Annotated in this window: 50 protein-coding genes, 1 tRNA gene, 1 other RNA gene and 1 pseudogene (1 of these 53 cut by a window edge); 29 read left to right on the plus strand and 24 right to left on the minus strand. The window is 71.1% G+C overall.

The window, feature by feature from the left end:
* Window positions 1-1037: 2-oxoglutarate dehydrogenase, E2 component, dihydrolipoamide succinyltransferase (gene sucB / locus EDM22_RS05530; RefSeq protein WP_122936187.1), on the plus strand; the 1037-nt coding region annotated here is incomplete at its 5' end.
* Here sucB and EDM22_RS05535 read toward each other — a convergent pair.
* Window positions 1034-2494: a serine/threonine-protein kinase gene (locus tag EDM22_RS05535; protein WP_122936075.1), complete on the minus strand. Its 1461-nt coding sequence runs from the start codon at window positions 2492-2494 to the stop codon at window positions 1034-1036. The two genes, sucB and EDM22_RS05535, sit on opposite strands and share 4 nt — an antisense overlap.
* A gap of 215 nt (window positions 2495-2709) precedes the next feature.
* Between EDM22_RS05535 and lipB the strand changes: the two genes are divergently transcribed.
* The 3 genes from lipB (at window position 2710) to EDM22_RS05550 (ending at window position 5126) form a co-directional block, all read left to right on the plus strand.
* Window positions 2710-3345, plus strand: coding sequence for a lipoyl(octanoyl) transferase LipB (lipB, locus tag EDM22_RS05540; protein ID WP_122936076.1), 636 nt, complete (start codon window positions 2710-2712; stop codon window positions 3343-3345).
* A complete protein-coding gene (gene lipA, locus EDM22_RS05545; RefSeq protein WP_122936077.1) occupies window positions 3342-4331 on the plus strand; it encodes a lipoyl synthase in 990 nt (329 codons plus the stop codon). Before lipB ends, lipA begins: the two co-directional genes overlap by 4 nt.
* A gap of 72 nt (window positions 4332-4403) precedes the next feature.
* A complete protein-coding gene (locus EDM22_RS05550) occupies window positions 4404-5126 on the plus strand; it encodes a DUF4191 domain-containing protein (RefSeq protein WP_122936078.1) in 723 nt (240 codons plus the stop codon).
* A 61-nt stretch (window positions 5127-5187) separates the two neighbouring features.
* On the opposite strand, the gene EDM22_RS05555 is transcribed toward EDM22_RS05550, so the two are convergent.
* Window positions 5188-5622, minus strand: a complete 435-nt coding sequence (locus tag EDM22_RS05555; protein ID WP_122936079.1) for an RDD family protein — start codon at window positions 5620-5622, stop codon at window positions 5188-5190.
* Window positions 5623-5760: 138 nt separating this feature from the next.
* Between EDM22_RS05555 and glnA the strand changes: the two genes are divergently transcribed.
* A complete protein-coding gene (gene glnA / locus EDM22_RS05560; protein ID WP_122936080.1) occupies window positions 5761-7185 on the plus strand; it encodes a type I glutamate--ammonia ligase in 1425 nt (474 codons plus the stop codon).
* Window positions 7186-7304: 119 nt separating this feature from the next.
* Here the strand turns inward: glnA and EDM22_RS05565 are convergent, their stop codons facing one another.
* Together EDM22_RS05565 and EDM22_RS05570 are read right to left on the minus strand one after the other, a co-directional pair.
* Window positions 7305-10322: a bifunctional [glutamine synthetase] adenylyltransferase/[glutamine synthetase]-adenylyl-L-tyrosine phosphorylase gene (locus EDM22_RS05565; RefSeq protein WP_122936081.1), complete on the minus strand. Its 3018-nt coding sequence runs from the start codon at window positions 10320-10322 to the stop codon at window positions 7305-7307.
* 8 nt (window positions 10323-10330) lie between these two features.
* Complete coding sequence (locus tag EDM22_RS05570; RefSeq protein ID WP_122936082.1) at window positions 10331-11668, minus strand: glutamine synthetase family protein; 1338 nt, start codon at window positions 11666-11668, stop codon at window positions 10331-10333.
* Window positions 11669-11753: 85 nt separating this feature from the next.
* On the opposite strand from EDM22_RS05570, the gene panB reads away from it, so the two are divergent.
* Complete coding sequence (gene panB / locus EDM22_RS05575) at window positions 11754-12641, plus strand: 3-methyl-2-oxobutanoate hydroxymethyltransferase (protein ID WP_122936083.1); 888 nt, start codon at window positions 11754-11756, stop codon at window positions 12639-12641.
* A 76-nt stretch (window positions 12642-12717) separates the two neighbouring features.
* Here the strand turns inward: panB and EDM22_RS05580 are convergent, their stop codons facing one another.
* Entirely contained in the window at window positions 12718-12903 is a 186-nt protein-coding gene (locus tag EDM22_RS05580; protein ID WP_122936084.1) for an SPOR domain-containing protein, read from the minus strand.
* Between the two features lie 11 nt (window positions 12904-12914).
* Between EDM22_RS05580 and map the strand changes: the two genes are divergently transcribed.
* Together map and ppgK are read left to right on the plus strand one after the other, a co-directional pair.
* A complete protein-coding gene (map, locus tag EDM22_RS05585) occupies window positions 12915-13778 on the plus strand; it encodes a type I methionyl aminopeptidase (protein ID WP_122936085.1) in 864 nt (287 codons plus the stop codon).
* 65 nt (window positions 13779-13843) lie between these two features.
* Window positions 13844-14596, plus strand: coding sequence for a polyphosphate--glucose phosphotransferase (ppgK, locus tag EDM22_RS05590; RefSeq protein WP_122936086.1), 753 nt, complete (start codon window positions 13844-13846; stop codon window positions 14594-14596).
* 31 nt (window positions 14597-14627) lie between these two features.
* Here ppgK and rnpB read toward each other — a convergent pair.
* The 5 genes from rnpB to EDM22_RS05615 all read right to left on the minus strand — a co-directional run bounded on the left by rnpB (window position 14628) and on the right by EDM22_RS05615 (window position 17173).
* Window positions 14628-15022: RNase P RNA component class A (gene rnpB, locus EDM22_RS05595), an RNA gene on the minus strand.
* 14 nt (window positions 15023-15036) lie between these two features.
* Window positions 15037-15459: a reverse transcriptase-like protein gene (locus EDM22_RS05600; RefSeq protein WP_122936087.1), complete on the minus strand. Its 423-nt coding sequence runs from the start codon at window positions 15457-15459 to the stop codon at window positions 15037-15039.
* 4 nt (window positions 15460-15463) lie between these two features.
* Window positions 15464-16201 (minus strand): zinc ribbon domain-containing protein, encoded by a 738-nt coding sequence (locus tag EDM22_RS05605; protein WP_122936088.1) that lies wholly within the window; start codon window positions 16199-16201, stop codon window positions 15464-15466.
* Window positions 16202-16235: 34 nt separating this feature from the next.
* The gene (locus tag EDM22_RS05610) at window positions 16236-17057 is read right to left on the minus strand and encodes a Nif3-like dinuclear metal center hexameric protein (RefSeq protein WP_122936089.1); all 822 of its coding nucleotides are present in this window, start codon (window positions 17055-17057) and stop codon (window positions 16236-16238) included.
* Window positions 17058-17097: 40 nt separating this feature from the next.
* Window positions 17098-17173, minus strand: a tRNA-Val gene (locus EDM22_RS05615).
* 98 nt (window positions 17174-17271) lie between these two features.
* On the opposite strand from EDM22_RS05615, the gene EDM22_RS05620 reads away from it, so the two are divergent.
* Window positions 17272-17973 carry a hypothetical protein gene (locus tag EDM22_RS05620; RefSeq protein ID WP_122936090.1) on the plus strand — a complete coding sequence of 234 codons (702 nt, stop codon included), beginning with the start codon at window positions 17272-17274 and terminating at the stop codon, window positions 17971-17973.
* Between the two features lie 61 nt (window positions 17974-18034).
* On the opposite strand, the gene EDM22_RS05625 is transcribed toward EDM22_RS05620, so the two are convergent.
* Entirely contained in the window at window positions 18035-18508 is a 474-nt protein-coding gene (locus tag EDM22_RS05625; protein WP_122936091.1) for a peroxiredoxin, read from the minus strand.
* Between the two features lie 149 nt (window positions 18509-18657).
* On the opposite strand from EDM22_RS05625, the gene aceE reads away from it, so the two are divergent.
* The 6 genes from aceE to EDM22_RS05655 all read left to right on the plus strand — a co-directional run bounded on the left by aceE (window position 18658) and on the right by EDM22_RS05655 (window position 26296).
* Window positions 18658-21384: a pyruvate dehydrogenase (acetyl-transferring), homodimeric type gene (gene aceE, locus EDM22_RS05630; RefSeq protein WP_122936092.1), complete on the plus strand. Its 2727-nt coding sequence runs from the start codon at window positions 18658-18660 to the stop codon at window positions 21382-21384.
* A 12-nt stretch (window positions 21385-21396) separates the two neighbouring features.
* Window positions 21397-22611, plus strand: a complete 1215-nt coding sequence (locus tag EDM22_RS05635) for a PucR family transcriptional regulator (protein WP_122936093.1) — start codon at window positions 21397-21399, stop codon at window positions 22609-22611.
* 91 nt (window positions 22612-22702) lie between these two features.
* Complete coding sequence (locus tag EDM22_RS05640) at window positions 22703-23623, plus strand: ACP S-malonyltransferase (RefSeq protein WP_122936094.1); 921 nt, start codon at window positions 22703-22705, stop codon at window positions 23621-23623.
* A gap of 36 nt (window positions 23624-23659) precedes the next feature.
* Entirely contained in the window at window positions 23660-24664 is a 1005-nt protein-coding gene (locus EDM22_RS05645; RefSeq protein WP_122936095.1) for a beta-ketoacyl-ACP synthase III, read from the plus strand.
* Window positions 24665-24730: 66 nt separating this feature from the next.
* Window positions 24731-24979, plus strand: a complete 249-nt coding sequence (locus EDM22_RS05650; RefSeq protein WP_056731598.1) for an acyl carrier protein — start codon at window positions 24731-24733, stop codon at window positions 24977-24979.
* An 81-nt stretch (window positions 24980-25060) separates the two neighbouring features.
* Complete coding sequence (locus tag EDM22_RS05655; RefSeq protein ID WP_122936096.1) at window positions 25061-26296, plus strand: beta-ketoacyl-[acyl-carrier-protein] synthase family protein; 1236 nt, start codon at window positions 25061-25063, stop codon at window positions 26294-26296.
* Window positions 26297-26459: 163 nt separating this feature from the next.
* On the opposite strand, the gene EDM22_RS05660 is transcribed toward EDM22_RS05655, so the two are convergent.
* Window positions 26460-26981: a DUF3145 domain-containing protein gene (locus tag EDM22_RS05660; protein ID WP_122936188.1), complete on the minus strand. Its 522-nt coding sequence runs from the start codon at window positions 26979-26981 to the stop codon at window positions 26460-26462.
* 182 nt (window positions 26982-27163) lie between these two features.
* On the opposite strand from EDM22_RS05660, the gene EDM22_RS05665 reads away from it, so the two are divergent.
* Window positions 27164-27754: a PadR family transcriptional regulator gene (locus EDM22_RS05665; protein WP_122936189.1), complete on the plus strand. Its 591-nt coding sequence runs from the start codon at window positions 27164-27166 to the stop codon at window positions 27752-27754.
* A gap of 10 nt (window positions 27755-27764) precedes the next feature.
* Here the strand turns inward: EDM22_RS05665 and EDM22_RS05670 are convergent, their stop codons facing one another.
* Complete coding sequence (locus EDM22_RS05670) at window positions 27765-29549, minus strand: bifunctional 3'-5' exonuclease/DNA polymerase (protein ID WP_342768503.1); 1785 nt, start codon at window positions 29547-29549, stop codon at window positions 27765-27767.
* A 129-nt stretch (window positions 29550-29678) separates the two neighbouring features.
* Between EDM22_RS05670 and EDM22_RS05675 the strand changes: the two genes are divergently transcribed.
* The 3 genes from EDM22_RS05675 (at window position 29679) to EDM22_RS05685 (ending at window position 32542) form a co-directional block, all read left to right on the plus strand.
* Window positions 29679-30431, plus strand: a complete 753-nt coding sequence (locus EDM22_RS05675; RefSeq protein ID WP_138708039.1) for a hypothetical protein — start codon at window positions 29679-29681, stop codon at window positions 30429-30431.
* Between the two features lie 112 nt (window positions 30432-30543).
* The gene (locus EDM22_RS05680) at window positions 30544-31014 is read left to right on the plus strand and encodes an NfeD family protein (protein ID WP_122936098.1); all 471 of its coding nucleotides are present in this window, start codon (window positions 30544-30546) and stop codon (window positions 31012-31014) included.
* Window positions 31015-31084: 70 nt separating this feature from the next.
* Window positions 31085-32542, plus strand: a complete 1458-nt coding sequence (locus EDM22_RS05685) for a flotillin family protein (RefSeq protein WP_122936099.1) — start codon at window positions 31085-31087, stop codon at window positions 32540-32542.
* 193 nt (window positions 32543-32735) lie between these two features.
* On the opposite strand, the gene EDM22_RS05690 is transcribed toward EDM22_RS05685, so the two are convergent.
* Window positions 32736-33392: a response regulator gene (locus EDM22_RS05690; RefSeq protein ID WP_122936100.1), complete on the minus strand. Its 657-nt coding sequence runs from the start codon at window positions 33390-33392 to the stop codon at window positions 32736-32738.
* Window positions 33393-33481: 89 nt separating this feature from the next.
* Here EDM22_RS05690 and EDM22_RS05695 point away from each other — a divergent pair, with 89 nt between their 5' ends.
* The 6 genes from EDM22_RS05695 to EDM22_RS05720 all read left to right on the plus strand — a co-directional run bounded on the left by EDM22_RS05695 (window position 33482) and on the right by EDM22_RS05720 (window position 39336).
* Window positions 33482-35632, plus strand: coding sequence for a GAF domain-containing sensor histidine kinase (locus tag EDM22_RS05695; protein ID WP_122936101.1), 2151 nt, complete (start codon window positions 33482-33484; stop codon window positions 35630-35632).
* Window positions 35633-35781: 149 nt separating this feature from the next.
* The gene (locus EDM22_RS05700) at window positions 35782-36525 is read left to right on the plus strand and encodes an alpha/beta fold hydrolase (protein WP_212591896.1); all 744 of its coding nucleotides are present in this window, start codon (window positions 35782-35784) and stop codon (window positions 36523-36525) included.
* 47 nt (window positions 36526-36572) lie between these two features.
* Window positions 36573-37304 carry an alpha/beta fold hydrolase gene (locus tag EDM22_RS05705; protein ID WP_122936103.1) on the plus strand — a complete coding sequence of 244 codons (732 nt, stop codon included), beginning with the start codon at window positions 36573-36575 and terminating at the stop codon, window positions 37302-37304.
* 5 nt (window positions 37305-37309) lie between these two features.
* Window positions 37310-37669, plus strand: coding sequence for a cupin domain-containing protein (locus EDM22_RS05710; RefSeq protein WP_122936104.1), 360 nt, complete (start codon window positions 37310-37312; stop codon window positions 37667-37669).
* A gap of 55 nt (window positions 37670-37724) precedes the next feature.
* Window positions 37725-38672 carry an alpha/beta fold hydrolase gene (locus EDM22_RS05715; RefSeq protein ID WP_122936105.1) on the plus strand — a complete coding sequence of 316 codons (948 nt, stop codon included), beginning with the start codon at window positions 37725-37727 and terminating at the stop codon, window positions 38670-38672.
* Window positions 38673-38676: 4 nt separating this feature from the next.
* Entirely contained in the window at window positions 38677-39336 is a 660-nt protein-coding gene (locus tag EDM22_RS05720) for a DNA-3-methyladenine glycosylase I (RefSeq protein ID WP_122936106.1), read from the plus strand.
* A gap of 7 nt (window positions 39337-39343) precedes the next feature.
* Here the strand turns inward: EDM22_RS05720 and EDM22_RS05725 are convergent, their stop codons facing one another.
* Window positions 39344-39805, minus strand: coding sequence for a hypothetical protein (locus EDM22_RS05725; protein ID WP_122936107.1), 462 nt, complete (start codon window positions 39803-39805; stop codon window positions 39344-39346).
* Entirely contained in the window at window positions 39802-42171 is a 2370-nt protein-coding gene (locus EDM22_RS05730; RefSeq protein WP_122936108.1) for a molybdopterin oxidoreductase family protein, read from the minus strand. The genes EDM22_RS05725 and EDM22_RS05730 overlap by 4 nt, the downstream gene beginning before the upstream one ends.
* Before the next feature lie 227 nt (window positions 42172-42398).
* Here EDM22_RS05730 and EDM22_RS05735 point away from each other — a divergent pair, with 227 nt between their 5' ends.
* Both EDM22_RS05735 and EDM22_RS05740 read left to right on the plus strand, forming a co-directional pair.
* Window positions 42399-43595: an epoxide hydrolase family protein gene (locus EDM22_RS05735; RefSeq protein WP_122936109.1), complete on the plus strand. Its 1197-nt coding sequence runs from the start codon at window positions 42399-42401 to the stop codon at window positions 43593-43595.
* Window positions 43595-44539, plus strand: a complete 945-nt coding sequence (locus EDM22_RS05740) for an NADP-dependent oxidoreductase (RefSeq protein WP_122936110.1) — start codon at window positions 43595-43597, stop codon at window positions 44537-44539. Before EDM22_RS05735 ends, EDM22_RS05740 begins: the two co-directional genes overlap by 1 nt.
* Window positions 44540-44593: 54 nt before the next feature.
* Here the strand turns inward: EDM22_RS05740 and EDM22_RS05745 are convergent, their stop codons facing one another.
* The 5 genes and pseudogenes from EDM22_RS05745 to EDM22_RS05760 form a co-directional block, all read right to left on the minus strand.
* Complete coding sequence (locus tag EDM22_RS05745; RefSeq protein WP_122936111.1) at window positions 44594-47356, minus strand: ATP-binding protein; 2763 nt, start codon at window positions 47354-47356, stop codon at window positions 44594-44596.
* An 87-nt stretch (window positions 47357-47443) separates the two neighbouring features.
* On the minus strand, window positions 47444-48142 hold the full coding sequence (locus tag EDM22_RS19800; protein ID WP_212591897.1) for a DUF1214 domain-containing protein: 699 nt from the start codon (window positions 48140-48142) through the stop codon (window positions 47444-47446).
* A pseudogene (locus tag EDM22_RS20245) lies at window positions 48103-48776 on the minus strand (DUF1254 domain-containing protein). The gene EDM22_RS19800 and the pseudogene EDM22_RS20245 overlap by 40 nt, the downstream one beginning before the upstream one ends.
* Window positions 48777-48809: 33 nt before the next feature.
* The gene (locus tag EDM22_RS05755) at window positions 48810-49808 is read right to left on the minus strand and encodes an ATP-grasp domain-containing protein (protein WP_122936112.1); all 999 of its coding nucleotides are present in this window, start codon (window positions 49806-49808) and stop codon (window positions 48810-48812) included.
* Complete coding sequence (locus EDM22_RS05760; protein ID WP_245989234.1) at window positions 49805-51355, minus strand: peptidase MATCAP family protein; 1551 nt, start codon at window positions 51353-51355, stop codon at window positions 49805-49807. Before EDM22_RS05760 ends, EDM22_RS05755 begins: the two co-directional genes overlap by 4 nt.
* Window positions 51356-51739: 384 nt before the next feature.
* On the opposite strand from EDM22_RS05760, the gene EDM22_RS05770 reads away from it, so the two are divergent.
* Window positions 51740-52222 carry a YciE/YciF ferroxidase family protein gene (locus EDM22_RS05770; RefSeq protein ID WP_122936115.1) on the plus strand — a complete coding sequence of 161 codons (483 nt, stop codon included), beginning with the start codon at window positions 51740-51742 and terminating at the stop codon, window positions 52220-52222.
* A 32-nt stretch (window positions 52223-52254) separates the two neighbouring features.
* Here the strand turns inward: EDM22_RS05770 and EDM22_RS05775 are convergent, their stop codons facing one another.
* Window positions 52255-52995, minus strand: coding sequence for an alpha/beta fold hydrolase (locus tag EDM22_RS05775; RefSeq protein WP_122936116.1), 741 nt, complete (start codon window positions 52993-52995; stop codon window positions 52255-52257).
* 183 nt (window positions 52996-53178) lie between these two features.
* On the opposite strand from EDM22_RS05775, the gene EDM22_RS05780 reads away from it, so the two are divergent.
* Window positions 53179-53529 carry a DUF7882 family protein gene (locus EDM22_RS05780; RefSeq protein WP_122936117.1) on the plus strand — a complete coding sequence of 117 codons (351 nt, stop codon included), beginning with the start codon at window positions 53179-53181 and terminating at the stop codon, window positions 53527-53529.
* Between the two features lie 71 nt (window positions 53530-53600).
* Here EDM22_RS05780 and EDM22_RS05785 read toward each other — a convergent pair whose 3' ends face one another.
* Together EDM22_RS05785 and EDM22_RS05790 are read right to left on the minus strand one after the other, a co-directional pair.
* Window positions 53601-55844, minus strand: a complete 2244-nt coding sequence (locus EDM22_RS05785) for a glycoside hydrolase family 3 C-terminal domain-containing protein (protein ID WP_170964030.1) — start codon at window positions 55842-55844, stop codon at window positions 53601-53603.
* Window positions 55844-56560: the end of a family 78 glycoside hydrolase catalytic domain gene (locus tag EDM22_RS05790; RefSeq protein WP_122936118.1), read on the minus strand. Its footprint extends 2793 nt past the window's final position; the window shows 717 of its 3510 coding nt (coding positions 2794-3510); the start codon falls outside the window, past its right edge; it ends in the stop codon at window positions 55844-55846. Before EDM22_RS05790 ends, EDM22_RS05785 begins: the two co-directional genes overlap by 1 nt.

A 56560-nucleotide genomic window follows, 5' to 3' on the forward strand; every position in this document is an offset into this window, starting at 1 on the left:
CACCGGCCGCTGCACCTGCGCCGGCCGCCGCACCTGCTCCGGCCGCTGCCGCTGCTCCCGCGCCTGCCGCCGCTCCCGCGCCTGCCGCCGCTCCGGCCCCTGCGGCCGCACCCGCGCCGACGGCTGCCAGCACTGGCGCGCATGCGGCATCGTCGGGCTACGTCACCCCGATCGTGCGCAAGCTCGCGAACGAGCAGGGCGTCGACCTCGCGTCGGTCACCGGCACGGGCGTGGGCGGCCGCATCCGCAAGCAGGACATCCTGTCGGCCCAGGCTCCGGCCGCAGCCGAGGCGCCCGCGCGCCAGCAGCTCGAGACGTCGCCGCTCCGCGGCACGACCGTGCCGATGACGCGCCTGCGCAAGGTCGTCGCCGAGCGCGCCGTCGTCTCGATGACGTCCACCGCGCAGCTCACGAGCGTGGTCGAGGTCGACGTCACCCGCATCGCGCGCCTGCGCGACAAGGTGAAGGGCGCGTTCCTCGAGAAGACCGGCAACAAGCTGTCGTTCCTCCCGTTCTTCGCCCTCGCCGCCGCCGAGGCGCTGCGCGCCTACCCGATCATCAACTCGACGGTCGACGGCGACAGCATCGTCTACCCGGCCACCGAGAACATGAGCATCGCGGTCGACACCGAGCGCGGCCTGCTCACCCCGGTGATCCGCGACGCCGGTGAGCTCGACATCGCGGGCCTCGCCGCCCAGATCGCCGACCTCGCCGAGCGCACCCGCAACAACCAGCTCAAGCCCGACGAGCTCTCGGGCGGCACCTTCACCCTCACCAACACGGGGTCGCGCGGCGCGCTCTTCGACACTCCCGTCGTGTTCCTGCCGCAGTCGGCGATCCTCGGCACGGGTGTCGTCGTGAAGCGCCCGGTCGTCGTGAGCCAGGACGGCTCGGAGGCGATCGCGATCCGCTCGATGGTCTACCTTGCCCTGTCGTACGATCACCGCATCATCGACGGCGCCGACGCGGCCCGCTTCCTGACGGCCGTCAAGGCCCGCCTCGAGGAGGGCGCATTCGAGGGCGACCTCGGCCTCTAGTCGAACAGCTCACGCAGACGCCAACCGGCCTCGCTCCGCATCATGAGGAGCGAGGCCGGTTCGCGTTCGGCGTCGGCGTAGGGCACCTCGAGCAGCACGGCCGAACCCATGTCCGCGACCAGCATGATCGCACCGAGGTCGAACGGGTCGAGCGCACGATCACCGTCGGCCGCGAGCATCGCCGCACGGTCCGAGGCCGCGATCGGGGAGCCCGCCTGCGCCACCGCCCCGACGCAGTCGACGTCTCGGGCGGCCAGGCAGCTCCCCCGCACCTCCAGCAACTCCGCGGCAGCCCGGACGGGGTCGACGTCACCCACGACTGCGCTCGCATCGATGACCTCGGCGGGCCGATCGGCCGGGGCGGACGGCGCGACGGCCGCCGCATCGGCAACCGGCTCGGATTCCGCGACGGACGCGGTGCCGCCGCTCGGTGGAACGAGCGTCAGCAGCACCGCGAGCATCGCGGCCCCGACGCCTCCGGCGACGACGAGCTGCCGACGGCGTGACGACACGATCGCGGCCATGCGCCCGCGCAGCGCCCGGGTCGACAGTCCGTCGGCCGCGGCAGCAGCTTCGTCGACGAGATGGGCGGGCAGCTGAGCGAGCGATGCCATCTGCCGAAATCGAGTGGTGCTCGGCGCGCCAGTGACCATGCCGGCGGCGGGGTCGAGCAGCTCCGCGCGCCGGACGACGGCCGCCGCGGGCGACACGCGAGCCGGCACGGCCGGTGCGCGCCCGGGCGCTGCGACGCCGGAGATCGGTGCCGCCGGTGCGACCTCGAAGATCGCTCGCTCGAGCTGCTCGCCGCACGTCTCGAACGGACGACGGTCGAGTGAGGCGCGGATCACCCGCTCGCAGCCGGCCAACGCTCCGGCGGGGATCGTCGCGGCGGCGACGTCCTCGACGAGTCGGAGCAGTGCAGTCTCACCCTCCCGCAGGAGCGCGACACGACCCGGGCCGGCGGGAGCCTCGGTGAGCCGTCGGACCGAGCCGAGACCGATGACACGCGGACGGCCCCGCTCGTCGAGCAGGACGTCGGCCGCCGAGAGCCGGGCGTGCACGAATCCGCGGCGCTCGAGCTCGCGCAGGGCCTGCACGATCGGCGCGAGCAGGGTGACCGCCTCGCCGGCCAGGAACGTGCGCTCCCCCAGCAGCTGCGCGAGCGCCGGCCCGGGGATCCGCTCGACGGCGAGGCAGGTGCGGCCGTCGTCGAGGGCGGCGACGTCGACGAGCGAGGGCGTCGAGCCCGAGGCATCCGACGCCATCACCTCGATCTCGGTCGCGATGACCTCGTCGGACGCCGACGCGTCGTACACGCGGAGCGCGACGAGCGGCCGGGCGGCCGGCGGCGTGTCGGGCTCGGACCGCCCGAACGCGCCGCCCGGATCCACCGTCGCGAGGTACACGTCGGCCCGATCGCCGGACGCGATGCGTCGCAGCACGCGGTATCCGGCCACCGCTCCCTCGATCGGAGGGGACTCGTTCCGGGTCCAGCGGGACTGCGCGGACGACGGCGCCGCATGGTCGACGGGCGGGCGCGCGCTTCTCCGGCTCGAACGGCTCATGGTGCGATCCTCACGCCGACGCCGCGCCCGTCGCATCCGTCGCACTCGCCGGTGGAAGCGGCCCGAAGGCGGCCGGATGTCGAGGAGGAGTCGCCTAGACTTGGCCCATGCTCGACTTCGTCGTCGCGGGGCTAAGCGCCAACTCCGTGCCGTACAGCGAGGGACTCTCCCTGCAGCGCGCCGTCCATCAGGCGGTGGTCTCCGGTCAGCGGCCGGACACCGTCATCCTCCTCGAACACGATCCCGTGTACACCGCAGGCAAGCGCACGTCGCCCGACGAGAGGCCGACCGACGGCACTCCCGTCGTCGACGTCGATCGCGGCGGCAAGATCACGTGGCACGGTCCGGGCCAGCTCGTCGGCTACCCGATCCTGCGCCTGTCGGAGCCCATCGACGTCGTCGGCTACGTGCGGCGCCTCGAGGGGATCCTCATCGACGTGCTCGCCGAGTTCGGCATCGAGGGCAGCCGCGTCGACGGCCGCTCCGGAGTGTGGATCGTCGGCGACGGCCGCGACGAGAAGATCGCCGCGATCGGCATCCGCGTCGAAGGGGGCGTGACCATGCACGGCTTCGCCCTCAACTGCAGCAACTCCCTGGAGCCGTACGGGCGCATCGTCGCGTGCGGCATCCGGGACGCGGGCGTCACCACCATGTCGCGCGTGCTCGGCCGCACGGTCGAGCCGTCGGAGCTCGTCGAGCCCGTGCAGCGCCGCCTCACCGCCGAGCTGGCGGTGACGGCATGAGCGCCGCACCCGACGGGCGGCGGATGCTGCGCCTCGAGGTCCGCAACGCGCAGACCCCGATCGAGCGCAAGCCCGAGTGGATCAAGACCCGCGCGAAGATGGGCCCCGAGTACCGCCAGCTGCAGCAGCTCGTGAAGAGCGAGGAGCTCCACACCGTCTGCCAGGAGGCGGGCTGTCCGAACATCTACGAGTGCTGGGAGGACCGCGAGGCCACCTTCCTCATCGGCGGCTCGCAGTGCACGCGGCGCTGCGACTTCTGCCAGATCGACACGGGCAAGCCCGCCGACTACGACGTCGACGAGCCGAGGCGGGTCGCCGAGTCGGTCGTACGGATGCAGCTGCGATACTCCACCGTGACGGGCGTCGCGCGCGACGACCTCCCCGATGAGGGCGCCTGGCTGTACGCCGAGACGATCCGGGAGATCCACCGCCAGTCGCCCGGCACCGGCGTCGAGATCCTCGTGCCCGACTTCTCCGGGAACCCCGAGCTGCTCGCCGAGGTCTTCTCCGCGCGGCCCGAGGTGTTCGCGCACAACGTCGAGACGGTGCCGCGCATCTTCAAGCGGATCCGGCCTGCGTTCCGCTACGAGCGCTCGCTCGACGTCATCACGCAGGGCCGCGACGCGGGCCTCATCACGAAGTCGAACCTCATCCTCGGCATGGGCGAGGAGCGCGCCGAGGTCTCGCAGGCCCTGCAGGACCTGCACGACGCGGGGACCGACATCATCACGATCACGCAGTACCTCCGGCCCAGCCCCCGACACCTCCCGGTGGACCGCTGGGTGCGGCCCGAGGAGTTCGTGGAGCTCAAGGAGGAGGCGGAGCAGATCGGATTCCTCGGTGTGCTCGCGGGCCCGCTCGTGCGCTCCTCCTATCGTGCGGGGCGTCTCTGGGCGCAGTCGATGCACGCGAAGGGTCGCGCGCTCCCCGAGGAACTGTCCCACCTCGCCGACGCGTCCCTCGGGTTCGCGCAGGCGGTCGGCTGACGCCGGCGGGGACCCCGTCGCCGTCGGCGAACACGTCGGGACGGGGCCCCCACCGCCGCTATCCTTGACACCATGGCACGCACCAAGGACGCATCGTCCGCTCCGAAGGCTCCGAAGGAGCCCGGCCGCATGAAGCAGATGTGGCAGGTCTTCCAGATGACCCGCCGCTACGACTCGAGCGCGCAGTGGCTCATGCTGCTCGGCTTCCTCGGCCCGATCGTCCTCAGCCTCGTGCTGGCGCTCTGGCTCGGCGAGGGCAACGGCCTCATCATCGCCCTCTGGATCATCTCCGGCGTGCTCGCCGGCCTGCTCCTCGCCCTCGTCATCCTCGGCCGTCGCGCCGAGCGCGCCGCGTACTCGCAGATCGACGGCCAGCCCGGCGCGGTCGGCGCGGTGCTCCGCAGCGGCCTCCGCGGCGGATGGGTCGGCAACGAGATGCCCGTCGCCGTGAACGGCAAGACACAGGACGCCGTGTACCGCGCCGTCGGGCGCGGCGGCGTCGTGCTCATCAGCGAGGGCCCGCAGTCGCGCACGAAGCGCATGCTCGACGACGAGCAGCGCAAGGTCGCCCGCGTGCTCCCCAACGTGCCGATCACGCAGGTCTCGGTGGGTCACGAAGAGGGATCGGTGCAGCTCTACAAGCTCGCCGCCACGCTCCGCAAGACCAAGCGCTCGCTCACGAAGCCCGAGGTGCTCGCGGTCTCGAACCGCCTCAACTCCCTGCAGTCGTCGCTGCCGATCCCCAAGGGCATCGACCCGATGAAGGTGCGAGCGCAGCGCGGCAAGATGCGCTGACCACTCTCCTTCGGCGTCACGCACGCGGCATCCGTTCACCGAGCGGATGCCGCGCGGTCGTTCACCCGCGGATGAGCACCGTTCCCGCCACCTTGTCGTGGAACCCGCGCTGGTCGGAGTCCCACACGAGCGCCGGCAGCACGATCACGAGCAGGAGGGTGCGTACGATGGGGCGCCACGGACCGACCCAGCCGCCGCCGACCGGCACGACGCGCATGCCCAGCACCCGGTGTCCGATGCTGCCGCCGATCGTCGGGATGAAGAGGATCTGCATCACGGCGAACACGCCGAGGGTCGCCCATGACTGCGCCGTGCTGGCGTAGGGGCCGGCGAGCAGCGCGATGACGTTGGCGATCGCCCAGTCGACGGCGATGGCCGCGAGCCGTCTGCCGACGCGGCCTACGGAGCCCACGCCCTGCTCGGGAAGTCCGAGCCGCTCCCCCGGCCAGCGACTCGGTTCGATGGCTCCGGACGCGGGGGCAGCGGGGTCGGGCATTGATCGATTCTACCGATCGACGACGGCGTAACATGGCCGAAACATTCCGGTCACGGTCGGGAAACCGCCTCGGGCTAGCGTCAGTCACGGTCGAACGACTGCGATTCGCCCCCTACCCGCCTCTTGGAGCTGCTTCACATGTTCAGTGATTCATCCGAAGTCCTCAAGTTCATCAAGGAGACGGACGTCAAGTTCCTTGACATCCGCTTCACCGACCTCCCGGGCGTGCAGCAGCACTTCAACATCCCGGCGTCGACCGTCGACGAGGAGTTCTTCACCGTCGGCCAGCTCTTCGACGGCTCGTCGATTCGCGGCTTCGCGAACATCCACGAGTCCGACATGCAGCTCATCCCCGACGTGTCGACCGCGTACATCGACCCCTTCCGGGCCGAGCGCACGCTGATCATGGTGTTCGACATCTACAACCCGCGCAACGGCGAGATCTACGCCAAGGACCCGCGCCAGGTCGCCAAGAAGGCGGAGAAGTACCTTGCGTCGACGGGCATCGCCGACACGGCGTTCTTCGCTCCCGAGGCGGAGTTCTACATCTTCGACGACGTGCGCTACGAGGTGAAGCAGAACGCGAGCTTCTACTCGGTCGACTCGGAGGAGGGCGCGTGGAACTCGGGCCGCACCGAAGAGGGCGGCAACCTCGGCAACAAGACCCCGTACAAGGGCGGGTACTTCCCGGTCTCCCCCGTCGACAAGCAGGCCGACCTGCGCGACGACATCTCGCTCAAGCTCATCGAGGCGGGACTCATCCTCGAGCGCGCGCACCACGAGGTGGGCACGGGCGGACAGGCCGAGATCAACTACCGCTTCGACACCATGGTGCACGCGGCCGACGACATCCTGAAGTTCAAGTACATCGTCAAGAACACCGCCGACCAGTGGGGCAAGACCGCCACGTTCATGCCGAAGCCGCTCTTCGGCGACAACGGTTCGGGCATGCACACCCACCAGTCGCTCTGGAACGAGGGCAAGCCCCTGTTCTACGACGAGGCCGGCTACGGCGGCCTGTCCGACGTGGCTCGCTGGTACATCGGCGGCCTGCTCAAGCACGCGCCGGCGGTCCTCGCGTTCACCAACCCCACGGTGAACTCGTACCACCGCCTGGTGCCCGGCTTCGAGGCACCCGTCAACCTCGTGTACTCGGCCGGCAACCGCTCCGCGGCGATCCGCATCCCGATCACGGGCACCAACCCCAAGGCCAAGCGCATCGAGTTCCGCGCACCGGATGCCTCGGGCAACCCGTACCTCGCCTTCGCGGCGCAGCTCATGGCGGGCCTCGACGGCATCAAGAACCGCATCGAGCCGCACGAGCCCGTCGACAAGGACCTCTACGAGCTCCCGCCCGAGGAGGCCAAGTCGATCCCGCAGGTTCCCGGCACGCTCGACGCCGTGCTCGACGCGCTCGAGGCCGACCACGACTTCCTCCTCGAGGGCGGCGTGTTCACCCGCGAGCTGATCGAGACGTGGATCGACTACAAGCGCGAGAAGGAGATCAAGCCGCTCGCGCAGCGTCCGCACCCCTTCGAGTTCGAGCTGTACTACGGCGTCTGATCCCCGACAGACCCCCCAGGACGAGGGCCCGCATCGCGATCGCGATGCGGGCCCTCGTTCGTCGTGCGGCCGCCGCAGCTCGGTCGAGCATCGTCACCCGGGGCCGCGACCCGCGGCAGTCAACCGGTGGTGGGCTCGCGACGCGCCTCGAGGCCGTAGAACCCGCGGTCGAAAACGGCCCTCGCCCGGCGGGTCACCTGCAGGTAGTCGGTCTCGAGCCGAGTGGCGGAGCCGGGCGGGTACCCCATGATCCGGGCGACGCCTTCGAGCTGCGTGCGCTCCACCGGGAGCACGTCGGTCGTACGATCGAGCCAGAGCGTGAGCGCCGAGCGAGCCCGTGACGCGAACACCCAGGCCGTGCGGAGCGTGTCCGCGTCGGAGTCCTCGACGAGCCCGGCGACGACCGACTCGTGCAGCGCGTCGAGCGTCGACGTGGTGCGGAGCGCCGGGATGGTGGCCGCGTGCTCGAGCTGGATCAGCTGCACGAACCACTCCACATCGCTCAGTGATCCGCGGCCCAGCTTGAGGTGCCGCGTGGGATCGGCGCCCTGCGGCAGCCGCTCGTTCTCGACGCGCGCCTTGATGCGCTTCACCTCGCGGATGTCGGTCTCGGAGATCTGCGCGGGATAGCGCACGCTGTCGGCGAGCTCGGTGAAGTCGCGGATCAGCGGCTCGTCGCCCGCCACGCCGCGCGCTCGGAGCAGCGCCTGCGCCTCCCAGGTGAGCGACCAGCGGGCGTAGTACGCGCGGTATGCGTCGAGGGAGCGCGCCACGACGCCGTTGCGTCCCTCGGGGCGCAGGTCGGCGTCGAGCTCGAACGGCAGCCGCGCGTCCTCGCTGAGCCGCACGAGCTCGGCGACGATGCGCAGCGCCCGCGAGTGCGCGGCGTCGGGCGCGGCATCCGCCGGGCGGTAGACGTAGATGATGTCGGCGTCGGAGCTGATGCCGAGCTCCCGGCCGCCGAAGCGGCCCATGCCGATGACGGCGAACTCGATGCCATCGGGATCGTCGCCTCGGATCGCGTGCACGAGCGACGCGATGTGGTTCTCGGTGACGTCGCTCAGCCCATGGCCGAGCTCTTCGACCGTGCACACGTCGAGGATCGCGGAGAGCGCGAGCCGGAGCACTTCGCGCCGGCGCACGGCGCGCAGCACCTTCGCGGCGGCGTCGACCTCGGTGTGGCGGGCGAGGACGGCGCGCGTCTCGTCACGGAGCGACGCGAGCGACCGCGGCCGGAGCTCCTCGAGGTCCTCGAGCCAGGCGACCGCCTCGGGGATGCGCTCGAGCAGCTCGCCGACGAACCGGGAGCCCGACAGGACGCGCGTGAGCCGCCGCGCGGCATCCGACGAGTCGCGGAGGAGCCGGAGGTACCAGTGCGTCGTGCCGAGCGCGTCGCTGAGCCGGCGGAACGCGAGGAGGCCGTAGTCGGGGTCGGCGCCCTCGGCGAACCAGGAGATGAGCACCGGCATGAGGTGCCGTTGGATCGTGGCCCGACGGGAGACGCCCGCCGTGAGGGCGCCGATGTGCGCGAGCGCGCCCTTCGGGTCGCGGAAGCCGATCGCGGCGAGCCGGGCCTCGGCCTGGCTGCTCGTGAGCCCGAGCCCGCTCGCCGGCAGCGCCGCCACCGCCGACAGGAGCGGGCGGTAGAAGAGCCGTTCGTGCAGGCCGCGGACCCGCTGCCGCGTGGTCATCCACAGTGCCGACAGGTCGCCGGCGGTGCGGGCGAGTCCCGACGCGCGCGCGAGCACTCGCAAGCCGTCCTCGTCGCGCGGCATGAGGTGCGTGCGCCGCAGCCGGGCGAGCTGCAGGCGGTGCTCGAGCACCCGGAGGATGCGGTAGTCGCGCGAGAACTCGGCGGCCTCCTCGCGGCCCACGTACCCGTGCTCGGCCAGCGCCGCGAGGGCCGGCAGGGTGCCCGGCTGTCGGATCGCCTCGTCGCCCGCGCCGTGCACGAGCTGGAGCAGCTGCACGGTGAACTCGATGTCGCGCAGGCCGCCCGGTCCGAGCTTCAACTGCACGTCGATCTCGTCGGCGGGGATGTGCTCGGTGACGCGCTCGCGCATGCGCTGCACGGATTCCACGAAGCCGTCGCGGCTCGAGCTCGACCACACCTTGGGCGCGACCCCCGCCGCGTATCGTTCGCCGAGCTCGAGGTCGCCCGCGAGCGGGCGCGCCTTCAGCAGCGCCTGGAACTCCCAGCTCTTGGCCCACCGCTCGTAGTACTGCAGGTGGGAGTCGAGGGTGCGCACGAGTGCGCCGTCCTTGCCCTCGGGGCGGAGGTTCGGATCGACCTCCCAGAGCGGCGGCTCGATGCCCGGTTCGCTGATGACGCGCATCGTGACCATGGCGAGTCGCGTGGCGATGTCGAGGGCGCGCGGCGTCGACACCGCCTCCTCGTCGGCGGATGCCGCGACGAAGATCACGTCGACATCGCTGACGTAGTTGAGCTCCCGGGCGCCCGCCTTGCCCATGCCGATGACGGCCAGCCGGGTGGCGGCGACCTCGGCTGCCGGATACCGGCCCGGGCCCGCAGGTTCGCCCTCGCCGCGGGCGACGACGCGTCGCGCGACCGCGATCGCCGCGTCGAGCACGGCTCCGGCGAGATCGGCGAGTCCCGTCGCGACGGCGTCGACCACCTCGACCGCGTCGGCGGCGCCCAGGTCGTAGGCCGCGAGTTCGGCGAGCAGGCGCCGGTACCGCACGCGCACGGCCTGCGCCGCCGGCTCGACGAGCGCCGTGCCCGACCCGGGTACGGCCTCGGCCGCCGCCAGGAGTTCGGCGCGAGCCGCCTCCACCGCGCGCGGCGGCGCCGGATGCCGCTCGAGCACGTCGAGCTCGGCGGGATGCCGCGTGAAGAAGTCGGAGAGGCCACGGGACGCACCGACGACACGAGCGAGCCTCGTGGCGGCGTCGGGCACGGCGAGCAGCGCCGCGACGCGGTCGGGAGCGCGGTCGCGCAGGCGTTCGACGTCGGCGAGTGCCGCATCGGGATCGGCGGCGCGACCGAACGCCTCGAGCAGGGACTCCTGCTCGACGCCGGTCGCGTCACCCAGTCGCTCGAGTGCGGCAGCCGCCCGATCGAGGTCGAAGAACCCCGCGCGAGCGAGTCCGCCGAGGGTGGGCGCCTGCCGCGACATCCGCCTGGTCAGAGGATCTCGAGATTGCGCTGCAGCTCGAAGGGCGTGACCTGCGAGCGGTAGTCGCGCCACTCGGCACGCTTGTTGGCGAGCACGTAGTTGTAGACCTGCTCGCCGAGCGTCTCGGCGACGAGCTCGGACTCCTCCATGTACTCGATCGCGTGGTCGAGGCTCGCCGGCAGCGGGCTGTAGCCGAGCGCCCGTCGCTCGCTGTCGGTGAGGGCCCACACGTCGTCCTCCGCCTCGGGCGGTAGTTCGTAGCCCTCTTCGATGCCCTTCATACCCGCTGCGAGCAGCAACGAGAAGGCGAGGTACGGGTTGGCGGCGGAGTCGATCGCGCGGTACTCGACCCGCGCGCTCTGGCCCTTGTTGGGCTTGTAGAGCGGCACGCGCACGAGCGCGGAGCGGTTGTTGTGGCCCCAGCAGACGAAGCTCGGCGCCTCGTCGCCGCCCCACAGGCGCTTGTAGGAGTTCACGAACTGGTTCGTGACGGCGGAGATCTCGTTCGAGTGGCGCAGCAGGCCCGCGATGAACTGGCGGCCGATCTTGGAGAGCTGGTACTGGGCGCCGGGCTCGTAGAAGGCGTTCGCGTCGCCCTCGAAGAGCGAGAGATGGGTGTGCATGCCGGAACCCGGCTTGTCGGAGAAGGGCTTCGGCATGAACGTGGCGTACACGCCCTGCTCGATCGCCACCTCCTTGATGACCGTGCGGAAGGTCATGATGTTGTCGGCCGTCGTGAGCGCGTCGGCGTACCGCAGGTCGATCTCGTTCTGGCCGGGGCCCGCCTCGTGGTGGCTGAACTCCACCGAGATGCCGAGGTCTTCCAGCATGCGCACCGAGCGGCGGCGGAAGTCGTGCGCCGTGCCGCCCGGGACGTTGTCGAAGTAGCCGGCGGAGTCGACCGGGACCGGCCCCTCCTCGCCGTACTTCGACGACTTGAGCAGGTAGAACTCGATCTCGGGGTGCGTGTAGAACGTGAACCCGCGGTCGGCGGCGCGCGCGAGCGTGCGCTTCAGCACGTTGCGCGGGTCGGCCACGGCGGGCTCCCCGTCGGGCGTCGTGATGTCGCAGAACATGCGGCCGGTGGGGTCGATGTCTCCGCGCCAGGGCAGCGTCTGGAACGTGCTGGGGTCGGGATAGGCGAGCAGGTCGGACTCGTACGTGCGGCTGAGCCCCTCGATCGCCGAGCCGTCGAATCCGATGCCCTCGGTGAAGGCGCCTTCGACCTCGGCCGGGGCGATCGCCACGGACTTCAGGGTGCCGACGACGTCGGTGAACCAGAGCCTGACGAACTTGACCCCTCGCTCCTCGATCGTGCGAAGAACGAAGTCGCGCTGCTTATCCATCCACACCCTCTCTCGCTTCCCTCAGCGTACCGTTCCGCAGGGCCGTGGCGGGCCGACCCCCGCGCCCGTGTGCGAGACTGGCGGCATGTCCGAGCAGCCCGTCAACGCCGCCGCATCCGACGCCGAGGCCGGTGTCGTCGTGAACCCCTACGGCGGCGGATCCACGTCCGCCGGCGGCCCCAAGCGGGTCCGCACCCGACACTTCCAGAACGCGAAGCGCGAGGGCATCAAGATCACGGGCCTCACGAGCTACGACCAGCTCACCGCCCGCATCTTCGACGAGGCCGGCATCGACTTCCTGCTCGTCGGCGACTCGGCCGGCAACAACGTGCTCGGCTACGAGACCACCCTGCCGGTCACGGTCGACGACCTCATCCCCCTCACGCGCGCCGTCGCGGGCGCCGTGAAGCGCGCGTTCGTCGTGGCCGACATGCCGTTCGGCTCCTACGAGAACGGCCCCGAGCAGGCCCTCGAGACGGCCGTGCGCTTCATGAAGGAGACGGGCGCTCACGCCGTGAAGCTCGAGGGCGGCGAACGCAGCCAGAAGCAGATCCGGCGCATCGTCGCCGCCGGCATCCCCGTGATGGCGCACATCGGCTACACCCCGCAGAGCGAGCACGGCCTCGGCGGCCACATCATCCAGGGTCGTGGCGAGGGCATCAAGCAACTGCTCGCCGACGCCGAGGCGGTGCAGGAGGCGGGCGCGTTCGCGGTCGTCCTCGAGATGGTGCCCGCCGACGCGGCGCGCCAGGTCACCGAGCGGCTCGAGATCCCCACGATCAGCGTCGGCGCCGGCCCGCACACCGACGGCCAGCTCCTCGTCTGGACCGACTGGGCCGGGCTCACGATCGGCCGCATCCCCAAGTTCGTGAAGCAGTACGCGAACCTCGCCGGCATCCTGAGCGATGCGGCGGCGGCATGGCGGCAGGATGTCACGAACGGCGCCTACCCCACCGAGGAGCACTCGTACTGAGCGAGATTCCTGCGACCGAGCGAGTGCGCTGAGACCGCCGATCCGTCTGGTGCGGTCGCGGCCGGAGCGCTGCGGTTCAGTCCTCCGCGGCCTCCTCCTCGGCCCACTTCGCGCTGTTCGCGCGGAGGATCTCGAGCGCCTGCTCGGCCTCGGCGCGGGTCTCGAACGGACCCACGCGGTCGACGGCGGGCGACAGGAATCCCTGCTCGACCTCGCCGGTCTTCATGTTGTACCAGAACTGGTGCTCGACGTCCTCCGACATAGGGTGATCCTATGCCCAAGGATGCCGCCGGTCACCTGATTCCCGGCCGACTGTCGCCTGCCCGAGAGGTGCCCCCGTCGATCCCGCGCCCCGAGTACGTGGGCCGTCGCGAGCCCGCCCGCAACACGGGCGGCGACGTCTACTCGCCCGACGAGGTCGAGCGGATCCGGGCCGCCGGACGGATCGCGGCGGGCGCCATCGAGGCGGCCGCGGCCGCGATCCGACCCGGCGTCACGACCGACGAGCTCGACCGCATCGCGCACGAGTTCGTCGTCGCGCACGGCGCCTATCCCTCGACGCTCGGCTACCGGGGCTACCCGAAGTCCTCCTGCACCTCGGTGAACGAGGTCATCTGCCACGGGATCCCCGACGACACGGTGCTCGCCGACGGCGACCTCGTGAACATCGACGTCACCGCGTACCTCGACGGCGTCCACGGCGACCTCAACCACACGTTCCTCGTCGGCGAGGCGAGCGAGGAGGCGGCACTGCTCGTGGAGCGCACGCGCGAGGCGCTCGCCCGCGGCATCCGGGCCGTCGCACCCGGCCGCGAGGTCAACGTGATCGGCCGCGCGATCGAGGCGTACGCGAAGCGGTTCGGCTACGGCGTCGTGCGCGACTACACGGGCCACGGCGTCGGGCGGGCGTTCCACACCGGGCTCGTCATCCCGCACTACGACGCACCCCGGTTCGACACCGTGATGGAGCCCGGCATGGTCTTCACGATCGAGCCGATGCTGACGCTCGGCACCACCGAGTGGGACCTCTGGCCCGACGACTGGACCGTCGTGACCCGCGACCGCTCGCTCACGGCGCAGTTCGAGCACACCCTGGTCGTGACCGAGCGCGGCGCCGAGATCCTCACGCTGCCCTGACCAGGAGGCCGGCGAGCACCCGCGGCGTGCGGCGCCCGACCGGCCGCTCGCGATAGTGTGGCGCAATGGCGACTGACCACGCGATCGGCATCGACATCGGCGGCACGGGCATCAAGGGGGCGGTCGTCGACCTCGGCACCGGCGAGCTCGTCACCGAGCGATTCAAGGTGCGCACGCCGGCGGGCGGGCGCCCCGCCGACATCCTCGAGGCCACCCGCGAACTGCTCGACGACGTCGCCGAGCACGCGGGCGCCTCGCTCCCGCTCGGGGTCTGCTTCCCCGCGATCGTGCGGCACGGTCGCACGCTCTCCGCGGCCAACATCTCCGACGAGTGGATCGGCCTCGAGGCCGAGCGACTGTTCGAGCAGGAGCTCGGCCGCGAGATCCACTTCATCAACGACGCGGATGCCGCCGGCTACGCCGAGTCGCGATTCGGCGCGGCGCGCGGCGCGGACGGCCTCGTCATCCTGACCACCCTCGGCACGGGCATCGGATCGGCCATGATCTACGACGGCGTGCTGGTGCCGAACTCCGAGCTCGGACACCTCGAGATCGACGGCCACGACGCGGAGCGGCGCGCCGCCTACTCGGCGATGGAACGCGAGTCGTTGAGCTGGACGGAGTGGGGCGCGCGACTGCAGCGCTACTACTCCCACGTCGAGTTCCTCTTCTCCCCCGACCTGTTCGTCGTGGGCGGCGGCGTCTCGAAGTACCACGAGGAGTTCCTGCCGCTCCTCGACCTGGCGACGCCGATCGTCCCGGCATTCTTCCGCAACAACGCCGGCCTGCTCGGCGCGGCGGCGCTCGCGGCGCGGTAGCGGAACGGGAATCGCGCCTGCGGGCGGGGTGCGAACGGGCCGGCTGATACGCCGGGTTCTGTTGACCGGGCGCTTGCGCGACACCGGCTGGACGGCCATCTCTCTCGGGACTGCGTTGCCGCAGCCCTCCAGCGGCCTACCCGGGAACGGGACGGGCAGCCCCATCGTTCCCTGTCTGGCCTTGCTCCGGACGAGGTTTACCGAGCCGACCAGGTCGCCCTGGCCGCTGGTGGGCTCTTACCCCACCGTTTCACCCTTACCGCGGGCCGAGGCCCGTGGCGGTCTGCTTTCTGTGGCACTGTCTCGCGGGTTGCCCCGGGTGGGTGTTACCCACCGTCCTGCCCTGCGGAGCCCGGACGTTCCTCGGCATCCGTCACTGCGCCCGAAGACGCAGCCACCGGATGACGCGGCCGTCTTGCCGACCCGCTCGCTCAGCCAGATTACAGCCCGAAGCTGGATCGCAGGTCCATCGCCCGGTTCGCGAGGGCATCGGCTCGGGCGTTGTCGGCCCGCGGGACCCACTCGAACGTGACGTGGCGGTGGCCGATGAGCTCACGCACCTGGCGGGCGAGGTGCTGCAGGTCGGGGTGCTTGATCTTCCAACGCCCCGACATCTGCTCGACGAGGAGCTGCGAGTCGAGGCGCACGTGCACGGCCGCCCCGGGGTCGAGGTGGTACGCGCGGCGCAGCCCCTCGAGCATGCCGTGGTACTCGGCGACGTTGTTCGTGGCGACGCCGACGTAGACGCCCAGCTCGGCGAGCACCTCGCCGGTCTCGCCGTCGATCACGAGCGCGCCGCCTGCGGCGATGCCCGGATTGCCGCGGGATCCCCCGTCGGCTTCGACGATGAGGGAGCGTGTCATGGGGTCAAAGGCCGGACTCGTCGGTGCGCACGAGGATGCGGTCGCACTCGGGGCACTGGAGCACGGCGTCGGGCGCCGCGGAGCGCACGGCGGCGAGGTCGGCGCCTGTGAGGGTGATGGTGCAGCCGCTGCACGTGCGCTGGCGCAGCAGGGCCGCTCCGACCCCGCCGCCGCGCACGCGGCGCTGGTCGTAGAAGGCGACGAGCTCGGGCGGGAGCCCGCCTGCGACGACCGCGCGGTCGCGCTCGGCGTGGTCGCGCTCGGTGGCCAGGCCGGCCGCGGCCTCGTCACGATCGGCCTCGAGCCGGGTCACGTCGACGGCGATGGCCGCGCGCTCCACATCGATGGCGGCGACGACGCCTTCGGCCGACTCGACCTTCTCCATGACGGCGAGCTCCTGGTCCTCGAGGTCGGAGAGCCGGCGACGCAGCGACACGAGCTCCGACTCGAGGGCGGCGACGTCCTTCGTGGAGGACGTGTGCTGCAGCCGGTCGCCGTCGCGGGCGATGCGCGCCTCCACGACGGCGACGTCGGACTCGATGCGGCCGAGCTCGGCGCGGGCGTCCTCGAGCGCACCCACCGCCTCCGCACGGGTGCGCCGCACGGCCTCGTCGCGACCCGCGAGCTCGGCGAGCGGCGCCGCCTGCGGCATGCTGCCGAGTCGGTGCGCCAGCTGCTGCAGGCGGGTGTCGATCGACTGGAGGCGAAGCAGCTCCTGCTGCTCGGCGGGGCTGGCCTTCACGTGGTGCTCCTCGGGTGGTTCGGTTCGGGACGGGTCATTGCACGACCTGGAAGTCCCAGGGGTCGGTGCGGAGGTCGCTCACGACGACCTCGAGTTCGGGGTGCGCCGCCCGCAGCTCCGCCGCGGCGGCGTCGAGCCACAGCCACTCGCTCGCCCAGTGCGACACGTCGATGAGCGCGGGCCCGCCGCCGTGCGCGGCCTGCTCGCGCGCCTCGGATGCCGGGTGGTGGCGCAGGTCGGCGGTGATGAAGACGTCGGCGGCGCGCACGGCGGGATCGGCCAGGAGCGAATCGCCGGCGCCCCCGCACAGCGCGACGGTGCGCACCGGGTCGTCGTAGCCGCCGGCGACGCGGACGCCCGTGGCGGTCGGCGGCAGCAGGTCGGCGAGCTGCCGGGCGAGCCGGCCGAGGGTGGTGGGCTCGGCGAGGGCGCCGACGCGACCGAGGCCGCGCGCGGCATCCGTCGCACTCGGCACGATGGGTCGCGCGTCGACGAGCCCCAGCCGATCGGCGAGCACCGCGGAGGTGCCCGTCTCGACGACGTCGGCGTTCGTGTGCGCGGCGACGAGCGCGCAGTCGGCGCGGATGAGCCGGGCCAGCAGCGCGCCCTTGTAGCGGTCCTCGGCGATGCTCGTGACCCCGCGCAGCAGCAGCGGATGGTGCGCGACGAGCAGGTCGGCGCCCGAGTCGACGGCTTCGTCGACCGTGGCCGCGACCGCGTCGACGGCGAGCAGCACGCGGGCGACGGATGCGACGGGGTCGCCGGTGACGAGCCCCGGCGCGTCCCACGGCTCGGCTCCCCCGAGCGGCCACAGTCGATCGACCGTCGTCAGGATGTCGCGGAGTTCGGCGGGCACCCGCCCAGCCTAGCGTCGGGCGCACGCCACGGCGCCGGTGTGGTGGGCCCTGCCGGGCTCGAACCGACGACATCCACGGTGTAAGCGTGGCGCTCTACCAACTGAGCTAAAGGCCCCCGCGCCGACGGCGCAGGTCCATGGTATCCGAGCCGCTCGCGCCGCAGCCGCGCGCGCCGCGGAGTCGCCGCCCGCCCGGATGCCTAGACTCTCGCGCATGGAGCCGATGCAGCAGCATCCGAGCCGCAGCGCCCCCTCGGAGCACCGCTGGCCCGTCGTCATCGCCTTGCTCGTCACGCTCGGTCTGTACGCCGCGCTGCCCAGCGCGTTCCTCGGCGTGGAGCGCTTCGCCGTCGTCGTCATCGGCCTGGCGCTGCTCGTCCCCCTCGTGATCGTCAACCCGCACCGCCTCACCCGCCAGTCGCCCTGGTCGCGTGCCCTCGCGGTGACGCTGGCGGTCGGTCTCGTCGCCGCCAACCAGCTCACGCTCGTACTGCTGATCGTGCAGCTGCTGAACGCCCACTCCCAGGACGCCCCCGGGCTGCTGCGCGCCGCCCTGCAGGTGTGGGTGGCCAACGTCATCGGGTTCGCCGCCCTCTACTGGGAGCTCGACCGCGGTGGTCCGGTGCTGCGCACCATGGCGGCCCGCGATGAGCTGCCGCCCGCCGACTTCCGCTTCCCGCAGGACGAGGACGACGACGCCGTCGCGGAGGTGGCGGCCCGCTCGTCGGTCGTGCGCGACTGGACGCCGCGGTTCGTCGACTACCTGTACTCGTCGCTGTCGAACTCGATGGCGTTCAGCGCCACCGACGCGATGCCGCTCTCGCCGCGGTTCAAGCTGCTCATGGGCCTGCAGGCGTTCGGCTGCTTCCTGATCCTCGCGCTCGTGATCGCGCGGTCGGTGAACATACTCGGCTGATTCGCCCCGCTGACGCCGGCACCGCCGCGTGCTGCGGCGCGCGGATGCCGCGGAGCCGGGCTCAGAGCGTCGCGAGCGCGTCGCGGTACGCCGACAGGGGCCGGGCCTCCCCCGGGCCGGTGGCGAAGTGCGAGCGGATGACGCCGGCGCGGTCGATCGCGAACGTCGACCGGGTGGCGAAGCCCGAGTCCGCCGAGAACGCGCCGTAGGCGTCGGCCACGGCGCCGTGCGGCCAGAAGTCGGAGAGCAGGCGGAACCCGTAGCCCTCCGCCTCGGCCCACGCGCGGAGGGCGTACTTCGAGTCGACGGAAGCGATCAGCAGCGCGGCATCCGCTCGATCGAAGAGCGCGGCGTGATCGCGCAGCTCCCCGAGCTCGCCCGTGCACGTGCGCGAGAAGGCGAACGGCACGAAGACGAGCACCACCGGACGCACGCCCCGGAACCCCGAGAGCCGCACCGGCGCGCCCCACTGGTCGGGCAGTTCGAAGTCGGGGGCGGCTGTGCCGAGTGCCGGGATCACGCGTTCCTCCTCCATGCCCGCGGGCGTTCGCGCGGGCCAGCCTAGTGCCGTCACACCGGGCATAGAATCACTAGGATGGCGTGGTGCCCGCGACCGCAACCCGGTCGTTTCGTCGTGCGCACGCACAGAACGCAGGCACGATCTGCTGAAGAGAGAGGTCGAGTGTGACTGTCAACGACCAGGACCCCTATTCGGTCGAGGCGATGGACGCCGATCCCGAGGAGACGAGCGAGTGGGCCGAGTCCCTCGACGCCCTCGTGGCCGAGAAGGGGCACCAGCGCGGGCGTGAGATCATGCTCAGCCTGCTCAAGCGCTCCAAGGAGCTGCACCTCGGCGTGCCGATGGTGCCCACCACGGACTACCTGAACACGATCGCCCCCGAGAACGAACCCGACTTCCCCGGCGACGAGGACATCGAGCGTCGCTACCGCGCCTGGATCCGGTGGAACGCGGCCATGCTCGTGCACCGCGCGCAGCGCCCCGGGATCGCCGTGGGCGGCCACATCTCGACGTACGCGTCATCCGCCGCCCTCTACGAGGTCGGCTTCAACCACTTCTTCCGCGGCCAGGACCACCCCGGCGGCGGCGACCAGATCTTCATCCAGGGCCACGCCTCCCCCGGCACGTACGCCCGCGCATTCCTCGAGGGCCGGCTCACCACCGACCAGCTCGACGGATTCCGCCAGGAGAAGTCGCACGCGCCGAACGGCCTCCCGTCGTACCCGCACCCGCGGCTCATGCCCAACTTCTGGCAGTTCCCGACGGTGTCGATGGGCCTCGGTCCGATCAACGCGATCTACCAGGCGCAGCTCAACAAGTACCTCACCAACCGCGGCATCAAGGACGCCTCCGACCAGCACGTCTGGGCCTACCTCGGCGACGGCGAGATGGACGAGGTCGAGAGCCGCGGCCAGCTCCAGGTGGCGGCGAACGAGGGCCTCGACAACCTCACGTTCGTGATCAACTGCAACCTGCAGCGCCTCGACGGACCGGTGCGCGGCAACGGCAAGATCATCCAGGAGCTCGAGAGCTTCTTCCGCGGCGCCGGCTGGAACGTCATCAAGGTCGTCTGGGGCCGGGAGTGGGACGACCTGCTCGCGCGCGACCATGACGGCGCACTCCGCAACCTCATGAACGTCACGCCCGACGGCGACTACCAGACCTACAAGGCGGAGTCCGGCGCCTACGTGCGCGAGAACTTCTTCGGCCGCGACCCGCGCGCCCTCGAGCTCGTGAAGGACCTCACCGACGACCAGGTGTGGGGCCTCAAGCGCGGCGGCCACGACTACCGCAAGGTGTACGCGGCGTTCAAGGCGGCCACCGAGCACAAGGGCCAGCCGACCGTCATCCTCGCGAAGACCATCAAGGGCTACGGCCTCGGTCCCTCCTTCGAGGGTCGCAACGCGACCCACCAGATGAAGAAGATGACCCTCGAGAACCTCAAGACGTTCCGAGACACGATGCGGGTCCCCATCACCGACGCGCAGCTCGAGGAGAACCCCTACCTCCCGCCGTACTACCACCCCGGCAACGACGACGAGGCCATCCAGTACCTGCACGAGCGCCGTCGCGAGCTCGGCGGCTACCTGCCCGAGCGTCGCACGAAGCACACGGCGATCTCGCTGCCCGACGACTCGGCGTACGCGATCTCGAAGAAGGGCTCCGGCACGCAGGAGGTCGCGACGACCATGGCGTTCGTGCGCCTGCTGAAGGACCTCATGCGGGCGAAGGACTTCGGCAACCGCATCGTGCCGATCATCCCCGACGAGGCGCGCACGTTCGGCATGGACGCGTTCTTCCCGAACGCGAAGATCTACAACCCGCGCGGCCAGCACTACACCTCGGTCGACCGCGAGCTGCTCCTCGCCTACAAGGAGAGCCCGCAGGGGCAGATCATCCACGTCGGCATCAACGAGGCCGGCGCGCTCGCCGCGTTCACCAACGTGGGCACCTCGTACGCGACGCAGGGCGAGCCGCTCATCCCGATCTACGTCTTCTACTCGATGTTCGGCTTCCAGCGCACCGGTGACGCGATCTGGGCGGCCGGCGACCAGATGACGCGCGGCTTCATGATCGGCGCGACCGCCGGTCGCACGACGCTCACCGGCGAGGGCCTCCAGCACGCCGACGGGCACTCGCCGCTGCTCGCGGCCACCAACACCGCGGTGGTCTCGTACGACCCGGCGTACGGGTACGAGATCGGCCACATCGTGCGCTCGGGCCTCGACCGCATGTACGGCGGCAACCACCCCGACCCGAACGTCATGTACTACATCACCGTCTACAACGAGCCGATGGTGCAGCCGGCCGAACCCGAGGGCGTCGACGTCGAGGGCATCAACCGCGGCATCCACCGCATCTCGGAGTCGCAGGTCGCGGGGCCGAAGGCCCAGCTGCTCGCGTCGGGTGTGGCCGTGCCGTGGGCGCTCGAGGCGCAGCAGCTCCTCGCCGACGACTGGGGCGTGTCCGCCGACGTCTGGTCGGTGACGAGCTGGACCGAGCTCAACCGCGACGGCCTCGCGGTCGACGAGTACAACTACCTCAACCCCAACGCCGAGCGCCGCGTGCCGTACCTCACGCAGAAGCTCTCGGCAGCGCGAGGGCCGTTCGTCGCGGTGTCCGACTACATGCGGGCCGTGCCCGAGCAGATCCGGCCGTACGTTCCGGGCCAGTACGCGACGCTGGGCGGCGACGGGTTCGGGTTCTCCGACACCCGCGCGGCCGCGCGGCGCTACTTCAAGATCGACGGCCCGTCGATGGTCGTGCGCGCGCTGCAGCTGCTCGCCGACCGCGGCGAGGTCGACCGCTCGCTCCCCGCGAGCGCGATCGAGAAGTACCGGCTCCACGACGTGAACGCCGGCACCACCGGATCGGCCGGCGGCGAGAGCTAGCAGGCATCCCAGGTGGCGACGAGGCCCAAGACCAAGGCGGAGACGCTCGCGTGGTTGCGAACCATCGCGGGTGAGTTGTCGACCCAGACGCTGAAGCGACTGGAGGACACGCTGCCCTGGTACGGCGACATGCCGCCGAGCCGACGCTCGGCGGTGGGCCTCGTCGCCCAGGCGGGCATCTCGTCGTTCATCTCGTGGTTCGACGATCCCCGATCCACGCCGTGGATCGCGGCCGACGTCTTCGGCGCGGCTCCTCGCGAGCTGCTGCGCTCGGTGAGCCTGCAGCAGACGCTGCAGCTCATCCGGGTGACGGTCGAGGTCGTCGAGGAGCGCGTGAAGGACGGCAGCGAGGCGCTCCGCGAGGCGATCCTCCTCTACTCGCGCGAGATCGCGTTCGCCGCGGCCGACGTCTACGCCCGGGCCGCCGAGGCGCGCGGCCTCTGGGACGCCCGCCTCGAGGCGCTCGTCGTCGACTCGATCCTCTCGGGCGAGTACGACGACGAGCTCCCGAGCCGTATCGCCGCGCTGGGCTGGCACGGTCACGGCGAGGTCGCGGTGCTCGTCGGCACGGCGCCGAAGCTCTTCGACGTCGACCAGGTGCGGCGCGCCGCACGGCACATGCACGCCGACGTGCTCATCGGCGTGCAGGGCAACCGCCTCGTCGTGGTGATCGGTCGCGCCGATCCCCGAGGAGTCGAGGGCGAGGAGTCGGTCGGCACCGCCGCCGCCCTGAGCTTCATGGAGATCGCCACGCAACTCGAGCCGCATTTCGGCACGGGGCACCTCGTGCTCGGCCACGAGGTCGCGAACCTCGTCGATGCGAGCAAGAGCGCGAAGGCGGCCCTCGCGGGATTCGCGGTCGCGCGATCGTGGCGGCACGCCCCGCGCCCCGTGCACGCCGACGACCTGCTGCCCGAGCGCGCCCTCGCGGGCGACCCGCTCGCGCGTGCCACCCTCGTGCACCGCATCTACCGGCCCTTGCAGGCGCACTCGACCGAACTCCTCACCACGCTGTGGAGCTACCTCGACAACGGCCGGTCGCTCGAGGCGACGGCCCGCGAGCTGTTCGTGCACCCGAACACCGTGCGCTACCGCCTCAAGCGCGTCTCCGACGTGATCGGGTGGGATGCCACGGGCGCGCGCGAGGCGCTCATCCTGCAGTCGGCGCTCATCATCGGATCGATGAGCGACCACGAGCTGCCGCCGCGCCGACGCAGCGGATCCTGACCCCGGAGCTGTACCGCCGGCACAACGACTCCGCGAAGAGCTTGTAGTGTGTGCACACTCGCGCGCGCCCGCAGATTGGCAGACTGGGACTGTGATCGTCGTCGTCTGCCCTGGACAGGGCTCTCAGACCCCCGGATTCCTCGCCCCCTGGCTCGCCGAATCCGCCTTCGCCGACCGGCTCGCCGGGCTCTCGGAAGCCGCCGGGCTCGACCTGGCCGCGCACGGCACCGAGAGCGACGCCGACACGATCCGCGACACCCGGGTGGCCCAGCCGCTCATCGTCGCCGCGGGGATCCTCACCCTCGGCGCACTGCTCGCCGACGGCCGTGACGCGCGCATCGGCGGGATCGCCGGCCACTCGGTCGGCGAGATCACCGCTGCCGCGGGCTCCGGCGTGCTCACCGACGCCGAGGCGATGCGCTTCGTCGCCGAGCGCGGGCGTGCGATGGCGGCCGCCGCGGCCGAGGTCGCCACGGGCATGAGCGCCGTCATCGGCGCCGACGAGGCGGAGCTCCTCGCGCGCCTCGCCGAGCTTGGCCTCGAGCCCGCCAACTTCAACGGCGGCGGCCAGCTCGTCGTCGCCGGCGCGCTCGACGCGCTCGAGCAGCTCAAGGCCGAGCCGCCCGCCGGCTCCCGGGTCATCCCGCTGCAGGTCGCGGGTGCATTCCACACGCGCTACATGCAGCCGGCCGCCGCGCGCCTCGGCGAGGTCGCGGCGACGCTCGCGCCCGCCGACCCCGCGATCCCGCTCTGGACGAACCACGACGGCTCCCGCGTGGCATCCGGCGCCGACTTCGTCGCCCTGCTCGTCGGCCAGGTCTCCTCCCCCGTACGCTGGGACCGCTGCATGGAGTCCTTCGGCGAGGCCGGTGTCACCGGCATCATCGAGGTCGCGCCCGCCGGCGCGCTCGTCGGACTCGCGAAGCGCGCGCTCAAGGGCGTGCCCACCGTCGCAGTCAAGACCCCCGACGACCTGCCCGCGGCCATCGAGCTCATCGAGCAGGCCGCGTAGCCCGCGGCATCCGCGAATCACACGAGAGAGCGCACCATGACGAGACCCACCCTGCAGCAGTCGCACGGCCCCGCCTACACCCGCATCTACGCGGTCGGGGCGGCCCGCGGCGCGAACGTCGTGCCGAACGACGACCTCGTCGGGCCGATCGACTCCTCCGACGAGTGGATCCAGCAGCGCACGGGAATCATCACGCGCACGCGCGCCGGCGCCGACGTCTCGGCGCTCGACCTGGCCACGGAGGCCGCGCGCGAGGCCATCGAGCGATCGGGCGTCGCGCCCGAGCTCATCGACCTCGTCATCGTGGCCACGATCTCGAACGTGCAGCAGACCCCGTCGATGGCGGCCGTCGTGGCCGACAACATCGGAGCGAATCCCGCGGCCGCATACGACACCAACGCAGCCTGCGCGGGCTACGCCTACGCCGTCGCCCAGGCGGACGCCCTCATCCGTTCGGGGGCCGCCCACTACGCGCTCGTGATCGGTGCCGAGAAGCTCTCCGACGTCGTCGACCCCACCGACCGCTCGATCTCGTTCCTCCTCGGCGACGGCGCCGGCGCCGTCGTGATCGGCCCCAGCGACTTCCCGGGCATCGCGCGCACCATCTGGGGCTCCGACGGGTCGAAGGCGGGCGCGGTCGGCATGGACCACACCCTCACCGAGTTCCGCGACGGCACGGCCGCGTGGCCCACGCTCCGCCAGGAGGGTCAGACGGTCTTCCGCTGGGCGGTCTGGGACATGGCGAAGGTGGCGAAGCAGGCGCTGGATGCCGCGGGCGTGACGAGCGCGGACCTCGCGGCGTTCATCCCGCACCAGGCGAACATGCGCATCATCGACGAGTTCGCCAAGCAGCTGAAGCTTCCCGAATCGGTCGTGATCGCCCGGGACATCGCGACGACGGGCAACACGTCGGCCGCGTCGATCCCGCTCGCGACGCACCGCCTGCTCGAGGAGCATCCCGAGCTCTCGGGGGGCCTCGCCCTCCAGATCGGCTTCGGCGCCGGCCTCGTGTTCGGCGCCCAAGTGGTGGTTCTGCCCTGAGCCGCCGTCCCCCGTCCCTCTAGACTGTTCCTCGGTCACACGAGACACCCCTCAAGGAGAAGAACCATGGCATTGTCCACCGAAGAAGTGCTTGCCGGCCTGGCCGAGCTCATCAACGACGAGACCGGCATCGCGACCGACACGGTTGAGCTGGACAAGTCGTTCACCGATGACCTCGACATCGATTCCATCTCGATGATGACGATCGTCGTCAACGCCGAGGAGAAGTTCGACGTCAAGATCCCCGACGAAGAGGTCAAGAACCTCAAGACCGTCGGCGACGCCGTCGACTTCATCGTCAAGGCCCAGGCCTAGTCGCTGATCAGGATGGGCCGGCCGTGTGCCGGCCCATCCCCTCGACGCGACCACCGTTCACCTCCCCTGGAGTGTTTTCGTATGACCAAGAAGATCGTGATCACGGGCATCGGTGCGACCTCGCCCATCGGCGGCACCGCGCGTGACAGCTGGAAGGCGCTGCTCGCCGGCGAATCGGGCGCACGCACGCTCGAACACGACTGGGTGGCCGAGCTCGCGCTCCCCGTCACCTTCGCCGCGACGGCGAAGCAGAGCGCGGCCGACGTGCTCGAACGCCACGAGGTGAAGCGACTCGACCCGTCGAGCCAGTTCGCACTCATCGCCGGCCGCGAGGCCTGGGCGGATGCCGGGTCGCCCGAGGTGGCTCCCGAGCGGCTCGCCGTCGACTGGTCGACGGGCATCGGCGGCGTCTGGACGCTCCTCGACGCGTGGGACACCCTGCGCGAACGCGGACCCCGCCGCGTGCTGCCCATGACCGTGCCGATGCTCATGCCGAACGGTCCGGGCGCCGCGATCGGCATGGACCTGCACGCCCGCGCCGGCATCCGCACCGTCGTCTCGGCGTGCGCCTCGAGCACCGAGGCACTCGTCAACGCCTACGACCACCTGCAGGCGGGTCTCGCCGACGTCGTGATCGCCGGCGGCTCCGAGGCGGCGATCCACCCGCTGCCCATCGCGGCGTTCGCGTCGATGCAGGCGCTCTCGCGTCGCAACGACGAGCCCGCGATCGCGTCGCGTCCCTACGACCTCGGGCGTGACGGCTTCGTGCTCGGCGAGGGCGCGGCCGCGCTCGTCGTCGAGACCGAGGAGCACGCCAAGGCCCGCGGCGCCCGCATCTACGCCGAGCTGCTCGGCGGCGCGGTCACGAGCGACGCGTACCACATCACGGCGCCCGACCCCGAGGGTTCGGCAGCCGCGCGCGCCATGAAGACCGCGATCGAGGGTGCGGGCGCGAGCCTCACGGATGTCGCGCACGTCAACGCGCACGCGACGAGCACGCCGGTCGGCGACATCGCCGAGTACAACGCGCTCCGCCGCGTGTTCGGCGACCACCTCGACCGCATCGCGGTCACCGCCACCAAGGCGTCGACGGGTCATCTGCTCGGCGGCGCGGGCGCGATCGAGGCGCTGTTCACCGTGATGGCGCTCCACGAGCGCACCGCTCCGCCGACGATCAACCTCACCGAGCAGGACCCCGAGATCCCGCTCGACGTGGTCACCTCGCCGCGCGCCCTCGGCGACGGCGACCTCATCGCGATCAGCAACTCGTTCGGCTTCGGCGGGCACAACGCGGTCGCCGCGTTCCGCTCGGCCTGACGCGCGCAACACCCGCACCGCCGGATCACCGGCGGCACGCGTGCGAAGACCCCGGCCGCCCTGAGGGCGCCGGGGTCTTCGCATCGCATCGGGGTTTCGATCGTGCACCGCCGGGACCAGGTCGACCGGCTGACGCGTCACGCCACCGCCATGATGCGATCCCTCACCCCACCTGGTGCAGCCAGACGACCGGCGCGAAGTCGCTCGCGTGGCGGAACGGCTCGAGCTCGTCGTCCCACGCCTGCCCGAGTGCGAGGCGCAGCTCGCGGTGCAGCTCGCGGGCGTCGAGGCCGGCCACCTCCATGGCATAGCGCACGCGATCCTCGGGGATGACCATGTTGCCGGCGGAGTCGGTCTGCGCGTAGAAGACGCCGAGCTCGGGCGTGTGCATCCAGCGCGAGCCGTCGGAGCCCGGCCCCGGATCCTCGCTCACCTCGAATCGGAGGTGCTCCCAGCCGCGCAACGCCGACGCGAGTCGGGCGCCGCTGCCGGCGTCGCCCTCCCAGTAGAACTCGGCGCGCATGGCGCCACGCAGCACGGGCTGCTCGACCCAGTCGAAGTTCACCGGCGTGCCGAGCGCGCGCCCGGCCGCCCATTCGACGTGCGGGCACACGGCACGTGGTGCCGAGTGCACGAACAGCACTCCTCGCGCGGCGCGCAGTGCCCGCGTGTTCTGCTCCGCCATCTCCATCTCCGTTCGCTGAGGTTCGTCTTCCCCTACGACCTCGGAACGAGCGAGTGCGGCCTGTTCGATTGGCGACGGCATGCCGTCAGGGCGATTATGCCCGGTATTCCGGGCGCTGACAAGGGTGCCACGCCAACTGTATGCTCGGTGAGGAGTTCATTCGTTCGATCGAGGAGGACCGGATGGCGGTGCGCGACGCCCTGCTCGCCCTGCTGACCACGGGGCCCGCGTACGGCTTCCAGTTGCACGGCGGGCTCGCCGAGCGCACCGGGGGCCGGCGGACGGTCAACGTCGGCCAGACCTACGCCACCCTCGAGCGGCTCGCGAAGCAGCGCCTCGTCGAGCCCGCCGGCGCGACCGACGACGGGCTGCCGCTGCATCGCCTCACCGCCGCCGGCGAGGCCGCAGCACAGGCCTGGCTGGCGGGCGCGGATGCTGCGGGCGCCGACCCGTGGGACGAGACCGTCGACCGGGTGCTCGTCGCGCTGTCCCTGCCGGGCATCGACGCCGCGTCGATCATCGACGCCGAGGGCGCGAAGTGGCGAGAGCGTCAGTCGGCGGTCGGCGCGTCGGCCGCGGCATCCGAGGGGCCCGCGGATTCCGCGCACCGCGGACTCGTCGACCTCGCCTCGGCCGCGGAGGCCGCCCGCGCCCGCGCGGCCCTCGACTGGCTCGCTGCGGTCGCCGCGGTCGACGAGTCGGCGCTCTCGTTCGCCCCGAGCGGCACGCGCCCCAAGCGGGGCCGACGCCCCTCGGCCGCTCCGGCCGCGTGACCGGGCGCGGTCAGGCGTCGGCCGCCGCGTAGCTGTCGACGATCGCGAGGTCGAGCGGGAAGTCGACGGGGAAGTCGCCGAAGAGCAGCTCGCCCGCGGCCTTCGCGGTGTCGAGCACCGCGGCCGCCACGGCGTCGGCGTGCTCCGCGGGCGTGTGCACGATCAGCTCGTCATGCAGGAAGTACACGAGGTGCGGCACGCGGTCGAAGGCCGGTCCGGATGCCGCAGCAGCATGCCTCGCCGGGGCGGTGTCGCCGATCGCGGTCAGCCGGGCTCGCAGCGCCGCCATCCAGCAGAGCGCCCACTCGGCCGCACTCCCCTGCACCACGAAGTTGCGCGTGAACCGGCCCCAGTCGCGTGCCGTCGAGCGCGCACGCCGCTCGTCGGCGGCCGTGGCATCCGGCTGGCTCGCCCGCGATTGCACCTCGTGCCAGGCCGGGCCGGGGCGAGGAGACGACCGGCCGAGCAGGGTCGTGACCGACCTGCCGCGCTCCCCCTCGCGGGCGGCGGCGTCGACGAGCGCCATCGCCTTCGGATAGGCGCGGGCGAGTCGCGGCACGAGCCGGCCGCTCTCCCCCGTGGTCGCGCCGTACATCGCGCCGAGCATCGCGATCTTCGCCTGCGAGCGCGTCTCGACGACGCGCGCATCGACGATGCCGCCGTACAGGTCGCGTCCGCGCGCCGCCTCGGCCATGGCCGTGTCGTGCGACATGCCGGCGAGCACGCGCGGCTCGAGCTGCGCGGCATCCGCCACGACGAGCCGCCAGCCGGGATCGGCGGTCACCGCGGCCCGCACGTTCTTCGGCAGCTGGAGTGCGCCACCGCCCGAGGTCGCCCATCGCCCCGTCGCGGTGCCGCCGGGCACGTAGTCGGGGCGGAAGCGCCCGTCGGCCACCCACTCCTCGATCCACGCCCAGCCGTTCGCGCCGAGCAGCCGGGCCAGCTTCTTGTAGGCGACGACCGGTTCGATGGCCGGATGCTCGTGCTCCCGCAACTCCCATCGGCTCGTGGAGGTCACCGGGAGCCCCACGCGCTGCAGGGCGCGCAGCAGGTCGACCTGCGAGTCGAGGTTGAGTGCCGGGGCAGCGAGTTCTGCGCGAACGGTGGCAGCGAGCTCCTCCATGCGGGCCGGCTTGCGGCCCACGGGCGGCCTCGGCCCGAGCTCGGCCTCGAGCACGCCCTCGTGCACCGCCCGATTCCACGGAAGGCCGGCGGCCTGCAGCTCCGCGCCGATGAGCGCCCCGGCGGACTCGGCGGCGAGCAGGAGCCGCAGTGCGGCGGGAGTCTCGCTGTCGCGCACGACCGCGAGCTGCCGGTCGTGCTCGGCGACGATCGCCGCGAGCGTCGGCGGCGCGGCATCCGCCGGCCCGTTCCAGGACGGGTCGCGGTTCGGACGGGGGGCGGGCGTGTCGTCGAGGTCGAACAGGGCCGGGCCGTCGACGGCTGCCGGCACGGGTGCCGCCGCCTCGACGGCGACGCCCTCGTTGGGACCGTGCGGCAACCAGTCCGGACGATCGCCGAGGCGCTCGGTCGCGACGGCGGCCCGGGTCGAGTTCGCGAGGATCGCGCCGCAGAGTCGCAGGTCATGGCAGCGCTCGACTCGCACCCCGGCCGCGAGCAGTTGCGGAAGGAACTCGCGGGTGTCGATCCACACCCAGCGCGGGCGCTGCGGCTCGTACCTGTGCACGAGCGCTGCGAGGTCGAGGCGATCGGATGTCGCGAGCACCTCGCCGCCGCGGTCGGGATCGACGAGGGACACCAGGCCGGCCCCGTCTGTTCCGACCACGATGCGCACCCCCTGATTCTCGCCCGAGCAGCCGACATCGGCGATCCCGCAGTCGGATGTCGGCGGTCGGCCGAAGAATGCGGTCATGCAACGGATGACGGCGAAGCCGAGGTTCAGGGGAACGCACGAATGGTCGCGGTGAGCTTCGCCTGCGGCCACGGCGAGCAGGCGGGCGTGCCCGGGGTCGTCTCGCTACGGCGACCCTGCCCCGTGTGCATGCTCCTGCACGAGACGCAACGGTCGCGGTCCGAGCTCCTCGGGCGGGTGGCGCCGCCCGAACGCCGGGCGCTCGCCGGCGAGACCCGCGTCGGTGCACGATACACGTGGCGCTGCGCCCGTGGGCACGACCGGTACACGGCGACCGTGCTCGACGTGCTCACGGGTCCGAGCTGCGCGAAGTGCATGGCGAACGCCGCGGCGCCCGGTGCGGCTCGCGAGGCGGGGATGGCGTTCATGAAGCCGGGGCTCCGCGTGGGCACCTCGATGACCGAGCAGCGGCTGCGGATGCTGCTCGGCGAGCGGATCCGGCTGCATCACCGCGTGAATGCGGTGCGCATCCGCCGTATGTTCTACGGCAAGCAGGAGGTGTGGCCCGACATCCTCGTGCCGCAGCTGCGGGTCGCAGTCGAGTACGACGATCCCGGCCGCTCGCGCCGCGCGCATCTCGGGCTCAAGGAGGCGTCCGATCTCGAGAAGGACGACGCGCTGCGCGAGGTGGGTTGGGAGGTCATCCGCATTCGGGCGGGCGGGCTCGAGTCGTTCGGTCCGTACAGCGTCGTCTGCCGCACGCTCACCGTCGAGGCGGTCGACGAGGTGGTGCGATTGATGGCCGAGATCCGCGGCCAGGCGGCGGTGGACGCACTCCGCGTGGATGCGGCATCCGCCTCCTGACGGCGCGCCGCGACCGTCTGTGGAGGATCGCCGCACGGGTCGTCGTGGCTCGATAGGGTGAGAGCCGCCCTCGCCGTGCCGGCGAGGGTCTCGCGTGCAGAGAGGTCCTCGAGTGCTCCTTCCCTTCCTCATCGTGGGAGGCCTCGGCCTCGTGATCCTCGTCGTGTCGCTCGTGCTGGGCGACGTGTTCGATCACCTCGAGATCGGCGACGGCGCGATCTCCGGAACGGCCCTGGCGGTCGGACTCGTCGTCTTCGGGGCCGCGGGTGCCATCACCGCGAGCCTCGGCTGGGAGCTCGTCTGGGCGTACGTGCTGGCGGGTGTGCTCGCCGCCCTCGCGTACGCCTTCAGCGCCCTCGCGGTGCGTTCCCTCACCCGCAGCTCCGACGGCGTCCCGCAATCGGCGCTCGGCCTCACCGGCGTGACGAAGTCGTCGGTCTCCGCTGCGGGCGGCGAGGTCAGCCTCGACGGTCCCGGCGAGCTCGAACGCCGGCTCGCGTACTCCGACCTGCCGATCCCCGAGGGCGTCCGCGTGCGAGTCGTCGAGCACGCGGGAACCCGGGTCAAGGTCGAGGCCGCGTGACGGCCCGTCCCGTCCGCCGCCCAACCTGCACCGCCCCCACACGGCATCACCCGAACCCCCGGAAGGAACCATGCTGACCCCCGAGCTCATCCAGGTCATCTCGATCGTCGCGATCGCGATCGCACTGCTCAGCCTGCTCGTCTTCATCGCACGACGCATCCGACGCGTGCCGCCCAACGAAGCACTCGTCATCGTCGGGCGCGGCGCCGGCCGCGCCGCATCCGGCGAGCCCGTCACGGGCCAGCGCGTCGTCATCGGCGGCCGTACGTTCGTGTGGCCGATCCTGCAGCAGGGCTTCGCGATCTCGCTCGAACAGCGCCAGATCGGCATCACGGTCGAGGGCGTCGACAAGAACCGCATCAAGATCGCCATCAAGGCGTCGATCAACTTCAAGGTGAGCGGCACCGAAGACGGCGTGCGCCGCGCCGCCCAGCGGTTCCTCTCGCAGCAGGAACTGCTGACCGAGATCATCAAGGAGTCGCTCGAGGGCTCGCTGCGCTCGATCGTGGGCGACATGACGATCGAGCAGATCATCTCCGACCGCAAGAGCCTCTCGGACCGGGTCGTCGCCGAGACGAAGACCGACCTCGTCGAGCAGGGCCTGCAGGTCGACCTCCTCAACATCTCCGACATCTCGACCCCGGGCAGCGACTACCTCGCGAACCTCGGCCGCGCCGAGGCCGCCCGAGCCCGCCAGGTCGCCGAGGTGAGCGAGGCGGAGGCCGCCCGTGCCAGCGAGTTCGCGCGCATCGAGGCGGCAGAGCAGATCGCCGAGCGGCAGAAGGCGCTGAGCCTCAAGCAGGCGATCATCAAGGCTGAGACCGACCGGGCGAACGCCGAAGCGGCCGCGGCCGGCCAGCTCGCGAAGGCCGAACAGGACAAGCTCGTGGCCGTGCAGGAGCGGGACGCTCTCTCGGAGCAGGCGCTCGTGACCCAGGAGCGCCTCGACATCGAGATCCGCAAGCCGGCCGAGGCCGAAGCATACGCCGAGGTGCAGCGCGCGACCGCGCAGCGCGACGCCGCGAACGCCAGCACCGAGGCCGAGGCGTACAAGCGCACCAAGATCGCCGAGGCGAACAAGGTCGCAGCGGTGCAGGACGCCGAGGCGGCCGCGACCTCCGTCCGCGTGTCCGGCGAGGCGGAGCGCGACCGACAGGTGGCGCTCGCCGCGGGCATCCGCGCCGAGGGTGAGGCGAAGGCCGCCGCGGTGCAGGCCGAGGGGCTCGCCGACGCGGCTGCGACCGACGCCAAGGCCGAGGCGCTGAAGAAGTACGGCGAGGCCGCACTGGCGCAGGAGATCATCTCGCGGCTGCCCGAGATCGTGCGGGCCGCGGCCGAGCCCATCTCCAACATCAAGACGCTCACCGTCGTCTCGACCGACGGTGCGAGCGCCGTCACGAAGACCGTGGGCCAGGTGCTCGGCGAGGGCACCGAGGTCGTGAAGTCGCTCACGGGGCTCGATGTCGGCGCGATCCTCGCGGGTCTGGCCGGCGGACAGCTCGTGAAGGCCGACGCGCGCGCCGAGTAGGAGCGGCGTCGACGGGGAGCGGGCCGTCCGGCCCGCTCCCCGTTCCGCGTCCTCGGGAGCATCGGCCCTCGACCTCGGCAACCGCACGGTCGAGCTCCTCCCCCAGCCGCCCGCGCACACCGACACCCGATCTCGTCGTCTTCGCGGCCGCGGAGCCCACGTTCGATCCTCGGCCCCCTCGACGCGCTCGCCGTCACGCGTTGTCGAGGAACGCGATCACGGCGAGCACCCGGCGATGGTCTCCGTCATCCTCGTCGCCGAGGTCGAGCTTGCCGAGGATGCGGTGCACGTGCTTCTCCACCGTGGTCTCCGAGACCGTGAGCACGCGGGCGATACCGAGGTTCGAGCGGCCCTGCGCCATCAGGGAGAGCACCTCGCGTTCGCGCGGGGTGAGTCCGGCGAGCGGATCCCGCGCCCGCCGCGCGAGGACGAGCTCCTGCACGAGCGCCGGGTCGATGACCGATTCCCCCACCCTCACTCGCTCGAGGGACGAGAGGAAGTCGCTCACCATCGAGATGCGCTGCTTCAGCAGGTACCCGATTCGCGGACCGCTCGCGAGCAGCTCGATCGCATGCTCCACCTCTGCATACGACGACAACACCATGATCGCGATCGACGGCACCTCGGCCCTCACGGCTTTCGCCGCGATCAGGCCCTCGATCGTGTGGGTCGGGGGCATGCGGATGTCGATGATCAGGAGTTGCGGCTCGAGCTCCTGCGCGAGCTCGAGGATGCGTGTCGCCTCCGCGACCTGCGCGACGACGTCGTAGCCCGATTGCGTCAAGAGGCTGGCGAGACCCTCCCTGAGCAGGACGTCGTCGTCGGCGATCATCGCGGTGATTCCCGGCATCACGTTCCCAGACCGTTTCTCGGTATTTGTGCCAGTCTGAGCGCGGACGGGGCTGGAGACAACAGGTCGGAGCCGTATCGAGGTACTGCATGCAGGAAATCTTCCCGAGCACTGACGTGATCGCCGCCGAGCTGGCGGCGCTGCGGACCGCGGCCGCCCTGGTGGCGCGAGGGGCATCGCCGCGGGTGGTCCTCGAGAGCGTGGCGCGTCACGTCGCCGTCGCAGTGGAAGCGGACTTCCTGGAGATCCTGCAGTTCGATGAACACGATCGACCCCGGGTCATCGCCGCGTGGGCGTCACGAGGCGACCGCGTGCTCGCCCTGGAGCGATGGGCGCTCGACGACGACCGTGCCGCGCGACGGATCGCCACGACGCGCGCCCCCACCCGGGAGGACGCCGGCGATGGCGGTCCGGATGCGACGTCCGAGAACGCCGGCGAACGGCACGGCATCAGGTCGTCCGTCGGCGTGCCGGTGCTGCTGCAGGACCGGGTATGGGGAGCGATCTTCGTGCACTCGATCGGCGACCAGCCGCTGCCCGACCAGACCGAAGCCCGCCTGCTGGGGCTGACCCAGCTCATCGCCTCGGCAGTGGCAAACAGCCACGCGAACACTGCGGTGGAGGAGCTCGCAGCGGATCAGGCCGCGCTGCTGCGCGTCGCGGAGTTGGTGGCTCGCGGCGCGCCGCCGGTGGAGGTGTTCGCGGCCGTCGCCGAGGAACTCGGGCGGGTCGTGAACGCCGCCGGTGCGAAGATGCTCCGCTACGAGAAGGACGGAATGGCCACGTTCCTCGCCAGCTGGGGCTCCCTCGAGGCAGGGATACCGGCCGGCACCCGGCTCAGCATCACCGGCACCAGCGTGACCGGGCAGATCTTCGCCACCGGCCGTCCCGCACGCGTGGACGACTACGGCACTGCGACCGGGGCGATCGCCGCCCTCCAACGATCCGCGGGGATGCGCTCGGCGGTCGGCGCCCCCATCGTCGTCGACGGCGGCCTCTGGGGCGCACTGGTCGTCGGCACCGTCGCCGCCGATCCGCTGCCACCGCACACCGAGCAGCGCATCACGAAGTTCGCCGACCTCGTCGCCGTCGCACTCTCGAACCTGGAGGCGCGCGTCGCGCTGCACGCCCTCGCCGACGAGCAGGCGGCGCTGCGGCGGGTGGCCACGGTCGTCGCACGAGGAGAGTGGGATGTCACCTCCGCCACCATCGTCCGCGAGGTGGCGCTCCTCCTGGAGGTCGACGGGTCCGTACTGCTCCGATACGAAGCAGACGAGACAGTGACGGTCCTCGCCGCGTGGGGATCGCCCGACATGACCGACTACGTCGGCCAGCGGCTGGCGTTCGACGGCGACAATCCGGCGGCGCAGGTGTGGCGCACCCGGCGACCCGCCAGGCAGGAGGATTTCGGGGACGCCCGGGGGACGCTCGCCGAGCTCACTCGACGTGAAGGCATCACCTGCGTGGTCGCCAGCCCGGTGATCGTCGAGAACCAGCTGTGGGGCGCGGTCGTCGTGGTCAGCACCGAGCCGGAGAAGCTCCCGGCCGACACGGAGGAGCGCATCGGGCAGTTCACCGAGCTCGTGGCCACCGCGATCGGGAACATGAAGTCGCGGCTGGACCTGATCGAGTCCCGAGCCCGGATCGTGCAGACGGCCGACCTGACCCGCCGGCGGTTCGAGCGCGACCTGCACGACGGCATTCAGCAACGCCTGGTGAGTATCGCGCTCGACCTCCACGGCGCGCGCGAATCACTTCCGCCCGAGCTCGAACGCTCCCGGGCGAAGCTCTCCGGGGTCGCCACTCAACTCGCGGACGCGCTCGAGGACCTTCGGGAACTCTCGCGGGGCCTGCACCCGGCGATCCTCTCCGAGGGCGGACTCGAACCCGCGATCCGTTCCCTGGCACGCCGGTCTCCCGTGCCGGCGAGCGTGCGGCTCGAGCACCTGCCGAGGCTCGCCGATCCCGTCGAGGTCGCCGCGTACTACGTCGTCTCGGAATCGCTCGCGAACGCCGGGAAGCATGCGCACGCAGCGCTGGTCGACATCACCGTGCGCTGCCACGACGGCCGTCTCGAAGTCACCGTGGTGGACGACGGCGCCGGGGGTGCCGATCCCTCCCTCGGGACCGGGTTGACCGGCCTGGTCGATCGCGTCGAGGCGCTGGGCGGCTCGATCAGCGTCCGGAGTCCCAAGGGACAGGGCACCCGCCTGATCGCGACGTTGCCCATCACGGGCTAGCTCCCCGTGGGCACCCCCCTGCCAGCCGGGGGTCCGATCCTCCCGCTGGGATGCAGCCAAGACGGATGCTGGCGTGATCGACGCGCCGCTCCCCCGTCGCGATGCTGGAGCGGTCCGGAGACTCCGGCAGAACGACGGCGAGGACCACCATGAGCATCACCGCGACATCCCCGACCCGGCCAACCATCGTGCTCGTGCACGGCGCGTTCGCAGAGTCCTCCAGTTGGAGCGGGCTGATCGCGATCCTGCTGCGCGAGGGCTATCCGGTGATCGCGGTCGCGAATCCGCTCCGGGGCGTGCGACTCGACGCCGACTACCTCCGAGCCGTCCTCGATGACGTCTCCGGGCAGATCATCCTCGTCGGCCACTCCTACGGCGGCACGGTGATCACGAACGCGGCGACGGGAAACGCCGACGTGAGGGCGCTCGTGTACATCGGGGGATTCGCTCCCGACGCGGGAGAGACCGCCGCCGAACTCGCCGGCCGGTACGAGGGCGGTACCCTCGGCGACACGTTGACCGCGGTCGCGCTTCCCGACGGCGGCAACGACCTGTACATCGTCCAGGGCAAGTACCGCGCCCAGTTCGCAGCCGACTCCTCCGAGGCGGATGCCGCGCTCATGGCCGCGACGCAACGACCCATCGTCGAAGCCGCACTCAACGAGCCGTCCGGCGAACCCGCTTGGAAGTCGATTCCCTCGTGGTTCCTGTTCGGCTCCGACGACAGGAACATCCCCGCCGCCAGCCACCGCTTCATGGCGGACCGAGCCGGCGCTCGCAAGACGGTCGAGCTGCAGGGCGGCTCCCACAGCGTGGCGGTACCCGAGGCGGCCACGGTGGCCGACCTCATCCGCGAGGCGGTCGCCGCCGTCGCCCACGACGACGGCGCGTAGACGCATCCACCCTCGCCAGCAGAGACTGAGGAGACTGAGGAGACATCATGATGGCATCGCACCCGGGGTCGACGACCGTCGTCCTCGTGCACGGCGCGTTCGCCGACGCGGGCAGCTGGGGACCGGTCATCGATCGGTTGCTCGCCGCCGGCATCCCCGTGCGAGCACCTGCAGTCCCGCTCCGCGGGCTCCGTTCCGATTCCGCGTACATCGCGAGCTTCATCTCCCAGATCCCCGGGCCCGTGCTCGCCGTCGGGCACTCCTACGGGGGTGCGGTGATCAGCAACGCCGCCACCGAGGCCACCAACGTCACCGGGTTGGTGCTCGTGTCCGGCTTCGCGCCCGAGCAGGACGAGGCCCTGAGCGAGGCCGAGGGCACCTCGCGCGACAGCGCCCTGGCCCCCGCCCTCGTGCAGGCGCAGTTCCCGACCGGCGTCGGCGACGAGACGGCGATCGAGCTCTACGTCGATGCCGACGAGTTCCCGGCGGTCTTCGCTGCGGATCTCCCGGCAGCGCTCGCCGCGACGCTCGCGGCGTCACAGCGGCCGATCGCCGCATCCGCCTTCGACGAGAAGTCCGGCGCCCCGGCCTGGAAGAGGCTTCCGACCTGGTCGGTCGTCGCCACGGGCGACAAGGCGGCAGGTTCCGACGTGCTGCTCTCGATGGCGCGACGGGCCAACGCCGAGACCCTCCAACTCGAGGGCTCGCACCTCATCATGATGTCCCAGCCCGAGCCGGTGACCCAGGTCATCCTCACCGCGCTCGAGACGGTCGGGTGAGCGCCATGTCGAACCCGCGACCCCCCGACGAACTGGCGTCCAAGCTCAAGCGGACCGAACTGCAGCGCGAGCACTCCTCGATCCCCGGCCGGGACATCGTGCAGGTGCTCACCGAGATTCCCGTCGGCGTCGAGTCGGGTTGGCACATCCACCCCGGTGAAGAGGTGGGCTACATCCTCGCCGGAACCGTCGAGATGCGCATCGAGGGGCAGCCCACGCTCAGCCTGAACGCCGGCGACCCATTCCTGATGCCGCCCGGCACGGCCCACAACGCGCGCGACCTGGGTCCCGGTACCGGCATGATGCTCTCCACGTACATCGTCGACGCCGAGCAGGCCCTGGCCACGTTCGTGCACGTCGACTGAGCCCGGACGGCCGGCCAAAGCTCACGCCGGATCGGCCGAGGAGGGAACGGCGAACATGGCGCATCCGGAACTCGGCCCACTGCGCAGCATCCGCACCCGGGACCTGGAAGTCGGGTACCTCGACGCGGGGCCGGACGGTGGGAAGCCGGTCATCCTCCTGCACGGGTACCCCTACGACATCCACAGCTACTCGGAGGTCGTTCCGCTGCTCGCCGCCCGGGGGCGACGCGTCATCGTCCCCTACCTCCGTGGGCACGGACCCACCCGGTCCCTCACCGACGCCGGCCGCTCAGGACAGCAGGCCGCACTCGGCGCCGACCTCGTCGCCCTCATGGATGCCCTCGGTCTCGACCGCGCCACCTACGCCGGGTACGACTGGGGCGGCCGAGCGGCCTGTGTCGCCGCAGCGCTCTGGCCGGAGCGGTGCGACGGCGTCGTGAGCGTGAACGGGTACCTCATCCAGGACATCCAGGCCGCCGCACGGCCGATCGCCCCCGCCCTCGAAGCCGGGTTCTGGTACTTCTACTACTTCGCCACCGAACGGGGCCGAGCCGGCCTCACCGCGAACCGCGCCGAGATCGCTCGGATCATCTGGACTCGCAACTCACCGCGTTGGTCGTTCACCGACGCCGACCTGCAGGAGGCGGCGCGCGCGTTCGAGAACCCCGACTACGTCGAGGTCGTGATCCACTCGTATCGCCACCGGCTCGGCCTCGCGCCGGGTCACCCGGACTATGCGGCACTCGAGCGACGCCTCGCGCTCGCGCCGCCCGTGACGGCACCGGCGGTGACCCTCGACGGCGCCGCCGACGGCAATTTCCCCGCGACCGACGGCACCGGTTACGCCGCCCACTTCACTGGCCGTCATGCGCACCATGTCGTGCCCGACGCAGGACACAACCTCCCGAGGGAGGCGCCGCACGCGTTCGCGGACGCGGTGCTCGAACTGGCCGTGCTCCGGAGCGACGCACACGACGCTCCGGAGCACGCGAACGGGGTCTGAACTCATGGCGGGGTGGGAGTCGAGTGCGGTCTCGGTCGGCTCAGACGGCAGGACGCGATGCGAGTGGGCGACCCTGCATGAAGCGGATGCCGCGCTGCTGGCCTACCACGACCAGGAGTGGGGAACGCCGCGCTCCGAGACGGCGCCGGTGTTCGAAGCACTGTCGCTCGGGATCTTCCAGGCGGGTCTCGGCTGGTTGACGGTCTTCCACAAACGCGAGGCATTCCGTGCCGCGTTCCACGGCTTCGACCCGGCCCGAGTGGCAACCATGACCGAGCGGGACGTCGCCGCGCTGCTGCAGGATGCGTCGATCATCAGGAACGAAGCGAAGATCAGGGCGACCGTGCACAACGCCGGGGTGCTGGTCGGGGCCCGTGACGCGCTCGCGGATGTCGCGTTCTCGTTCCGGGCGGCCGGCCTGGGGCGACCGACTCGGGGCGTCGACGTCCCCTCGCGCACCGACGCGTCGGACGCGCTGAGCCGTCGGCTGAAGGCCGAGGGGTACGCCTTCATCGGCCCCACGAGCACCTACGCGTTCATGCAGACGATCGGCGTCGTGAACGACCACGTCGCGGGGTGCTTCCGCGGTGACGAGCTCGATGCGCGTGGCCGTGTCCGGGTTCCGGACGAGGAACCACCCCACGGCTCCGGGCTCCCCCGCTGACCGGTCGTCACCTCGCCGCGATGAGGGCCTGGGGTGCTGCCTGCTTCATCCGGGACTGCAGCCAGCGGAGCTGCACTTCGATGTCGCGCTCGCTGTCGGCGACGAGGTCGAGCAGTTCGACGTCCCTCAGGGCCTGCGCCGCCTGCTTCACCATCATCCACGTGACATCGGCGAAGCTCGCGAGGAGGTACACGTCCTGCAGGTCGCGCAGCAGGCCGAGCGGGCCCGTGCGAGGCTCCCCCAGCCCTTGGGTGTGGAGCCGTTCGGGTTCGTCGTCCGCCGGGGCCGCACCGTAGCGCGCGATCACCGCTGCGAGACGCTCACGGCGGGCGTCGCACTGCGTGGCGAGCGTCAGGCAGAGGAAGTGCACGTCCGGCTCGTCGCCGTGGGCTTCGGCGACCTGACGGTACGAGTCGGCGAGGGTCTGCTCCGACCCGGCGAGCAGGGACAGGTAGACCGGGAGCTTCATCGCTCGACCTCGACTCGGGTCACCCGGACGGCGGCCGTCTTGAACACCGGCTGCTTCGAGACGGGATCCCATTCGGTGATCGTCAGCTCGTTCGCGGCGGTCGGGCGGCGCTGCTCGGCACTCTCGGGTGCGTCCCAGTAGCCGTAGTGGAAGGGCGCGAAGACCGTGCCCGGCCGGATGCCCGTGACCCGAACGGGTGCGACGAGTCGGCCCCGACGCGACCGCACCTCGACCATGTCGCCGTCGCCGAGACCCCGCGCTGCGGCATCCGCCTCGGCCAGCTCGACCCACACGGACGGAGCGGCGGCATCGAGCTCGGGTGACCGCGCCGTCTTCGTGCGGGTGTGGAAGTGGTACACCGAACGACCGGTCGTGAAGCGCAGCGGGTACCCGTCGTCCGGCGGTTCGTGCGGACCGGAGTACGCGGCGGCCTTGAGGAACGCGCGACCGTCGGGCCGCTGCGCCGAGAACGCCTGCTCGCCGACGTCCGCCCCGGTTGCCAGGTCATGGCCGTAGGTCTCGCAGTACTCCGGGTACGTCGGGAAGTCGGCGTCGGCGTAGAGCCGCCGGATGCTCGTCGTCTCGCCCTCGCGGCGCGGCCACTGGATGCCGCTCTCACGACGGAGGTCGTCGTAGGAGATGCCCGTGTAGTCGCACGGCCGCCCGCGCGAGCACTCCTGCCAGGCACGGTAGGCGTCGTCGGGTCCGGCCCACTCGAGCAGTGGGCGGCCGTCGTCGCGGCGGAAGTCCATGCGCCGGGCGTAGTCGAGGAAGATGTCGAGGTCGGCGCGCGCCTCGCCGGGCGGCTCGACGGCCTGCTCGGAGAGGTGCACGGTGCGCGTCGCATTGGTGAAGGTGCCGGTCTTCTCCCCCCATCCCGCCGCGGGCAGCACCACGTCGGCGAGTTCGGCGGTCTCGGTGAGGAAGAGGTCCTGCACGACGACGAACGTCTCGGGCTTCGCGAGGATGTCGCGGATGCGCGAGAGCTGCGGCAGCGAGACCGCCGGGTTGGTGGCCGAGATCCACAGGAAGCGGATGGAGCCCTGTTCCACGTAACGGAAGAGCTGCATCGCGTGCGTCGGGGGCGCCCAGTGCGGGATCACGAGCGGGTCGACGCCCCAGAGCCGCGCGAGTTCGGCGACGTGGTCCGGGTTCTCCCAGTTGCGGAATCCGGGAAGGTCGCCGTCGGCGCCGGTCTCGCGGTTGTTCTGCGCGGTCGGCTGGCCGTTCATCTGCAGGATGCCCGCGCCGGGCCGGCCGATCATGCCGCGCAGCAGATGCAGGTTGTTGACCTGGCACGACGCGGCGGTCGCCTGCGACGACTGGTAGAAGCCCTGCAGCACGGTCGACAGCACGCGCTCGGAGGTGCCGAAGATGCGGGCGGCCTCGCGGATGTCGGATGCCGCGACCCCGCACACCTCGGCCGCGCGCTCGGGCGACCACTGCTCGGCCTCGCGGCGAAGCGCGTCGAGGCCGAGGGTGTGGGCGGTGACGTACGCGTCGTCCGCCCAACCGTTGGCCAGGACCTCGTGCACGAGGGCGAGCATGAGCGCCAGGTTCGTCCCGGGGTTCACCGCGAGGTGCACCACGGCGCGCTTCGCGACCGGCGTCTCGCGCGGGTCGACCACGACGAGCACGGGCGGTTCGGGGCCGTCGAGGCGATCGAGCACGCGCGACCACAGCACGGTCTGGGTTGCGGCCATGTTGTGGCCGAAGAGGAACAGCGCGTCGCACTCGTCGATGTCCTCGTAGCAGCCCGGCTGGCCGTCGGCGCCGAACGTCTCCTTCAGCGACGACGCGGCCGTGGCGGTGCACAGCCGGGTGTTGCCGTCCATGTGCGGCGTGCCGATGCCGGCCTTGCCGATGACGGCGAGCGCGTAGTACTCCTCGAGGAAGAGCTGGCCGCTCGTGTAGAAGCCGTGGCTCAGCGGGCCGACCTCGTCGAGGAGCGCGCGGCTTCGTTCGACGATCATGGCCATCGCCTCGTCCCAGCTCGCGGGGACGAGCTCGCCGTCGCGCCGCACGAGCGGAGTGGTGAGCCGGTCGTGATGCTCCATGCCCTGCCAGCTCGCGTACAGGCCCTTCGGCCCGAGGCGGCCGTGGTTGATCGCATCGTCGATGCGGCCGCGGATGCCGACCATGCGGCCGTCCTTCACTGCGATGTCGCAGCCGCATCCGTTGCTGCACAGCGCGCACGCCGAGCGCACCCATCGGTCGACGTCCTCCTCGGCGATGCCCTCGGCGAGGAGCTGGTCAGCACGGTCCGGCCAGCGGTCGCCGCGGCCGAACGGGGTCCGGTGGCCCCACACATCCCGCACCCGGCCGCGCGCAGCTCCGGTCGTGACGGTCGTGCCTTCGTCGGTCATCGCCTCACTCTCCGCGCGGTGCCGGCGCGGTTCAACCCCCTTGCGCCGGGCGGTCGCACCCGTCCCACGCCCGGCGGTAGAGGGTCGGATGCCGCTGATGCGCGCTGCCACGACCCCGGGGGTCACCAGTAGCCACGACCAGTGACGACGACGGGCGCGACGAACGGATGCGACGGGCAGGCTCGATGCTGTCACCAGACCCACGAGGTCACCGAAAGGAAATCATCATGAGCACCATCATCGATCGCACCACCGCCATCCGGCCGTTCGCCGTCGAGTTCTCTCAGGAGCAGATCGACGACGCGCGCCGGCGCATCGCGGCGACTCGGTTCCCGAGCCGGGAGCTCGTCCCGGACCGCTCGCAGGGGGTGCAGCTCACGACGCTGCAGGCGCTTGCGCGGTACTGGTCGGGCGAGTACGACTGGCGCAGGGTCGAACGTCGGCTGAACGCGCTGCCGCAGTTCACGACCGAGATCGACGGGGTCGAGATCCACTTCATCCACGTTCGGTCGCCGCACGAGAACGCGATGCCGCTGATCATGACGCACGGCTGGCCCGGTTCGGTCGTCGAGCTGCTGGACACCATCGGCCCGCTGACCGACCCGACCGCGCACGGCGGCTCGGCCGAGGACGCGTTCCACGTCGTGCTGCCGTCCCTGCCCGGCTACGGCTTCTCCGGCGAACCGACCGAGCTCGGCTGGGAGAACGGCCCCATCGCGAGCGCCTGGGCCACGCTCATGGACCGCCTCGGCTACACGCGCTACGTCGCCCAGGGCGGCGACGTGGGCGCCGCGGTCACCGACGCGATGGGCCGCCAAGGACCCGACGGGCTGATCGGCATCCACATGAACCTGCTCGCCCTCGCGATCGGCGTCAAGGACATCCTCCCGGCGGAGTCGGAGCCGGAGCGCGCCGCGCACGCGGCCCTCGACGCGTTCACCACGGACGGCTTCGGCTACTTCCTCGAGCAGTCGACGCGTCCGCAGACGATCGGCTACTCGCTGCTCGACTCGCCGATCGGCCTCGCCGCCTGGATGCTCGACCACGACACCGACAGCTACCTCAAGATCAGCCGCGCGTTCGTCGACGGCGACCCCGTCGGCAACCTCACCCGAGACGAGATCCTCGACAACATCACCCTGTACTGGATGACCGGTACCGGCGCGTCGGCCGCCCGGTGGTACTGGGAGTTCGGCCGGTTCCTGGCCGCCTCCCACGGCCAGACCCCGCCACCCGTGCAGGTGCCGGTCACGTTCACGACCTTCCCGGGCGAGCTCTTCGCGTCTCCGCGCTCGTGGGTCGAGACGGTCTACCCGACGACCACGTACTTCAACGAGGCCGACCGCGGTGGCCACTTCGCGGCCTGGGAGGAGCCCGAGCTCTTCACGGCCGAGGTGCGGGCTGCGTTCAGGTCGCTGCGCTGATGTTCGCGCTCCGCGCCTACGCACCGGGCGAGCCGGAACGGCTCGCCTTCGAGAAGGCCCCGTCGCCCGACCTCGGCCCGCGGGATGTCCTGGTCCGAGTGCACGCCAGCGCCGTGAGCCCGGGCGAGCTGGACTGGCCGGGTGCGTGGCTCGACCACGACGGCACGCCCCGCGTGCCGCCGATCATCCCGGGGCATGAAGTCGCGGGCCTCGTCGTGGCCGTCGGCCCGGACGCGACGGGCTTCGCCCTCGGCGACGAGGTGTTCGGGTACATCGACGCCCATCGTGACGGATCCGACGCGGAGTACGTCGCAGTCAGGTCGGACGCCGGCGAACTCGCCCAGAAGCCCGCGACGCTCACCCACGCGGAGGCGGCGGCAGTCCCGCTGTCCGCCCTGACGGCGTGGCAGGCGCTCTTCGATCACGGAGACCTGCAGTCGGGTCAGCGCGTGCTCGTCCACGGCGGTGCCGGGGGCGTCGGGACGTTCGCCGTCCAGTTCGCCCGCTGGCGGGGCGCTCACGTCCTGGCGACGAGTTCCGAGCGCGATCGTTCGTTCGTGGGCGAACTCGGAGCCGACGAGGTCATCGACTACCGCGGCACGCGGTTCGAGGACGTTCTGACGCACGTGGACCTGGTCTTGGACACCGTCGGAGGGGACACGTGGTCGCGATCGTGGGACGTGATCCGCCCCGGTGGGCGACTCGTGTCGATCGCCGTCCCGCGTCCGCCCGACCGTGAGGTCGTCGACGGACGCCGGGCGATCTGGTTCGTCGTCCGGCCGGATGTCGGCCAGCTGGCCGAGATCGGCCGGTTGCTCGACGCCGGCCACGTCCGGTCGATCGTCTCGGACGTCCTGCCGCTCGCCCGTGGCGCGGAAGCGTACGGGCCGGGCGCCCGGCGCAGCGGGCCGGGCAAGGTGATCCTGTCCGTGACCGGCGGCTGACGGCTGACCGAGAGGCCGAATCCCGGCCGGCTGGCGCTGCCGCTTCGGGCAGCGTCAGCCGGCGATCGGCTCGTGCTTCGGGAGGGCGGTTCGCAGCGCCCGGCGCGAGTTGATCTGCAGCTTGAGGAACACCTTCTTGAGGTGCCATTCGACCGTACGGGGACTCAGGTACAGCGTGGCGCCGATCTCGGCGTTCGTCCTCCCGTCGGCAGCCAGTCGCGCCACGTGCGCCTCTTGGGGGGTGAGCTCCTCGTGCTGTGCTTCCGTCCGCTTGCGCACCGTCGCCCCGGTCGCGAGCAACTCGTCCCGGGCGCGTTCCGCGAAGCTCTCGGCGCCGAGATCGGTGAACATCGCGTGTGCAAGGCGGAGTTGCTCGCGGGCGTCGACCCGCCGGCCCTCGCGTCGAAGCCACTCGCCGTACACCAGATGCGATCGCGCCACCTCCGGACGAAGTCGAGTCGTGCTGAGCCGTTCGATCGCCGTGACATAGTGCGGTTCCGCCTCCGCCGGGTCGCTGAGCAGGGCGGTCGAGCGCTCCGAGATGCCGATCGCCCACTCGGTGCCGCCCACCTTCGCGCTCGCCATGAGTCGCCGGAGCGAATCCGCGGCTCGCTCCGGTCGGCCGAGCCTCGCGGCCGCCTCGATGAGCTCCGCCGAGGCGAAGACGGAGACGAACCAGTCGGGCCAGGCGTCCCAAGCTCGCTGAGCGGCATCCAGTGCCTCGTCGTATCTCCGCAGGCCGTTCAGGAACATCGCGCCCGTCCAGTGCGCCCACTGGAGCCCGAACCCGGATCCGCTCGCACGGGCCCTCCTGGTGGCGTCCTCCAGCAGGCTGGAACCCTCGGACTCGCGGCCGCGAAGGGCCGCAAGCAACATCGCTCCGAACGCCGGGACCCGGCTTCCGATCGCCTCGTTGACGGCATCCGCCTCGGCGCACAGGCGCAGGGCGGCTTCGAACTGCCCCGTCAGCGCCATGGTGATCGCGGAGCCGTTCAGGCCGAACGCAAGGGGGGTCAGAGCACCCGCTTCACGCGCCAGCTGCAGCTGCCTGGTCGTGATCTGGTTCCGGCTCTCGAAGTCCCAGAGCTCGAGCGCGGCGCACGAGGCGATCACGTTCCACCGCATGCCGCGGTCCACGGGAATGTCCTCCACCAGGAACGCGCTGAGCGCGCGACGGAGGGCGGGCGCCGCCGCCTCGCGTCCATCGGTCATCAGCACGGACATCCCGTGCAGGAGGAGATCCGTGCCGTGCGGATCGCCTTGGAAGCGCTGCCGCCCGCGCACGACGCGCGAGACCTCGCGCATGTCGGCTTCGGCGCGGTCGCCCGCGAAGAGCGCCGCTCCCCACGCATCGAGATAGGCCTCGCGAGCCACGACCGGATCGAGCGGCTCCAGCCGCTCCGCCGCGGCGAGCAGGAGGGCGGGCACCTCCTCGAGCGCTCCCGAAGCGGACACGATCTGGGCTCGCATCAGGTCGGCGCGAGCACGCTGCAGTTCGTCGGGCGCGGATGCGTCGACCGCCTGGAGCACGTGCAGCGCGGACGCGAACTCGCCTGCGTGCAGGCTCGCCTGCGCCGCCGCGAGGGCGCGGTCCGCCCGCGCTGCGGGGTCGTTCGTCAACTCGACCGAGCGCGCGAGGAACGCTGCGGCCGCGGAGAGACCACCTCGGGCCCGAGCGCGATCCGCGGATCGCTCCAGCTCCGCGGCGACGGCCTCGTCGGGTCCGATGGTCGCAGCAGCGAGGTGCCACGCGCGCCGATCGGGATCGGCCTGCGGGTCGAGGGACTCCGCGAGCGCGAGGTGCGCGGCTCGCCGGTCCCGCGGCGACGCTCCCCGGTAGATCGCCGACCGCACGAGCGGATGCCGGAACCGCACGCCGCTGTCGACGGCGAGCAGTCCCTCGCTCTCGGTGGCCTCCGCGGCGGAGGCGTCGATGCCGAGGCGTTCCGCGGCCCGCCAGAGCAGCATCGGGTCGTCCGCGGGCTCGGCCGCCGCGAGGAGGAGCAGAAGTCGCGCCTGCGTTGAGAGTGCCTCCAGGCGAGCGAGGAAGACCTCCTCGATCCGCTCGGGCAGCTCTCGCTCGTCGTGCAGGACGAATGCACCCGGGAGTTGCGTCGAGCTCAGTCGCCGCGGCAGCTCGAGCAAGGCGAGCGGATTGCCCCGCGTCTCGGCGAGCAGGCGATCACGCACCCGCGCGTCGAGTCGGCCGGGGATGACCGTGCGGAGGAGGGCGCGAGCATCGCCCTCGGCGAGACCCTCCAACCGCAGCTCGGGCAGGCCGTCGAGTTCGCGGTTCGCGGCGGGCTCTCGCACGGCGAAGACCATGGCGATCGAATCGGCGAGCAGCCGTCTCGCGACGAACGCGAGCGCCTGGGCTGAGGCGCTGTCGACCCACTGCGCATCATCGATGAGGCAGAGCATCGGCTGCTGCGCAGCGGACTCCGAGAGCAGGCTCAGTGCAGCGAGCGACACGAGGAACGGGTCCGGGGTCGCCCCGTCCATGAGCCCCAGCGCAACGCTGAGCGCCACCTCCTGCGGTCGAGGGAGTGAGCCCACTCGATCGAGGATCGGCCGACAGAGCTGATGCAGCGACGCGAAGGGCAGTTGCATCTCCGATTGCACGCCGGCCGTACGGCGAACCTGGAGGCCGGTGGCGTGCTCGGCGCAGTGGCGCAGGAGGCTCGTCTTGCCCACCCCGGCTTCACCGCGGAGCACCAGCACCGCCCCATGACCGCCTCGTGCTTCGGCCAGCAGATCGTCCAGCAGCTTCACCTCGCGGGCACGACCGAGCAGGAGCTGTTCGTCGTGCACGCCCATACCGAGGCCTCCGTGCGGAGTGTAATCCGGGCGCGCGATCCGCCGCAAACACGTCCGACCAGCGGTTCCGCGGGGCGCGGGTCGCGGTCAGGCGAGCGTGATGTCCGGGAGCACCCACGTCTTGTCGCGAAGGGCTGCCGTGGGTCGGTAGAAGCGGAAGAGCACTTCGAACTCGGCATCAGGCGCCGTGGGGATCCAGTTGCTCTCGGCGCCCTGGGGGGCCGTGGGCGCGAAGGTCAGGGTGATGGTTCCGTCGGGGTTCGACTGCAGACCGGGGGTCACAGATGACCTGCTGGACCAGGGCGTGTGCCGGATGAGTGTGTGCCGGGTGCGGTCGAACGCGGTTGCCGACCAGAACGCCTCGACGGGGGCGCCGGCGGGAACCGTGAGCGTGTACGTGTTCGCTCCGCGAAGGGGCGCGCCCGCGGCATCCTGGATGCTCATGAGGGAGAACTGGCCGGCGCCGAGGTGACGGGCGGAGAAGAACCCGTAGTGGAACGGGATGGCACGGGCGTCGACCGGGTACGTCTCCGGTCCGGCGAATCCGGTGGCGGTGGCGTCCAGGTAGTCGGGGTCGATGGGGACGGACCACCGCGCCCCCGACGCGAAGGGGGTGTTCAGCGATTCGTAGGTGTCGTCGAGCCACTCATGAGCCTCGCTCGCAGCGCGATCGAAGATCACCTGGGTCGCCTCATCGGGTTGGATCGGCTCGCCCTTCCGGATGCCGAGCGTCCGCAGCTGATCGATCATGACGCGGTCGCGCTCGAGCCACGGCTCGCGTTGCACGTACTCGTGGAGGTATGGAGAAGAAGCGACGATCGTACGGGATTGCGGAGTCCACGAGCACTCCGGCGAGGTCGACGAACACCGTCTCCGGCGGGTCGTCCACCTCGGACAGTGGGTAGAGCCGTACCTGCCTGGCATCGGCGACTGCCGCTGCGACGTCGTCGTCGCTGCCGCTGCGCAGAAGCGCGGGCAGCAGCGCGTACACCTCGAAGGTGTCGGACGGCATGGCGATGAAGCCCTCCGGGATCGGTTCGACGTGTCCCGGGGGGCAGAATCAGGTACTTGCCTCCCCTTCCGGAATCCACGCCGGCCGGCCCGACATCCTCGATCGGTGCCTGCCATGCGTCCATCACCGAACCGTTGATCGCGCCGCCGACGGCTGCGGGAATCTCCACACCATCGGTCCGGTCGTCGTCGTGTCGATGAACGGCATCAGGTAGACGACGTCGGGATTGGGTGTCAGCGTCTGGTTGCGCCAATCGAACAGCCGTGACCAGAATACGATCTGATTCGCCGAGGCGCCCGCCTCCTCGGCCGCTGCCGCCATGAGGCGGTAGTTCACGTACGGGATCCCCCAGATCACCGCTTCGACGGCCCGGCGGGCGACCGACTTGTCGTGCACAGTCACATCCATGCCCACAACATGACGAATGCCCGGCGGTGCGGCTCAGGACCCCGGGCTCGCGCGGTGCTCCAGGGCTTCGATGACGGTCTCGGCGATATCGATGTCGTAGAGCCGCTCGACGCTCTGGAACCCGCCGGGGCTCTCGGCGTTGATCTCCACCACCTGGCTGCCGATCACATCGATGCCGACGAGGAACATGCCGTCCGCGACGAGCTTGTCGCCGATCGCCTCGACGATGCCGAGCTCGGCCGCACCGACCTCGAGGGGCACCGACCGACCGCCGGTGCTGATGTTGGCGCGCGGGTCGTTGCCGGTGGGAACGCGTCGGAAGGCTGCCGGCCTCCCGTCGCGTTCGAGGATTCGGCCCTCGAGCAGGAAGATCCGGGCGTCGCCGTCCCGGGCTCCCTCGATGAACTCCTGGATGATGGCGTAGCCGTCCTGCAGGACCGCCTCCGTCATCTGCGCGAGGTTGGTCTCGTCCGGGCCCTCGATCATGAAGACGTTGCGGCCTTTTGCCCCGTAGAGCGGCTTGACGACGCAGTGGCCGACTTCGTCGACGAACCGCTCGATCGCCTCCGGGTTCCGCGTGACCAGCGACCGTGGTCGCACCTGCTCGGGGAACTCCTCGAGGTAGAGCTTGCTGGTCGCTCGATGGAGGGTGTTCGGGTCGTTGACGACCGTCACACCGCGGTCCGCGAGCATCTGCCCGAACACCACGCCCATCGGGCTGGCCCACGGGCGCTCCTGCAGGTCGTCGATCGACTCGTTGCGCAGGAAGAGCGCATCCAGGTCGTCCATGACGATCCGCTCGGCGTCGCGCGCCTTGATCCCCTCCATGAAGCTCGCGAGGGTGTCGCCGCTCTTCCACCTCGCGGCGCGAGCCATGGCCGCGAACCGCCCGTCGCTGCTGCCGAGCTCGAGGTCGCCGACGCCGAGATACCAGGTCTCGTGCCCGCCCCTGGCTGCGGCCCGGGCGAGTCGGGTGGTCGCGTACTCGTCCACCTCGGTGGCGACGTCGTTGACCAGAAATGCGAGCCTCATGCCGCCACGTCTCCTTCGTACAGGTCGGTGACCGTCGCGCCCGCGCGCAGCCGCTCCAGGCGCTCGGAGGCGCCAGGCACGTCCAGCCAGCGTGGCCGAACCCACGGCGCGTGGAGCACCTCGCGGTCGAGCAGGTCCTGCACCAAAGGGATCTGGTCCAACGCGAGCTTGCCGACGAGCAGGACGTCGAGGCGGCTGCCCTCGGCGAGGGCGTCGAGGATGCGCGTGATCCCGCGCAGGTAGATCGCGTCCTTCACCGAACCGCCCCCGACGACGACCCGGATGGCGATGGACCACGCGGTCCGTGCCGGAATGCGGTAGTCGGCCCGCAGCGACTCGAAGATGTCGAGGAAGCCGGCGCCGCCGAGCATCTTGCCGACCGCGACCACTCGCGCCGCGAGCACGCGCAACCGCCGCGGGTCCAACCCGCCGGTCAGGTACTCGGCGAGGACGGCGAGGCCCTCCTGGGTCTCGTCGTAGCCGGGCAGGCCGATGGTCAGCAGCGTCAGTGGCTGCCGGGCACCGTTCTGGTAGGTGACCACGTGCGTGCCGACCTCATGGTGCAGCAACGGATCGACCCGGTCGGCGCGGAAGGCGGCGGACTCCGGGATGAGCAGGCGGCCGAACGACACCATCAGCTCGGAGATGTCGTTTCGCACCTCGACGCGGACCGGGAAGTCCGGGTACACGGCGCGATAGCGCTCGAACTCCGCACGGGCGGCGTCGGCGAACGCCCCGGCCGTGACGGTCTGGGTGCTCGGCGCCTGCGGCGGGATGGTCTCGAGCAGCTCCTCCGCGGTCGCGGCCAGCGGAGCGGCCACCGTGCCGTAGAGCTGGAGCGACCCGTAGAGGAACCGTGACGTGTCGCGGTCCTCCAACGCGGTGATCTGCCGGGCGATCTCGTCCCGCTTCGCGCGGAAGAGGGTGTGCAGCGCGGGGTCGTCGACCTTCTCGACCTCGAGGTCGTACAGGTCGCGCTGCGCCAGGTCCGGGTCGAAATCCAGCGGCCGCAGCCGCAGCGTGGGGGCCGTGCCGAAGTCGCTGCGTTCGAAGTCCGCCCACGCCTCCGCCGCGTTGAGCGGCGTGACGTTGACAAGGAGGTTCACGCGGCGCTCGATCTCGGTGAGCCGGGCGTCGATCTCGAGCGCCGGGGCCAGCCGCTCGATCGGCGATGACATCGTTCGACCGCCCATGCGTTCCTGGCCCGGACCCGTCGCGTGGTTCGACGTGACGTGAACCTCTGAGCTGGGCTGGATCATGATTCGAACTTCGCACGGCTGACGTCGCCAGTCCATCGGGTTGCAGTTCGACCCGGATCGTGCTCCGCCGTCGCGATCCGCGACCTCCAGACGCTCGGGACGCTCGGGACGCTCGGAAGCGGCGGCTTGCGGAGCCGTCGCTTCCGAGCGTCTGCGCTCAGGCCCGCGCCACGGTGGCTGTGCGTCCCTGTGCGGGCTGTCCGAGCGCCCGGTACTCCCAACCTGCAGCGCGATAGGTGTCGGAGTCGAGCGCGTGGCGACCGTCGCCGAGCCGTCGATCGGACGCACTGGCGAAGCCGCAACCCGCATCTTCGCTCTGCCGCCGAAGCGCGGCGGCGACCCGCACCGTCGTTGAGCCGGTGCGCGGACGCGGACGCCCAACACAGAAAGCTCTGGGAACCGGAGGGTCGACTCCACTCTGGTCACACCACCCGCCGACGGGGTCCGAGCGGATGCGTTGACGATCGCCGCGTGCGGCAGCGCGGGACGAGCATCGAGGTGACCCCACCCTGCCATCCAGACGCCGGTTCGGACAGGACGGGAACGGCGACCCTGACCCCGCGCAGACATACGGGCCGATGGCAAGCCCCTGTTCGGCGGCAGCCCTCGTGGGCGACGCTGAGATCCACGCCGAGGGCAGTCGCCTCGCGGCACCTGCGAAAGGACACCCAGATGGTCCAACAGACCCTGACGAACCCGTCCGAGCTGCTCCACTACCAGCTCCGTACGGCGATGACGATGGAGAACGACTCGCTCGCGGCGCTCGGTGAGCTGGCGCGCGCAGCGAAGTCCGCTGAGATCAAGAAGCTCTTCCGGCACCACGCGGATGAGACGAAGGAGCAGATCGCGAACCTGCAGCAGGTGTTCCGACTGCTCGAGGTCAAGGAGTCGACCGCTCCCTCGCCGAGCACGAAGGGCATCTCGAAGCAGGCAGTGTCGCTGCTGGAGCGCAGTGCACCGAAGCTGCGCGACCAGGTCGCGCTCTCCAGCGCGCTGGGCAACGAACACTACGAGATCTCCGCGTACCAGGCGTTGATCGCACCGGCCTCGGCCATGCGGCTCTCCGATGTGGTGAGCCTGCTCCAGGCGAACCTCGACCAGGAGCTCCACACGAGCGAGGAACTGCAGTCCACGCTCCAGGAGATCCTCTCCTGATCGCAGCGCTGATCAGACTGGCGCTGGGCTTCTCACGACCACCGCGAGCCATCGGCTCCAAGATCTCGTGAGTGCCGGGCCCCGACCTGACGAGAGGGCCCGAGAGCCGGTGTGATGAACGCACGGATGGCCGAGGCAACGGTCGGCGCCGCGCTGAACTGCACGACATGCCGATGCCCCGGGACCTCGACGAACGATCCGTCAGGGGCGCGCGACCGCAACTTCCGGCACCACTCCGTTCCCGCGATCGGATCATTCCCTCCTCGCATCACGAGGAATGGGACGTGTATCTCCGGAACGCGCTCCTCGATCGGATACGCGATCATGTGCCGGAGTTGAGTCAAGAACCAGACGGGTCCGCATCGGAGGTAGTCACGCAACACGACCGCGTTCGCACCTGGAGGCTCCCAGATGGTGTCCCGGACAAGTGCGGCAGCCTGCGCGAACACTGTGCGATGGGTGTCATCCGCAACCGGACCGATGAGCACGACCCCGGCTGCAAGGTCTGGCCGGGAGGCCGCGAGTTCGACGACCCACTGAGCGCCCATCGAATGACCCACCAGCACCGCCGATGTGACGCCGAGATGATCGAGCACCCTCGCGAGCGCCGCCGCCATGCTGCGAACGCTGAGCGCGGACCCCGGCTTCGGCAGCCCGTGGAGCAGGACGAACACCGCGTGCCCGATCGGTAAGGGCTTCGTCGACGACAGGACTCGGAAGGTGGCGTCGTCGAATCGCACGACTCGCTCGACGATCGTGACCTCGCTCTCCATGCCGCACCTCGCGCTCGAACGCCGACGTGGCGTGACACCTCACTCTGCACGTGCGTGCCGCAGCCTGGCAGGGGCTTGCCATCGGCGCAGACGTCTGCGCCGCCCCGGTGTCGCCTCAGGAATTCGGGGTTGTCGGGGAAGCTCGCTCAGCGGAAGCTACTCCCGGAGTCGTAGGCTGCGATCATGGGCACACTGTTCTACGGCGACTCGGGCACGCCGATCGGTATCGATGATGTGGTCCTGGCGCACCTGAAGATCGCGATCACGACCAAGCTGCGGCGTAATGAGCCCCTGATGATCTCGTGGCGACATGCCGATGACCAGCCGCGTGGCAGGAGCTCGCTGTGGCTGCATCCCGACATCCCCCTCAGGTTCGTATTCGACGAGCCCGAACCGCCGACCCTGGATCGCGAATGGATCGAGGACCTGATGCGCGCCGCCAACACCGCCGGCGGCGTCCAACTCGACCCACAGCACATCGACACCCGCCCCATCGCGCGCGACACCCAACCCATCGACGCGCAACCGGAGTAGCGGCTGCATCTCCAGATCAACGGCGACGGGATCCCGCTGCTTCAGCGCGGGCTGATTCGTGCGACCGACCATCACGCACTCTGCGCAGCCTTGCTCGCCTCGATCAGTCGCTCGAGGGCCTCGACGGGGACCGCCTCGCCGAGGAAACCCAGGAACTGCTTCATCGGCATCGACTCCACCATCCGCAGCTGATCCTGCTGCTCGACGGCGTGCTCCTTCTGCTCGTCGGTCATCGCTGCGACCATGCCCTCCATCAGGGCGGGCCCGGCGATGGGGTGGGCGAACCACTCCCCCACCGTCGACTCGAAGGACAGCACGGGGACGATCACGTCTCCGATGAGGGTCACGGTCTCCTCGGCGAGGACGGTCGAAGCGTCGCGTGCGACCTGGATGCGGTACCCGCCGGGCGCCACGGTCCAGCCGCCGAGCTCGACATCCCAGTACGCGAAGGCGCGGCGATCGAGGTCGAGAACGACCGAGCGGCTCTCGCCCGGCTCGAGCGCGACCTTGCGGAAGGCGCGAAGCTCACGTGCGGGCCGGCGCACCGGCCCCGCCTCAGTGGCGACGTAGACCTGGACGACGTGCTTACCGGCGCGCTGTCCCGTGTTCGTCACCGTCACCCTCACGACGGCGGTGGCGTCCCCGGTCACCTCGACCGCGAGGGCGCTCGTCTCGAACGACGTGTAGCTCAGGCCGTGGCCGAACGGGTACCGCACGGCGGCCGCGACGGTCTCGTAGTGGCGGTAGCCGACCATGACACCCTCGCCGTAGCGGACGTGCCCTTGCTCGCCCGGGAAGTTGAGGTAGCTGGGGGTGTCCTGAAGGCGGAGCGGGATCGTCTCCGCGAGGTGTCCCGACGGGTTGGCGCGGCCGAACAGGAGGTCGGCGATGGCGGAGCCGCCGGCTTGACCGAGGAGGAAGCCCTCGAGGATCGCGTCGACGTCGTCGTGCCAGCCCTCGAGCGACACGACGCCGCCGTTGCTGAGCATGACCACCGTCTTCTCGGCCGCCGCGGCGACGGCACGAATGAGATCGACCTGCACCGCGGGGAGGTCGAGAGTCGTGCGGTCGAAGCCCTCCGACTCATCCTTCTCCCCCAGTCCCGCGAAGATGACCGCGACATCGGCCGACCCGGCCATCTGGACCGCAGCAGCGCGCAGCTCGACGGGGTCGCCCGCCCCGTCGACGGCGAAGCCGGGCGCGTAGCCGACCTGCTGCCCGCGTTGCCCGGCCAGGGCGCGAATCGCGTCCAGAGCTGCATCCGTGCGGGTGGGGTTGATGTGCGAGCTGCCGCCGCCCTGGAAGCGCGGCGTCTGGGCGAAGCCGCCGATCACGGCGATGGTCGTCGCGTCATCCAGCGGCAGCACGTCGCCGTCGTTCTTGAGCAGCACCACGCTCTCGGTCGCGAGCGACCGGGCGAGCTCGTGCTGGGTGACGGCGTCGATCGGGGCACCCTCGGCCGGCGCACGGTCGGCGAGCGCGACGACGCGCCGGACGGCCTCGTCGACCACGGCCTCGTCGAGTCGTCCCGACCGGACCGCGTCGACGATCTCCCGGTCGGTGACGCCGCCGGTACCTGGCATCTCGAGGTCGAGACCGGCGGCCAGCGCAGCGACCCGGTTGCCCACGGCTCCCCAATCCGAGACGACGGCCCCGTCGAAGCCCCACTCGCCGCGGAGCAGGTCGGTGAGCAGCCACCGGTTCTCCGATGAGTACACGCCGTTGATCTTGTTGTAGGAGCACATCACGGTGGCGGGCCGGGCCTCTGTGACGACGCGCTCGAAGGCGGGCAGGTAGATCTCGCGGAGCGTCCGCTCGTCGACGTCCGCGCTGACGCGCATCCGATCGGTCTCCTGGTTGTTCGCCGCGAAGTGCTTCACCGAGGCGCCCACGCCCGCGCGCTGCTGGCCGCGGACGTGCGCGGCCCCGAGCACACCGGAGAGCAGCGGGTCCTCCGAGTAGTACTCGAAGTTGCGACCGCACAGGGGCGAACGCTTGATGTTGATTCCCGGCCCGAGGAGCACCGTCACGCCGAGGGCGCGGGCCTCGGCGCCGACCGCCGCACCGACCTTCTCCGCGACCTCGGGGTCCCACGATGAGCCGACGGCGACGGCGGGCGGGAAGCAGGTGGCCGGGACGCTCTCGTGAATGCCGAGATGGTCCGCATCTCCGCGCTGCAGGCGTACGCCGTGCGGTCCATCGGTGAGGGTCATCGCCGGGATGCCGGCCTCGTCGACCGGCGTAGTGGCCCAGAAGCCGGCCCCCGACAGGAGCGAGGCCTTCTGCTCGAGGGTGAGGGTCGTCAGGTGGGGCATCAGCGGGCTCCTTCGAGGGTGAGGGCGCGGCGGAACTCGTCCGCGAGGGTCGGAGGCGCGCCGGGGATGTATTGGAGCATGACGTTGAGGGACATGCCTGCCGCCCCGGGCGCCGTGCCGTCGAGCGGGATGCCCGGGAAGTGGGTCTGGAACACCTCCGTGATCGCCCGCCACACCTGGGGGTCGTCGGCCAGCGTCTTCAACGGGGTGTCCATCGAGTATTCGGGCCGTTCGGGCTGCTCGGGCAGGGCGTATCGCCAGGAGTGCGACCCGGGCGCTGCCTGCTCCACCACGCCGGCCGGGTGCAGCGGGAGCACGACCTCCGCGGAGGTGCCCTCGGGGATGGTGACGTCGAGGAACATCTCGCCGTCCTCGATGCGCCAGTCCACCTCGGCGCGGCCGTGCACGGTGTCGTGCGCGACATGGGCGGAGGTGAGTCCGCCGCCGGGTTGCGGCGCGATGCGAATCCGCCGGTAGCCGGGCTCCATCCGCTGCAGCCCGCCGACGATGCGGTGCAGCCAGTCGGCCACGGCGCCGAGCGCGTAGTGGTTGAGGGAGGTCATGCCCGTGGCGTTGAGGGTGCCGTCGGGCAGGATCGAGTCCCAGCGCTCCCAGATCGTCGTCGCGCCCATGGTCACGGGGTAGAGGAAGGAGGGGCATTCCTTCTCCATCAGCAGGAGGTAGGCCTCGTCGAGGTGGCCGGTGCTGCTGAGCGC

It is taken from the genome of Agromyces tardus, assembly GCF_003710805.1.
In the GTDB taxonomy this organism is placed as follows: Bacteria; Actinomycetota; Actinomycetes; order Actinomycetales; family Microbacteriaceae; genus Agromyces; species Agromyces tardus.

Excerpts from the sequence above, each read along its gene's own strand:
- lipB (WP_122936076.1), top strand. The coding sequence starts at position 2,710 with ATGCTCGACTTCGTCGTCGCGGGGCTAAGCGCCAACTCCGTGCCGTAC.
- lipA (WP_122936077.1), top strand. The coding sequence starts at position 3,342 with ATGAGCGCCGCACCCGACGGGCGGCGGATGCTGCGCCTCGAGGTCCGC.
- EDM22_RS05550 (WP_122936078.1), top strand. The coding sequence starts at position 4,404 with ATGGCACGCACCAAGGACGCATCGTCCGCTCCGAAGGCTCCGAAGGAG.
- EDM22_RS05555 (WP_122936079.1), bottom strand. The coding sequence starts at position 5,622 with ATGCCCGACCCCGCTGCCCCCGCGTCCGGAGCCATCGAACCGAGTCGC.
- glnA (WP_122936080.1), top strand. The coding sequence starts at position 5,761 with ATGTTCAGTGATTCATCCGAAGTCCTCAAGTTCATCAAGGAGACGGAC.
- EDM22_RS05565 (WP_122936081.1), bottom strand. The coding sequence starts at position 10,322 with ATGTCGCGGCAGGCGCCCACCCTCGGCGGACTCGCTCGCGCGGGGTTC.
- EDM22_RS05570 (WP_122936082.1), bottom strand. The coding sequence starts at position 11,668 with ATGGATAAGCAGCGCGACTTCGTTCTTCGCACGATCGAGGAGCGAGGG.
- panB (WP_122936083.1), top strand. The coding sequence starts at position 11,754 with ATGTCCGAGCAGCCCGTCAACGCCGCCGCATCCGACGCCGAGGCCGGT.
- EDM22_RS05580 (WP_122936084.1), bottom strand. The coding sequence starts at position 12,903 with ATGTCGGAGGACGTCGAGCACCAGTTCTGGTACAACATGAAGACCGGC.
- map (WP_122936085.1), top strand. The coding sequence starts at position 12,915 with ATGCCCAAGGATGCCGCCGGTCACCTGATTCCCGGCCGACTGTCGCCT.
- ppgK (WP_122936086.1), top strand. The coding sequence starts at position 13,844 with ATGGCGACTGACCACGCGATCGGCATCGACATCGGCGGCACGGGCATC.
- EDM22_RS05600 (WP_122936087.1), bottom strand. The coding sequence starts at position 15,459 with ATGACACGCTCCCTCATCGTCGAAGCCGACGGGGGATCCCGCGGCAAT.
- EDM22_RS05620 (WP_122936090.1), top strand. The coding sequence starts at position 17,272 with ATGGAGCCGATGCAGCAGCATCCGAGCCGCAGCGCCCCCTCGGAGCAC.
- EDM22_RS05625 (WP_122936091.1), bottom strand. The coding sequence starts at position 18,508 with ATGGAGGAGGAACGCGTGATCCCGGCACTCGGCACAGCCGCCCCCGAC.
- EDM22_RS05645 (WP_122936095.1), top strand. The coding sequence starts at position 23,660 with ATGACGAGACCCACCCTGCAGCAGTCGCACGGCCCCGCCTACACCCGC.
- EDM22_RS05650 (WP_056731598.1), top strand. The coding sequence starts at position 24,731 with ATGGCATTGTCCACCGAAGAAGTGCTTGCCGGCCTGGCCGAGCTCATC.
- EDM22_RS05655 (WP_122936096.1), top strand. The coding sequence starts at position 25,061 with ATGACCAAGAAGATCGTGATCACGGGCATCGGTGCGACCTCGCCCATC.
- EDM22_RS05660 (WP_122936188.1), bottom strand. The coding sequence starts at position 26,981 with ATGGCGGAGCAGAACACGCGGGCACTGCGCGCCGCGCGAGGAGTGCTG.
- EDM22_RS05665 (WP_122936189.1), top strand. The coding sequence starts at position 27,164 with ATGGCGGTGCGCGACGCCCTGCTCGCCCTGCTGACCACGGGGCCCGCG.
- EDM22_RS05685 (WP_122936099.1), top strand. The coding sequence starts at position 31,085 with ATGCTGACCCCCGAGCTCATCCAGGTCATCTCGATCGTCGCGATCGCG.
- EDM22_RS05690 (WP_122936100.1), bottom strand. The coding sequence starts at position 33,392 with ATGCCGGGAATCACCGCGATGATCGCCGACGACGACGTCCTGCTCAGG.
- EDM22_RS05695 (WP_122936101.1), top strand. The coding sequence starts at position 33,482 with ATGCAGGAAATCTTCCCGAGCACTGACGTGATCGCCGCCGAGCTGGCG.
- EDM22_RS05700 (WP_212591896.1), top strand. The coding sequence starts at position 35,782 with ATGAGCATCACCGCGACATCCCCGACCCGGCCAACCATCGTGCTCGTG.
- EDM22_RS05705 (WP_122936103.1), top strand. The coding sequence starts at position 36,573 with ATGATGGCATCGCACCCGGGGTCGACGACCGTCGTCCTCGTGCACGGC.
- EDM22_RS05710 (WP_122936104.1), top strand. The coding sequence starts at position 37,310 with ATGTCGAACCCGCGACCCCCCGACGAACTGGCGTCCAAGCTCAAGCGG.
- EDM22_RS05715 (WP_122936105.1), top strand. The coding sequence starts at position 37,725 with ATGGCGCATCCGGAACTCGGCCCACTGCGCAGCATCCGCACCCGGGAC.
- EDM22_RS05720 (WP_122936106.1), top strand. The coding sequence starts at position 38,677 with ATGGCGGGGTGGGAGTCGAGTGCGGTCTCGGTCGGCTCAGACGGCAGG.
- EDM22_RS05725 (WP_122936107.1), bottom strand. The coding sequence starts at position 39,805 with ATGAAGCTCCCGGTCTACCTGTCCCTGCTCGCCGGGTCGGAGCAGACC.
- EDM22_RS05730 (WP_122936108.1), bottom strand. The coding sequence starts at position 42,171 with ATGACCGACGAAGGCACGACCGTCACGACCGGAGCTGCGCGCGGCCGG.
- EDM22_RS05735 (WP_122936109.1), top strand. The coding sequence starts at position 42,399 with ATGAGCACCATCATCGATCGCACCACCGCCATCCGGCCGTTCGCCGTC.
- EDM22_RS05740 (WP_122936110.1), top strand. The coding sequence starts at position 43,595 with ATGTTCGCGCTCCGCGCCTACGCACCGGGCGAGCCGGAACGGCTCGCC.
- EDM22_RS05745 (WP_122936111.1), bottom strand. The coding sequence starts at position 47,356 with ATGGGCGTGCACGACGAACAGCTCCTGCTCGGTCGTGCCCGCGAGGTG.
- EDM22_RS05755 (WP_122936112.1), bottom strand. The coding sequence starts at position 49,808 with ATGAGGCTCGCATTTCTGGTCAACGACGTCGCCACCGAGGTGGACGAG.
- EDM22_RS05770 (WP_122936115.1), top strand. The coding sequence starts at position 51,740 with ATGGTCCAACAGACCCTGACGAACCCGTCCGAGCTGCTCCACTACCAG.
- EDM22_RS05775 (WP_122936116.1), bottom strand. The coding sequence starts at position 52,995 with ATGGAGAGCGAGGTCACGATCGTCGAGCGAGTCGTGCGATTCGACGAC.
- EDM22_RS05780 (WP_122936117.1), top strand. The coding sequence starts at position 53,179 with ATGGGCACACTGTTCTACGGCGACTCGGGCACGCCGATCGGTATCGAT.
- EDM22_RS05785 (WP_170964030.1), bottom strand. The coding sequence starts at position 55,844 with ATGCCCCACCTGACGACCCTCACCCTCGAGCAGAAGGCCTCGCTCCTG.